This window comes from Allomuricauda ruestringensis DSM 13258, from assembly GCF_000224085.1.
Taxonomy (GTDB): domain Bacteria; phylum Bacteroidota; class Bacteroidia; order Flavobacteriales; family Flavobacteriaceae; genus Flagellimonas; species Flagellimonas ruestringensis.
The window spans coordinates 2,472,501-2,530,171 of sequence record NC_015945.1; the positions used below are offsets into that span (position 1 = coordinate 2,472,501).

The following is a 57,671-nucleotide window of genomic DNA, read 5'->3' on the forward strand; positions in this document are numbered from 1 at the left end:
CGAATCTTTGTTCGATACCTGCTGTGGTAAAGTTTTGTTTATCTAAAATGGTATTAGCATCAATCGGAGCGGGTATCCATGTATATTGGTATGGTTGGGTATCAGTCTCTCTTATTATAAAGTAGTAATTTTCCATTTCATATGCCGGACAAGTAGAACAATCCATTTTATAGAATTGGAATTTATTTGGATCATCCCAAACCAAATTACCTTGATATTTGGTACTTGCAGCCCTTACTGCATGTCTGTCATCCGTAGTAAAACCACTGGCTTCATAATATTGATAGCTGTGCTCCAATAACGGTTTATAGTCTAGGTTGATGATAGGAAGTATATTGATGTCAATATCAGAAATGGAATAAAATCTTGCGAAATCATTACCGGGACTAGGACTGTTCAAGGCGAAGGTTAACATCGTTTTTTCCTCCGGTTCCAAATCTAAAGCAGTTCTAAATACAATTTGTTGCTCATCTTGTGAAACTACGGCCTCATCCAATAGAGAGCCATCCAATTTAGAAAGAAAAATTATTACTTCAAGATTGCTGTCAAAATAGTTGGCTGGAACATTTACTTCTAACAGACGTCTTAAAATGGTTATTGGGATTTCTACCTCCGTAGTATTTAGTAAAACATCTTTGGCAACAATTCTAAATGTACCTGTACCCGTTGGAAACTGTAAGGAATTAAAGACATAAGATTCATTTTCGGGATTTTCAACTGCTAAAAGTGCCTGTTCATCAATTTCTATGGAAAGCGAAAACAATTCGGAATATTCATCGGCAAGATTTGGTGCTATGGTAATTGTACCATCAATTATCTGGTCGTCGGATAAATTCTCAATGGATATTTCAGGACCTGTGTTGTCGGAAATAAAAGGAACTTCAAAAAGAGCAATATTATCTGCAAGGTCTCTTGCAACAATCTTCAGTGTGTTTGCTCCATCTGTAAGTTCTGATGTTTGTAGGTTGAAACTAAAACTATTTGTGTCAAGTTCTTGATACAATTGGTTGTTGATATAGATTTCAACAGATTCCAAACCTTGGTTTTCTTCGATTTCAAAAGTTACCTCGTTAAAATCGCCTCCAATTATTTGATTTTCTGAAATAGAAAGATTTGAAATAACAGGAATCTCATTATCAATGTTGATTATTTGCTCTTTGGATGCACTATTTCCGGAAGAATCGGTTACTACAACCTTTAGAACGTAATCCTGAAATTTTGCTGTTGAAGCCACTTTGGAAGCAAAACCAGATACATCAATAGTTATTTGATAAGGTGCAGTTGTATCCTCACCAACTTTTTCTCCATTAATAAAAGCCTCCACTTTTGCGATGCCACTTTTATCTTCTGCATCAATATTTATCTGGATTTGACTACTCACCACTACGGTTTGAGAGTTTGAGGAATCTGATATGCCGGCTATTGTGAAATCTACGGTGGGTGCTACGGTATCGGGGTCTGGAGCCGGGTCCGAAGAATCTGAGGAACAGGAAAGGAACGTTATTATTGTAATACCTAACAATATGATTCGATTGAAATTTTCCAGATTTTTCATTTACCTCTTTATATAATATTGTGATGGTTATTTAAGTGTATTTTGGTTTGTTGTCCTAGTCGAACAAAAAGTGGTTGGGATAAAAGTAGTTATCGCTCCAAAAGCTTGGGTTATCAAATATGGCTTCCCTTTCGGGAGAAACCATATACCATTTTTCGTTGTCTTGTATTACTTTTTGTAAATAGTCATTATAGGAAATAAGGCTTTCATATTTGATAACTTCCAGCTGTCGCTGGTCACTATTTTCTGAACTTTCAAAAGTTTGACTATTGTATTTGTCAATAAACATCCATTCTTGTAGGGCTTCGGGTATTACAGGTAACCGTACCGTTGAATTGTTCTGGCTATCAAATAAAATATGCCATCTATAGGTTGAGTTGAGTCCATCCAATACGGTTGATTGGCCTCCATTTTTTGGAGAAAAGGAATCTGATATACCAATCCTGCCAACAAAATCCTGATTTTCCGTATTTTTATTTACGGTAAAAGTTTCATCTTGAAAAGTATGGCTCAATGTCCAATCGTTTCCATTGTAGTTTTGATATGGTTGTCCAGTGTGATCTATTTTGTAATTGAGGTAAATCAGTTCAGTGATATAGTTAGTAAAATTATTGTCCAACCAATAATTGAATTCCGTTTCAATATTTGAATTAAATGTATACGGGTATATTGTGTGAAAGATATTGTTCAAATAATCAATACCATCTTCGTAAACAAATATTTTAAGATTGGGATCTTTAGAATTTGAAGTGTCCAAATTGAGGTATTCAAAGCTTTCCAATGACATACCTTCAGTAGAAAACAGTTCGGGAATTAGTTTAAACCCCTCTTGGAACATGCTTTTGTCTAAAAATGCATATTGTGCTGTGTTTTGATTGGTATTGACCAAATTGAAATAGATTTTATCTGTGGCGAATCCGTTGCCATGTTCATTGTACCGTGCGATTGAAATAGTGTTGTTTTGACCTGTATAATTGCAGCTGCAATTGTTTCCACTGATACCATAATCAAACCCTTGAGCACCTATGGCTATGGTTTCGGCGGTATTCTCATCCCAAAAACCTTCAATGAGGAATTTCTCCGGACTTTCACGTTCAAAAAAGTTAGAGGAAAAAATCGGATAATTTTTAATGTTGATTTCTTTTAAAACGGAAATTTTGATGTTTTGAATGGTAGCCAATTGATTGGTTTCCCCATTGTAAGCATCAAACTTCTGGGCAAAGGTCAACATATACTCTTCGTCCTCGCCAATATCTTCGATTGTACTTATGGAAACTGTTTTTTGACCTGATTCCAATTTTGCAATACCTAAAAATTCGCCAGACATGCGCGAGGCAAATATGTAAAAATCTACTAACTCTGGATTTTCGACTTGTGCCGGAAAATTAATGGTTATCAGTTGGGTCTTTGATTCAATAGTGATTGTTTGTTCTTTGGAGGAAGTATTTTCTGAGGTATCCGTGGCATTTACACGCAGAGTATAATTTTGGGATTTGGCAGTCAAAGATTTAGCTGTATACCCTGATAAATCAACTATTATTTTAAATGGTGCGCTAGTGTCCTCACCAACTTTTTCATTATCGATAAAGACTTCCACTTTTGTAATACCGTTCGCGTCTTGTGCGTTGATGTTAATTTCCATCTGGTCGCTTACAACGATGGGTGCGGAACCACTGGAGGTTCCCGAAATGGTAAAATTCAGTGTTGGTGCTACGGTATCGGGATCTGGAGCCGGGTCTTCGGAATCAGAAGAGCAGGAAAACAAAACAAAAAAAGATAACAGGGCAGTTAGGGTCGGTCTTGGTATTTTCATTAACTAAATCTAAAGCTTTTTAAAATAAAATTGAAAATGTCACTTTAAAACGTAAGAAAATTCGTTAAAAAACTTGTTGATTATTTTGTTTTTGACAAAACGAATAGCTCTTTGACCTGAATGAAATTTTCAAGGATTCTCACTAAACCAAATAAGCAATCCCGATTCCCAAGATAATCACCACTAATTTTCGCAAGTTAAAGGCATGGCCTTGTGCGCTTTCAAACAAAATAATGGTGGAGATATGAAAAAAGACTCCAATGGCCAAGGCAGTAAGTAGATGCCCGTAATTCGCCACTATCTGGGATGTGGAGATATAACTTCCTAAGGGTGTCATCAAGGAAAAAGCACCGATGAACAATAGGGTTGTTGTCAGCTTCATTTTTGAATTGATCAAAAAGATGCTCAAGATTATGGCTATCGGAATTTTGTGGATGATGATGCCGTACAAAATGGAATCGTTTCCATGAATGGGAACACCTTCGACCAGAGCATGGATGGAAAGACTCAAAAATAACAAGGAGGGAAATTTGTTTTCTTTTAGTTGGACGTGCATGTGCCCGTGTTCAGCTCCTTTGGAGAAAAACTCCAAAAAGACTTGCAGCAGAATACCCCCCAAAATAAATAGGGCTATGGTTTTTGGTTCATGTCCATGATAGACCTCCGGTAATAATTCAAAAAATGTTAGCGATAACAAAAATGCGCCACTAAAAGCCAACAAGAGTTTAATGTTGTGGTTATTTTTTGGTTTTGTGAACCAAACAAATCCAAATCCGGCCCAAACAGCCAAAATGGGTATGAGATAAATTATAGCGGAAGGAAAATCCATAGGTAGAATTAAAGGAGCAAAAATAGCCTATTTTTGCGTAAAGTTTTTAAGATAGTATGGCAGGAAATTTTAAGATGATGGCCAAAACCCTTTACGGATTCGAGCCTATTTTGGCGAAGGAGCTCCGTAATTTGGGAGCAGGCCACGTGGAAGAGGGAGTCCGTAATGTAACTTTTGAGGGAGACACTGGTTTTATGTACAAGGCAAATCTTTGCCTTAGAACGGCGTTAAAGGTGTTTAAACCCATAAAAACGTTTCGGGTTTTTAATGAAAAAGACCTTTACAGGCATATTTATGATCTGGATTGGCCCGAAATTTTTGATGTAGGGAAAACTTTTGCCATTGACAGTATTGCCAATACAGAAGTTTTTGATAACTCCATGTTCGTGTCCCTAAAGACCAAGGATGCCATCGTGGACAAGTTTAGGGCAGTGGTTCGAGAGCGTCCCAATGTGAAGACCCAAGATCCTGATATAAAAATCAACATACACATATATAAAAATACCTGTACAGTCTCATTGGATAGTTCTGGGAACTCCCTTCACCAAAGGGGATACCGTATCTTGACCAATATTGCACCCATCAACGAAGTATTGGCAGCAGGTCTGTTGCTTAAAAGTGGGTGGGATGGGCAATCGGATTTCTTTGACCCCATGTGCGGTAGCGGAACTTTTCTGATTGAAGCGGCTATGATAGCGTGTAATATTCCTGCCAACATCAACAGGGAGTCTTATGCATTTATGCATTGGAACGACTATGATGCCGAGCTTCACAGCAAAATTGTAGATGCCAGTTTAAAGAAGGTTCGGGAATTCCATCATAAGATCATAGGTTACGATAAGGCACCTTCGGCAGTAAGAAAGGCTCAAGAGAATGTGGACCATGCCAATCTATCTGACTACATCACGGTGGAGCGTAAGGACTTTTTTAGGGTAGATAAGCCTGTTGAAGGCAAACTGCACATGTTGTTTAATCCCCCTTATGGGGAACGCTTGCCCATAGATATGGAAATCTTTTATGGTAAAATGGGAAATACCTTTAAAAAGATTTATCCAGGCACGGATATCTGGTTGATTACTTCCAACTTGGAGGCGCTAAAGCACGTAGGCCTTAAAACTTCCAAAAAAATAAAGACATTCAATGGTAAATTGGAAGCGAGATTGGTAAAGTATGAAATTTACGAAGGAAGCAAAAAGGCAAAACATCAGTAAGAAGAAAACTAATTCGTGATTGTGTAACAACACTGTATAATTTTAAGAAATGATTATTTTAGATACTTGTTTATAGCACAAACTGACTCAATCCAATACAAATGCAACAGCTACAAGACGTGCTACAGAATACACTTCCTAACCTGTCTCCGCGTGTGCGAGTTGCGTTTGCTGGAGGTTGTGCACGGCGCGTATTTGACATTCTATTGGTTACTAATCTAATTCCTCCAGACCTACCAGGACAAGCTCTTGTAATTTTGACCAAATACGTAGTAGATGGTGAGTTTTCCGCTGACGAATTCAATCATGTTAAGGATAATCTTGGCCAACTTATTGACGAGGCTCAGGAGCAATACGATGATGAAGTCTACTACGCTATGCGGACAATTTATGAAGCATTTTTATGTGTTGAACAACCACTTATGGAGGTTGTGGAAGGTGTTCCATTGGAACTAATTGCCACGGCTTCCTATGCTTTGCCTGAAGATGCTAAAACCGCAGAAAATGAAGAGATTGAATGGATTCTAACTGCTCTTGAGTTTGCTGAGATGCAGAGCGATGACTTAATCCGTGCAGATATGTTCGATAATCTTGGTGCGTTGCCACCTAGGTGGTTATTGCAGTGGGAAATCAGATGACGGTAATTCATTTAGCAACTTGCTTTATTGAATAAGAAAAAAATAGTAGCACAAGTATAGGCCAGTGCAAACCATCGCCCAAGTACGAATGCATGGTTCATTACATCCAACCTTGATGCATTGAAGCATGTTGGTTTAAAACCATCCAAAAAGGTAAAGACCTTTAACGGTAAATTAAAGGCTCGGTTAGTGAAATATGATATTTACGAGGGGAGCAAAAAGGCAAAACATCAGGGTAACAATTAGTTGTGTGTACAACAAAAAAATCAGTTTGTCTTAAAATGTATTTGGGATAAACTAAAAAGAATTGTTTAGATTTGGTGATGTGTTTAAAACACAACTAACAAACTCAACCAAATTTTATAAAAGGAGCCTTTGAGGTTCCTTTTATTTTTCGGACCAAATGGCTAGTTCGTTGCCGGATGGGTCTGTAAAATGAAATCTTCTCCCTCCTGGGAATTCAAAAATTTCTTTGGTAACCGTACCACCTGCAGATTTCACTTTCTCTCTTATTTCAACGAGATTATCGTAGTACAAAACAATAAGGGCTCCATTGCCTACAGGTTCTTTGGTCAACTCAAAACCACCAGTAACCCCACTTTCGGAAAATGCGGTATAGTTTGGGCCGTAATCCGTAAAGGTCCATCCAAAGGTTTGAGCATAAAATGCTTTGGTCTTTTCAATGTCAGTTGATTTAAACTCGATGTAATCAATGGGAATGGTTTTCATACTATTGTTCGTTTTCTTCTTTCTTCTTTTTTGTTTTCTTGTAAAGCGGGATAAAGTAAGAGATGGAATAGTTGTAGTTCACTCCAAAATTGCTTCCCTCTGTCACTTTATTGAATCCGGGAATCCAAAGGTTGGGAAACGCTTCATCTTCTGTATTGGTGATCAAAAATCCCAATCGGGCACTCATACCCACAAAAATATTGGCAAACAGCTCCACTTTTGCCCCTACTACAAATTCCAACCAAGAGGCAGATAATCCGCTAAATTCACGATTGGGGTTTTCGCCGGGCAAAAACTCTTTGTTAAAGAACTGGTTTGTTTCGTAAAGGCTATAATCGTTCAAGGTGTGGTTAAAACTTGCCACCGCATAACGACCTCCAATGGTAATGGCATTGTTCATTCCATACCAATTTTCGTAGGTATTTATATCTACACCTGCTTTAATATAACTTCCCGAGGTTTCGTAATCGTATAAAAGGGTGTTGTTCAAACTTTCGTCCTGTCTCTTGGTTTCGTTCCCCAATTCGGCAGCCAAATACAGCTTATGGGTAAGTCGGTAGTCACCCACCAATTCCAGGCCGGTGTAATCTTCATCCATAAAGGAAAGTACCAATTTGCTAATGTCTGCACCCACGCGAAGCCCGTATTGATCTTTATATTCTATCGTATCCTTTTGTTGAAGGTCGATAGGTTCGCTTTGTGCTTGCACCAAAATTGGGAGCAGGCCAATAAAAATGCTAATGAAATATTTTGACATGGATGTTATCGGTGTTTTCTACGTTAGGTTGAACAACCTTAATATCTTGAATCCAATTCTCGGCACTTTCCGGTACGGTAACGGTGATGTTGTTATAATTGACCACAAACCCACAGGCCCTTGAGATGAAAGCTTCGCCAAGGTCGTAAGAAATGGTTAAGGTGTCAATATTCCCAATTTCCTGTTCCGTTTCATCATCATCTCGTGAACCAGAAATAATCTGGTACATAGTACTTGTTGCACTGCTCCTTAAGGGAACCATCAATGAATCTGGCGAATTTGCTCTGTCGCTAAAAGAACCATTGGTCAAAATACTATCAATATCTATATTTCGGATTCGGATGGAGGATACCCTTTTGACTTCTGTAGTATCTTCAATGTCAAAAAAACCGATGACCATAAGGGGCGTGTCTCCCTCAACGCAGATATCGTCCTTTTCACAGGAAGAAACATAATATAGCATTGATGCAATAAGTAGGATGGGGATTATTTTCTTCATTCCGGTTACCTATGGATTTTAATTTAAAAACTACACCCGTTTTTCCAAAAGTACAACATTTTCAACGTGGTGTGTCTGTGGAAACATATCTACTGGTTGAACCTTGGTGACTTCGTATTTTTCTTTCATAAGAGCCAAATCCCTTGCCTGGGTTGCGCTGTTGCAGCTTACGTAAACAATTTTGGGCGGTGCCACTTGTAAAAGCTGCCCGACCACTTGTTTGTGCATGCCGTCTCGTGGAGGATCGGTTATGATCACGTCGGGCTGACCGTGTTCTGAAATAAAGCTATCGTTGAACACATTTTTCATATCGCCAACAAAAAATTCAGCGTTAGAAATGTTGTTGTGAAGCGCATTGGACTTGGCATCTTCAATAGCTTCGGGAACGGACTCCACGCCGACCACTTTTTTGGCATTTTTGGAGATAAACTGCGCTATGGTTCCCGTTCCGGTATACAAATCGTACACCAATTCGTTGCCCGTAAGATTTGCAAAATTCCTTGCTACTTTATAAAGCGCATACGCTTGTTCCGAATTGGTCTGATAAAATGATTTTGCATTGATCTTGAACTGAAGCCCTTCCATCTCCTCAAAAATATGGTCCCGGCCTGCAAAACAGATTACCTCTTGATCATAAATGGTGTCGTTTCCTTTGGAATTGATGACGTAGAGCAAGGCTGTTATTTCAGGGAATTTCTCCTTAATATGATTCAGCAATAATTCGCGGTGTTCCCTATTATCTTCAAAAAATTGGATAAGCACCATAATTTCCCCTGTGGATGATGTTCGGATCATCAGCGTTCTTAAAAGTCCTTCCTGTCTTCTGGGGTTGAAAAAGGTGAGGCCATTTTTATTGGCAAAATTTTTCACCTCTAACCGTATGGCATTGGAAGGGTCTTGCTGTAAATGGCACTTTTTTATATCCAAAATCTTGTCCCACATACCAGGAATATGGAATCCCAAAGCATTCCTATCTTCAATTTCAATGTCGGAGTTGATTTCCTCCTGGGTCAACCAGCGGCTATCAGAAAAAGAGAACTCCATCTTGTTCCTATAAAAGTATTGCGCTTTGGAACCTAGAATGGGGGTTATTTCCGGAAGATCGAGATTACCAATACGCTTAAGGTTGTTCTCGACTTCTTTTTGCTTAAAATAGAGCTGATGCTCATAACCCATGTGCTGCCATTTGCAACCACCACATACACCAAAATGCTCACAAACGGGTTCGGTTCTTTTATTGGAAAGGGTGTGGAAATTGGTGGCAACCCCCTCAAAATATGCTTTTCGTTTTTTGGTGGTCATTACATCCACTACATCTCCGGGAACGGCATTGGTAAGGAAAATTACACGTCCGTCCGGGGCCTTGCCCACAGATTTTCCCTTTGCACCGGCATCGACTACCTCTACGTTTTCAAACGTTTTTCTCCTTTTGTTTTTACGCATGCCGCAAAAGTAAGTTCTTTTTGGTATTTCACAGAACGCAGCTTCTTAAATTGCAGCTAAACTTTCGGTTGTTCAAGTGGGAATCACTTTCAGAAAATTATATTTTCATCAATTAATTTGTAATTTGCGGGCACTCCAAGGGATGATTTCTCTCCCACGCTGCTTTTTCGAGACTTCGAAAGAATAAAGGTACAGTAGGAATGGTTATTTTATCAATTTTAATCATTTAATGAAATGGCTGTTTTAGAGCATTTAACATCGCAGCAAGCGATAGATTTGGAAAACAAGTACGGAGCACACAATTACCACCCACTTCCTGTGGTCTTGAGCAAGGGTGAAGGGGTTTATGTGTGGGATGTGGAAGGAAAAAAGTATTATGATTTTCTCTCGGCATATTCTGCCGTAAACCAAGGACATTGTCACCCCAAAATTGTTGGGGCCATGGTGGAGCAAGCAAAAACATTGACCTTGACTTCGCGGGCTTTTTATAATGATATGTTGGGGAAGTACGAAAAATACGCAACCGAAACCTTTGGTTTTGATAAGTTGTTGCCCATGAACACAGGGGCAGAGGCCGTTGAGACTGCTTTGAAGGTTTGTAGAAGGTGGGCATACCAGAAAAAAGGCATCCCAGAAAACCAAGCCAAGGTGATTGTTTGCGAAAACAATTTTCATGGCAGAACAACCACTATTATTTCTTTCTCCAATGATGAAGTGGCGAGAAAAAATTACGGGCCGTACACTGAAGGATTTGTGAAAATTGAGTACGATAACCTCACGGCTTTGGAAAATGCTTTGAAAAGTAATCCACATGTTGCCGGATTTTTGGTAGAACCCATTCAAGGTGAAGCCGGGGTTTATGTGCCATCCGAAGGATATTTGAAAAAAGCCAAGGCCCTTTGTGAAAAATACAATGTACTTTTTATTGCCGATGAAGTACAGACCGGTATCGCAAGAACAGGCAAAATGTTGGCGGTAGACCACGAAGATGTAAAACCGGATATTCTAATTTTGGGCAAAGCCCTTTCCGGGGGGGTGTACCCTGTTTCGGGTGTTTTGGCGAACGATGATATTATGGAAGTAATCACTCCGGGAAGCCATGGCAGTACTTTTGGTGGAAATCCTGTTGCCGCTGCGGTAAGTACGGCCGCTTTGGAGGTGATCAAAGAAGAGAATTTGGCAGAGAACGCCCAAGAATTGGGGGAATTGTTCCGGGAAGAGTTGAACAAGTTTATCCCTTCCTGCGATTTGGTGGTGAAAGTGCGTGGTAAAGGGCTGCTCAATGCCATTGTAATCAACGATACGGAAGAGAGCTCGACCGCTTGGGATATTTGTATGGCATTAAAGGAGAATGGATTGTTGGCGAAACCGACGCATGGCAACATTATCCGTTTTGCGCCACCTTTGGTAATGAACCGTGAGCAGTTGATGGATTGTGTTTCCATTATCATCAAAACACTACAGGATTTTTCTAAGTAGATTAATTTAAAGTTTAGGAGGCTGTCTAAAATATCGTTTTTCGTTAACCTGAACTTATCTGGCTGTTGGACGGGTAGGATACAGGTTCTTATAATGACGCATTTCAGTACTTTTTTTAGACAGTCTCTTTTTTTATGGTACACTACGAGGAAAATATGGTCAACGATGCAATGCAAAGTTCGAATGCAGGTGGGACCTATTTCCCTGTGCCAATGTAATGCGGTAGAGATTAACAACGAAGAGCGGGAGAGTATATCATCTTTAAGTATTTCGATTGTTTTTAACAATAGTTGAGGCTATTGAAATTGGAGTGCCAAAACCTAAAGTGACAGTAATCCAATGGAAAAATATAGTTTATATGAAGAGGCTTTTACCAAGGCTGTACAAACTATCAAAAGTTAAGGTTATGAGGGAAGAGAATAGCACATATATTTCACCTTTGCTCAGTTTTGATTTGTATTTAGAAGCTTACCATCATCTCATCAAAAATCTAAAAAAGGAAGCTGACATAGAACAATTAAAATTCATCCTCAAAGGAAATATTGGACCTAATATTCAAGAGATGCTACGGCAAGAAGTTTATGAAGCCCTGGTTTTAACAAGCTTTGATCAACATATTATTTGGGTTAACAATGGGTTCACGGAGATGACCGGTTACGCCAAAAACTACGCCCTAGGAAAAAAACCTACATTTCTTCAGGGAGAGCAGACCTCAAAAAGCACGATCAGGGACATTGGCGAACAGCTACATTGCAAACATGGCTATACGGGGTCCATTGTAAATTATAGAAAGAGCGGGGAATCCTATGTATGCCAGATTAAAATACTGCCGCTTTATGATTCAAAAAAAGAGCTGACCCATTTTATTGCTCTGGAAAAAGAATTGTTGACTGCTTAAATAAGACCCACTTCCTCTGCTTTTTATTTGAAACAGTTGTAGATTTTTACAGATTTTCAACAGAGGGAGGTTAGTGTGTGATTCTGTAGCTACTTTTTATTAAAATCATGACTATTCCATACCTTTACAAATTGAATGGGGTGTCCCGATAGGGGCTGAGATCATACCCAGAAGTTGAATACTTCGCACCTGATCCAGGTAATGCTGGCGTAGGGAATTTGGTGAGTCAATCTTGCCCGTGTTCCAATTTGGGTACCCCATGATTATTAGAAATGGATAACTCAAAACAATGGAATTTCTTTCACAACTTACCTTATTGCAATGGCTGGGAACCATTTTTGGTGTGGTTCAGGTCCTTTTGGCCCGTCAGAACAATATTCATAACTACCTTTTTGGAATTGTTGCCATTTTGATCAGCATCTGGGTATTGTACCGATCCCAATTATATGCGGATATTTTACTCAACCTTTATTATTTGGTGATGAGTGTTTATGGTTGGTTTTATTGGAAGATGGGAAAACAAAAGCAAGAAACACCCATATCTACTTCCAACCGAAGGGAGCACACTATAGCAGGAGGAATTGTTTTGGGCTGTTTTGTGCTGATGGCCTATTGGTTGGCACAACACACGGATTCCGATGTCCCCTATTGGGATGCCTTGGTCTGTGCTTTTGCTTGGGCCGGTATGTGGTTGATGGCAAAACGAAAAATAGAAAACTGGATCTATTTGAACATTAGCAACTTTATATCCATTCCCTTGCTGATCTATAAGGAATTGTACATCTATGCAGGTTTGACGGCTTTTTTGTTCGCAGTGGCCATATCCGGGTATATCAAATGGAAAAAAATTATTGCAAATGAGCGTGATGGAACCTATGCAGGGGCTTAGCAGTCTTGATTTTGGTAAAGAAGCATTCTCCCCTGAGGTGTTGAACTGGATTGCCCAAGAAAAACTCTGGAATCTATGGGTTCCCAAATCTTATGGCGGATTGGAAATGTCCCTTCCCGAAGGGCTGAAAAAATTACGGTCGCTGGCAAAGGTTGATGGAAGCTTGGGATGGACAATTACGCTGTGCAGTGGTGCGAATTTCTTTATTGGCAATCTAAAAAAAGCAGTGGCCGATGAAATTTTTATTGACCCAGAAAAGCCCGTATGCTTTGGGGGCAGTGGAGGGGTTTTTGGCACAGCTGAGAAAAAAGGCGAGGGCTATGTTATTTCGGGAACATGGAAATACGCCACTGGGGCACCTTACCTAACACACTTTACCTTAAATGCAAAGATTCGTGAAGATGGTAAAGATGTACTCCAGAAAGACGGTACTCCCTTGGTACGCTCCTTTGTACTCAAAAAGGGAGAGGTCCAAATTATCAAGGATTGGAACACTATGGGCTTAAAGGCCACTGCTACAGATTCTTTTGAGGTGCGATCCAAGTGGGTACATGAAAAATATAGTTTTGTATATAATGAGCTACACCAGCCCCATTCCATTTTTAAAATACCTTTTTCCATATTTGCTGATTTGACCTTATGGATGAACTATATAGGCATGGCAGCACATTTTTTGGAAGAGGCCCTAAAGATTTCCAGCAAAAACCTAAGTGTGGACAAACTCCAAAAAGTCATACAAAAAGCAGACTCACTAACTATGGGTTATGCCGATCAAATACAACGGAAGATCGATATGGGAAGTGAGTTGCCGAATACCATGACAGATGAAATACACCAAAAGGCCTTGGGTTCGGTACGGTTGTTATCTGATGCCATAATTAGGGCATATCCCTTGCTGGGTATTGCCGCCAGTAAAGAAAGCCATCCTTTGAACCAAGTGTTCAAGGATTATTTTACCGCTACCCAGCATCATATTTTTAGGTAGACGCCCTAAGTTTGATGGAATATAAAAATGCTCACTGCTGATTGCTTTTATAAACTTCAGTTAAAAAATCTCCATCAATTTATCCCCAAACACGGGTTTCATCACATAGGCGGTAATTTCTTCAAAACCCAGTGCTTTTCTTGTTCCGATTGTTTGTTGTCATTTATATTCTTTTACCCGTGCATCATCAATTGTGCCGTTCCAGTTGAGCCCAAAAGCAAAATCGTACGCATTTCCATTGGAGTCCGTATAGGGTTCCATGTCCCTTGGCACATCCTCAAATTGAGATTCAACGGTTATCATATCGTTTGGCATTTGGAATGGTAACATGGCGGAGGGTTCCACTTTGCCGGAAACAATATCCATTAATGCTTGGTCCTGAACGCCCATATGTACCAAAATAGCATCGGCTGAAGGCTCAATCTCAGCGAAAACCATAGGTTTGGATACTTTAACAATTACAACAACGGGTTTATCTCCCATTTTTCTTTTGGTATCCGTAACCAAACTCATGTCTGAAATATTGACAGCGGTTGTTGTTTTGCCTTTGTAAGAGCGGTTTGTTATACCATCCTCAAGCGGGCTTCCTGCTGCTAAACTGGTTTCCCTGGCATGAGTAGCAGTATAGGTTCCGTACTGCAAGCTTATTGGCATATATCCATTGCCTCCTTTTTCCGTATCGGCAAAGTCGTATCCAACATCACCATTTGGACTTTGTATGCCTACGAGTGCAAAATCAGCATCACTAGGCTCATCCACAACTTCGAAATACTTGGCTACTATTTCCATATTAAATGGATGCTCCGTACGTTCTTGCGTAGCTACGCCAAACCAGTTAACGGTAGGGGCAACATAGCGCTGGGGTACATATACTTTTTTCTTGGCTTGCACGGGTAAGGTTTCTGAACTGTTCTTCAACATCACTACGGATTTGAGCTGTGCATTGTAACCCGCTTCCATAAATTCGGCATTACCCACGATTTGTTCTGTTTCTGATACATCCAAATACGGATTTTCGAACAACCCTGTCCTGAAGATATTCTTCAATAACCTTACGGCAGAAGTCTCAAAACGTTTGCGCATGTATTCCTCGCCATGTTCCTCAACGCCCATTTGATAGGCTTCGATAACAGGTCCCATATCGTTGTTGCCACCAAATTGGTCGCAACCTGCTTCAATAATTTTATAATGTCTTTCTGCAACACTCAAATTTTCAACACCCCAAGGTTTGCCTCTAAATTCATATACATTGGGTGCATCGCTTGTAATCCCCCAATCTGTACACACCACACCATCGTAGCCGTATTTGCCACGTAGCAGGTCTGTAATCAAGTATTTGTTATAGGCATTCCCCACATTTTCTCCATTTTTGGTATCCTGATTATAGGAAATAGTATAGTAAGGCATTACGGCAGTGGCCATTTCTGTTGGGCCTTCCAAGTCAAAGGCCCCTTCGGTAAACGGCTTTAAATGATCTTCTAGGTTTTTCCCGGGGTAAACGGCATAGGATCCATACCCAAAATGGCCATCTCGACCACCTTCTTCCGGACCACCACCAGGCCAATGTTTCACCATGGCATTTACACTTTGCTTGCCCCAATCGCCATTTTCTGAAGCTTGGAAGCCTTCAACATAAGCCCGCGCCATATCTGCAGCAAGTTTTGGGTCTTCGCCCATGGTGCCATCAAAACGGGACCAGCGCGGTTCTGTTGCCAAATCTATTTGTGGGGAAAGTGCCGTGGCAATTCCCAGGGCACGGTATTCCTTGGAAGCAATTTCGCCAAATTGTTGCATTAAAGATGGGTCAAAACTGGCCGCCAATCCCAAGGTGCTTGGCCACATGGATATTGTTCCACCCGCACCAGCATTAAATTCTGCGTAAGAATCACTGCCATGTCTTGGATCTGAGCTGGTATTTATGGGAATTCCCAATCCAATGCCTTCCACCAAGGTTTGGGCATTGTTGTTCCATTGTGCCGATATTCCGGGGGATTCTACACTGGTGATCAATACATGGCGTAAGTTATCCTCTAAAAGAAATTTCTTTTGTGCATCGGATAGGTCACTGGGTTTGGCCCCGCTTTCTTCATACGGTTTTCCATTATAGGTTACGGCCCCGAAAAAACTGTTGCCCCCTCCGGGAATGGATTGGTGGGCACTGTATAGCATTAAACCGGCAATTTGCTCCACACTCATTTTTGAGGCAAGATCATGGGCTCTTTCATCGGCAGGGAGCCTCCAATCCTCATAAGGGTCTAAAGTACCGTTTTGGTTCAGGTCCTTAAAGGCCAAACGGTCAACGGTTAGAATGGATACTTTCGAATCTGGGCTGTACCCAAGGGTTGCTCCATCTTCATTGTGAACAAGGTTGAAGCTATCCTTTTTTTCTTCGGTAAATTTTGGGCTACACCCTATAAATATGGTTACTAAGAACAGACTGCCCCATCGAAGGTTTTGTTTTAAGCTATGCATGTTGTTTAGTTGTTTGTGTGGGAATCAATTGCAAGTTAATGACTTGTATTTAAAAAGATATTACAATACCGCTACTTTTGATTGGTTTTAATCTTCGAACTCAAGATAATACTCAAAAAAAGGCAACACTTGTTGGGGCAAACGGCCATTTTTTGTATAGATATTATTCACATGGGTTCCAATGTATTCCTCAGCGAAATGGTCAATACCCAGGTTTTCCAATTTTATACTGAACATTTTACATTGCTGTGTAAATCGTTCTCCTGCATTTCTGCCCCAATCCATTTTGATGGCTTTCAAGCTTTTTAGATTGTCAATATAATTTTCGAGATTGTAAAAAGGCATATTATCATGCCATTTTTTAAGTGTTTCTTGGTGTATGACCAACTCGCCATCTTTATACCCAAACGGAAAATCACCGTAAAAAGGAGGGTTGTTCGGGTTGGGGGACCAGGAACGGGCAAAAGCTACCATGACTTTGCCAAAATATGTTTTTTCCAATGCTTCGTAGGTCGATATTTCCGAAAGCTCTTTAAAGGTATTGCTGTTCGGTCCGTACTCACGAACTATGGCCAAAGCTCCGGGGCTGATGGCATAAACGGTATTGAAAACATCTGGATGTTTCATGGCGATGTTCAAAGCACCATAACCGCCCATGCTGTGGCCTGTAATGCCGCGACTTTCTTTTTTGGCCAGCGTGCGGTAATTTTCGTCCATGTATTTCACCAAATCTTGTACGGTAAAGTCCTCCCAATTTCCAAAAATGCCAGAATTGGAGTAAAAACTCCCCTCGTAGGTGGTTTTTTGGTTGGGAATCACCAAAATAAAAGGTCGAATTCGTTTGGTCTCTATGGCAAAATCCAAGATTTCCTTCATGGGCTCCAACATGTTGTGGTCGCCATAAAAGCCGTGCAAAAAATAAATTACGGGATATTTTTGAGTTCCCTTGTCATAGTTGGGAGGAAGATAAACCCCAACTTCGCGAGTAGGGTTTTCATCAAAATTATTTTCCAAATTCTCAGAGTAAATGGAATCAATTACTATGGTTCCCTTTGTGGTTTGCGCATAGGTCAACTGAAGGGTACAAATGACCAATATCAATTTTAAGAATGTTTTCATCAATTAAGTTTTAGTTTTTTATTTCCAGTGGCATTTCCAACAGATAGGACGATAATGTTTTTCCGTGCTTGTCCAATCGCAGGGAGCGTGTTACACCTCCCCGAAGTGCCTTGTGGATTACAAAATTCATTGCACCGAGGTTTGGGAGTTCATATCGTATTACCTCGCCCAGGACCATTTCTCCAAGAAACTTTTTCACTGCAGTGGCAGTCACCAATTTTTGCAAGGTTTGATAATCCTTTTCATCAAAAACAATAAGCGAGATATTTATAATATCTCCTTTGTCTCCTGTTCGAGAATGTGCTAGATCCTTTAGTTTCATTTGTTAGCTTTTAAAGTATTCAACTGCGGGAGCTACCCTAGCTTTATCAATTAGGACAGATTGGATGGCAATGATTTCTGTGACCGTTTTGCTAACACCGCCTCCAGCTGCCGGACCATTGGTGTACAGTGTTTCCAGTTCATTGACCAACTGTGCGGCCTCTTTTCTGCTTTTTGTTTTAGCGGCTACTCGCAATCGAACTTCCGTAGGGCTTGCTTTGGTTTCATTCCCTTTAAAAAGACTGTTGACCCCAATTAGGTCAAAAAGGATATCCTCCACTTCCAAATCCATGGATCGTAATCTTTCTTTGATGATTTCAATCGCCAATTTGGCCCGTTCCAATACATGACTTCCACCATAACTTATTTGGGCATCTGCCATATAACCATCATGATAGCCGACGGACACTTTTAATTTTCCGGTCAAAGGTTTTCCCGTAGCTCCAGAAACTTCTACTTTATCTTTTTCCATTTCCTTAAAACTGATGCTGGAAAAATCGGCAATAACATTGGGAGTTAGGTATTCCGATGGGTCATGTACCTCGTACAGCAATTGTTCTTTGCAGGTTGCAGGGGTTACCATACCGCCAGAATCCCTTAATTTGGTGATAAAGAAGGAGCCCTCTTCGTTGATTTCTGCAATAGGGAATCCTAGACTTCCTAAATTGGGAACTTGTTTTTTAACTCCGTCGGCAAAATAACCACCGCATACTTGACCGGCACATTCCATTAAATGACCCAAGGCAGTTCCTTTGCCCAAAAGAGGGTAATCGCTGAGGGACCAATCAAATTCGTGTATAATAGGAGCCAAAAATAGGGCGGGGTCGGCCACTCTGCCAGTTAGGATAATGTCTGCCCCATCCGTGAGCGCCGATAAAATTCCTTCCACCCCCAAATAGGCATTGGCAGAAATGATTTTATCGTCCAAAACGGATAAGGATTCGCCACTTTCCAATAAGGTCTGTGTTTCAAAATCCAGTAATGATTTTACGTCATCACCAAACACGGCAGCTATTTTGATGGTTCTTAAACCCAATTCATTGGCTATTTTGGCCGTTTTTTTAGCCGCAGCAACAGGATTGGCGGCGCCCATATTGCTGATAAGTTTTACATTGTTTGAAACGCAATAAGGTAAACAGGCTTTCATGCGGTCCTCCAATAAAGGATCATAACCAAGCTCTTTGTTTTGTATTTTCTGCAATTGGGCCAAGGCAATGGTGCGTTCTGCAAGACATTCGAAGATGATATAATCCAAATCCCCCTCTTTTATTAAGTCTACAGCAGGTTCAATTCGATCTCCCGAATAGCCAGCTCCTGTTCCTATGCGAATTGTTTTTTTCATATTATATGGGAATCACTCCAATTAAAACTGAAACCAATGTCATGACCAATGTGGTCAAAAAGGCGTATTTAAAAGTAAACTTTTGATGGTCCGCTAAATCAACTTTTGCCAAACCGATCAATAAAAAGGTTGCGGACGTCAAGGGACTTAAAGGGAAGCCCGTGGTCATCTGTCCCATGATGGCTGCTTGCCCCATGGTTGCAGAGGCTATACCAAATTCGTTGCCCGTTTGTGCCAATATGGGCAAAAATCCAAAATAGAACGAATTAGGGTCGAACAAAAAGCTGAGTGGCATACTCAGCACCGCAAGAATAAGCGGTAATCTTTCACCTGCAGCGGTCGGAATAACGTCCACGGCACTTTCGGCCATGTTGGCTATCATGCCCGATTCTTTCATAATTCCTGTAAAAACGCCAGCGGCCAACAATATGGAAGCCATCAAAATAGCGGCTCTTGAATGAGAAAAAATTAAATCTTTTTGTTTTTCCAGACTTGGAAAGTTCAACATCAAAACCAAGACTGTTCCGATCATAAAAACCAGGGCGGGAGGAACGGTACCTGAAATTAAAAAGGCAAGTGCCAAAATGGTTATGATGACATTGAGCCAAAAGTTTCTGGTTTTGGAAGGCATGGTCGGCACATCTGTCTCCATGGCTTTAATTTCTTCCTTGGCAACTGTATTTTTTTGAATATTGAGGCGTCTGGATTCTTTCTTGCCCAACCGCCAGGCAATAAAAACAACAAATAAAAGTCCACAAATCTGTGGTAGCATAATAGGGGAATATATCTCGGCCACACTTAAGTTGAGTGCTGAGGCTGCACGGATGGTTGGGCCGCCCCATGGAAGCATGTTCATGGTGCCTGCTGCCAAGGATACGACGCAAGCCAAAACGCGACGATCCATTTGGAGTTTTTCATAAAGGGGCAATATGGCAGGAATTACAATTAAAAAGGTGGTGGCCCCCGAGCCATCAAAATGTACGGTCATGGCCAACAAGGCAGTGCCAATGGCAATTAAGGTTGGGTTGGTGCCCACCCATTTTAAAATGGTGTTTATAATGGGATTGAACATTCCCGCATCGGTCAGGATCCCAAAAAATAGGATAGCAAATACGAACATGGCCACAACAGGGGCAATGCTTTTGATTCCTTCCAACGCAAAATCAAACGTTTCCCAGCCAAATCCAGCAAGTAAAGCACCTACTACGGGTACCAAAATCAGGGCAGCCATGGCACTCATTTTTTTTGTTAGGATAAGTACCAATAAAACAATGATGATGAGCAGACTGGTTAGAAGCAAAAGGGGAGGGTTTTTTAATTAAGCGTTAGTATGTTCTCTAATTTATTTGATTGAAATGATAACTCTTTGGTACCTGGTCAAAGCAGGAAAGCCAGTATCGGTACCTTCAACAATGATGTGGTACTGTTCACCATTTTTGGCTGTCTTTGGAATTTTGACCGATGCCATATCAGTTTTTAATTCAACGGTCGCAGCCCCATCACCAGCTTCGGCATAAGGCCAAACCTTAAAATAAACAGGGTGTTCGTCAACATCTTCTGCTGAAAGATTAAGAGCGATCGTTTGTCCTGGACTTGCAGTCATCGAATTTCCTTCGGCCACTTTGATCTTTGGTGGATGATTGGCTTCTTCAAAAGGTTTGATGCACCAATCCGCCCGTGCGGCAAAATCGAGTTGCATGGGTTTTATCCAACGGGTCTGAGGATAGCTTTTGTCCATTTCTCCCGTTTCGGGATTTAGGTCGGCCGAGGCTTCCCCATCTTCATATCGGTACGGATTTTCGGTTGATTGCTCAAAACGACCGCTCCAACCGCCTCGGGACGGGTCTTCGTAGTTATCCAGTCCAACATCCACCAAATGTAAAAAAGCAGGGGAATCTCCTTCGGAGATAAAATCGTATTTGGAAAAATTGCCACGCTCTGTAGGTGCAATTTTTGAAATATCCCCTTCAAAATGATTAGGATCTCCTTCTTGTTTTTGCCCATCCCCGTAGGAATAATATTTTGTAAACAACGGACCATGGTTATTGATGATGTTCGGCCCCATAAAACTACCTTCCAAATAGGGTTGCTGGCTCTTGGGAACCACTTGTTTCCATGGGTAGGCAAAGCACCAAAATTGGTTGGCATTGTAAAAGACCCGTATATTGGGCCAATTGGGCCCTATGTATTTTTTGTAGGTGGCATCTTGGTCCATAATGGTATAGATAATGGCCTTTTCCGATACTTTTTCCTTGATGGCTTCCCAATCTTTATGGTTGGAATAGTCCTCCTCTATGGATTTTAGGGCTCGGGCGATGGTATTGGTTCCGCCCCAGGCCTGAAGAAAAATTTCGCGCGGGTCATCATCCAGTAATTTTTTTGCTATCCATTTTGAACCTTCGGTACGTTTGCCCATTTCCCCCTCAAACTCTATGTTGCCTACTTTTACCAGTGCCAAAAGCTCATCAGCAGAGGGGTAATTTTTGTCGTGAACGACCAAGTTTGGGTGTACCTTTTCATATTCCGCCAACAATTCCTGTATCCAAGTGGTCCCTGGCCATCTCAATTCGCTGCGTTCCCCATATATATTGCGGGTCATTTCCATTTCGGAGACCATGGTGGTTCCCTTTCCATCTCCTTTCCAATGCCACATGGAACTGGAATAAATTAAACCTTCGGTATCAAATTCGTTGGTGTACATCAAAAAACGGATAAAGGTGTCCACATCGTCTATTTCACCATCGGTGGTAACAATGGTTCGTTTATGGTCTTGTTGCGCCATAACGGAAAAAGACATGAATAGGAGTGGCAATAAAAGGTTGAATTTTGTCATTTTGGTTCTGATGGCTATCAATTTTTATGTTGATAGTGGGTTTGTTTGATCATAAAATGGTTTCCGAGGGATGTTGCCATGGCCCTCGATACTGGTGTTTGAGCAATGCAGAGGCTTCCGCATCATCAACAATAATCCTTTTTTGTGGATTATAAACCAATGGGCGTTCCAATCCCATGGCAAGGTTGGCCATAATGCAACTGGCTGTGGAAATATGGCCCTGCTCTACATCGGCAACAGGAAATCTATCACTTTCGATGGCATCCAACAAATCCAACATGTGGCCCCGTGTAGCTGGTGCGGTATGGAGCTCGATATCCTTTTCCTTTAAATCCCCTGGATATTTTTCACGCTCGTAAACCACTTCCTTTTTAATGGTTTTACCATCGTTGGGAATAAACTCGTATTGGAACACACTTCCCTTAAAAGTTCCTTTTTCGCCATAAATAAAAAATGCCCAAGGGTAATCTGGGTCCGTGGGATTGCCCCAACTACGATGCTGCCATACGCAATTGAGCTCTTCAAATTCGAAAATGGCGGTTTGTGTGTCGGAAATATTGGCTATGGAATCTTTTTGCACGTAAATCCCTCCGGTTGAGCTGACTTTTTTGGGCCATCCGAGGCCGAGCATCCACCGAACGGCATCCAGCATATGAACGCACATATCGCCCACAATACCGTTACCATACTCCATAAATGCCCGCCATCTTCCGTGCGGAAGGCCTACAAAAGGCCTTAACGGGGCGGGCCCGGACCAAAAATCGTAATCAAAATGATCGGGGATTTGTTGTACTGGCGGATTGGCATTCCAACGCATGTGATAGTAACAGCACATTTCTACATGGGATATTTTTCCCAATAGTTCGGCATCGATAATATTTTTCTTGCCCTCGATCAAGTGGGGCGTGCTTCTGCGTTGGGTGCCTACTTGTACTTTTTTGCCCAATTTTCGGGCAGTGGCCAAAATGGCTTCGCCTTCCAAAACGTCGAGGCTAATGGGTTTTTGGAGATAGAGGTGGGCGCCCGCCTCCATCGCTTCTATAGCTTGTAGCGCATGCCAATGGTCTGGGGAACCGATAAGAACAATATCCAAGTCTTTTTCAGCCAGCATTTTACGGTAATCGCTGTACAATCTTGGCTTTTTACCGGATTTTTGTCGCTGGGACACCAAATGTGCAGCTTCTTCCAGATGTTTTTTGTCCACATCGCAGAGTGATACCACTTCGATATTGGCTACTTGAATCAGTTTAAACAAATCACTTACCCCGTACCAACCACAGCCTATTAGCCCTACATTCCACTTTTTCGAAGAATACATCAATTCCATGCCATACGCACCAAATGATGATAAGGCCAAGGCAGCAGAGGTGCTGGTCAGAAATTTTCTTCGGTTGATGTAAAAATTTTTAGAATCCATTATAGGCTCCATTTATTGCCTACTTCGCTTAAAGGTAGGCATCCATTATAGGCACCGGGAATTGGGTCGTAATTCAATACATTTTCACCGATTTCCTCGGAGGTAAAATAGCCCCACAGTGCCGTTGATTTTAAGGATCTATAAAAACCTACGGGTTTTGGGTTTCCTACTGTGGTTCCCCAAACTCCGCTTCCAAATTGTCCCGAGTTTTGTTCGGCCTTTTCCAATACTTTGATTTGGTCGGATTCGGAAAGGTTTACAAAGCTGTCGCCAAAATCGGAAACACAATCGGCGTTGAACTTTTCTATTTCTTTTCTAACATGGTTTTGACCGTCTGCATCATATAATTGGGCATAGACTTTATCAATAAAAATATCGACTTTTACATCCAAAGCCCCGGGTGTTTCGGTGCGCGGTAAGATGATATCCACTATTTTGGACACGAATGCCGCTTCGTCCATGGTCAAGAATTGCGGTTGCCAATCAACCCGTGTTTCATTTTTACAAGATTGCAGCAGTGAAAGTAATGATGGCCCTGCAACGGCAGCTGCGGCCATGCTTCCTGTGAATTTTAAAGCTTTTCTACGGTCCATAATCAAATGTTCATTTTTTTGAGTTCTTTCACGGCATAATCGGCAGCCCTTGCGGTAAGTGCCATATAGGTAAGTGATGGATTTACACAAGAGTTGGAGGTCATACAGGCGCCATCGGTCACAAAGACATTTTTTACGCCATGCACCTGATTGGTTCCGTTTAAAACCGATGTTTTTGGGTCACGACCCATGCGTGCGGTTCCCATTTCATGAACACCGTATCCGGGTTCATGTTCATTATCAAACCCAAGAACATCTTTTACCCCAGCTTTTTCGAGCATTTCTACGGCATCTTCTTGAATTTGTTTGTTCTGGGCCAATTCGTTTTCCTTGTACTCACAATCTATGGACAAAGTAGGTTGTCCCCATTTATCGGTTACTTCCTTGTTGAGGAACACTTTGTTATCGTGATAGGGCAAACACTCGGCAAAACCTGTGATGAAGAATTCCCATGGCCCAGGTTTCATGATGCTGTCCTTGTAATGGCCACCGAATTCTTTACGATTGGCCGCTTCATTGTTCCCCATGCGATAACCCCCACCTTGATAACCAAAACCACGTAAAAATTTATCCGTTTTGGAGTTTTCGTCGATGTTCCAATAACGGGGGATATAAATTCCGTTGGGTCGGCGACCACTGTAGTATTTGTCCTCAAAGCCTTCAACCTTGCCCAGTGCCCCCACACGGTAGGTGTGATCCATTAAGTTATGGCCCAGCTCACCGCTATCGTTGCCCATTCCTTCGGGAAAACGATTGGAAGTGGAATTGAGTAATATTTGGGTGGTACTCAAGGTAGAAGCGTTACAAAAAACAATTTTGGCCTTGAACTCGATATCTTCATTGGTTTCGGCATCAATAATGTGTACACCGGATGCTTTGCCCGTTCCTTCATCATACATAATGGACTGCACAATGGAGTATGGTCTAAATGTAAGATTCCCAGTTGCATTGGCTGCTGGAAGAGTTACGGCATTACTGCTAAAATAAGCGCCGTAAGGACACCCGCGGCTACATCTGTTCCGGTATTGGCATTGTCCCCTACCATTTAAGGGTTGGGTCAAATGCGCCACACGGCCTATGATCATGTGCCTTTCGGGGAAGTCGCGTTCAATGCGTTTTTTGATGTGTTTTTCCACACAGTTCAACTCCATGGGAGGGAGGAAATGACTATCGGGAAGTTGTGGCAGGCCAAGAGCCTCTCCGCTAATTCCGGCAAACTTCTCCACATAGGTGTACCAAGGCTCCAAGTCTTTATACCGAATGGGCCAATCCACCCCGTGACCGTCCTTGGCATTCGCTTCAAAATCCATTTCGCTCCAACGGTAGGTCTGTTTTCCCCACAATAGTGAACGACCGCCCATTTGGTGTCCCCGTATCCAAAGGAATGGTTTAACCTCGGTATAGGGATTTTCCTCGTCGTTAGCGTAAAAATGTTCGGTATCTTGGCCTATAAAACCTGACCGGATGCCTTTATAGTGTTTTTTTTGTTGTTCAGGGGTTAATCCTCCCCGAAGCTCCATATCCCAAGGATCCAGGTGGGCTGTGGTGTAGTCTTTTGGATGTTCCACTACGGGACCACGCTCCAAAACCAAGGTTTTTAGTCCTTTTTCACAAAGTTCTTTGGCGGCCCACCCTCCACTGATTCCTGAGCCGATTACAATGGCATCATAGGTGTGTTTGGGGTCGGCATCTATATTAAAGTTTGGCATTTGCGTATTCGGTTTAGGAATTAAAGGTTAGGATTATTTCTCCATTTTTTATGGCGATTTTGTTATAATTTATGTCTTTTCTACTTTTTCCTTGTCAAAACTATAAAGGTAAGGGGCCTTGTTGGCCGCACCGGTATACAATTTCTCATGTCGTTTTAAAATATCCATACTAAGCATTTTCCGTTGGAAGGTGGTACGTCTAAATTCTTTGTTTAGAATGGTCTCATACACTTTTTGTAATTCCTTCATGGTAAACTTTTCGGGCAAAAGATTTTCTCCGATGGGTTTCTTGCCAAGGTCATTTCTAATGGACTCCAATGCTTTTTCAACAATCTCTGCGTGGTCTATCATTAAAGTTGGCAACTTGTTGATGTCATACCAATTGATGGAATCCGAAAATTTGTCGGGAGTGGGCTGTACTTGGTTGTAGTTGATCAACGCGTAATATCCAATGGTAATGAATCTATCCAAAACCCAGTGGTCGGAAGATATGGAATAGCCTTTTCCGGCAGCAATCTTTTTGAAGGGGTAGGAACTGTCCCTGTTCTTTTTTCCAAACGTATGAAACTGTTCCAGATGAATTTTTTCCAGGCCCGTTCTTTCCCGGACCCCTCTTTTAACAGCATCGTATAAATCTTCATCTCGCCGGATAAATCCTCCTGGCAATGCAAATTGACCGGAATTTTGATATTCCAAGATCAATATTTTCAATTCTTTTCCAGTAAAACCTAAGATTACCGTATCATAGGCAATATTGGTTATATGTTCTGATTTTAATGGTAGCATGTTGTAAACATCGCAAAATTTACATCAAAAAAATATAATTACGAAAAAAAGAAGATATTATTGTAACAAATTGATACAATAAATAGGGGTGAATTGAGAATATAAAAACATGTTTTGGCCGTGTCTCTGGCTTCCGGAACGGCCAAAGGAAAAAAAACAATGCACTTCCTGTTCGGGTCAATGTTAAAAATGGTAATTTAGAAGGAAACTACGATACCCATACAGAAATATTTTATCAACTTTATTTTGCACGGTAGCCGCAAGGGTGAGAAATTGCCAATTGGTCCAACACCAAAACAATTGATGGCAATCCACCTAAAAATGGTCAATGTTGTGGAGATTTAATCGCTGCCTTCAAATGTTAAAGGTCACTGAGAATTTTTTGGGTGGAAAATGTGCTGATCAATAACAGGTTGAACCATAACAATTAGGTGCTTTTTTGTTGTTTTTTAAACGCAAAAAAAAGGAATGTTTATAGCTCATTAAACACTGGTTTGACCGCCATGTACAGTTGGCTGCGGATTTTTCATAAATATCAAATCGCATTTTATCAGGGAGTTGAATTTTATTTTTGTAATATATAATGTTAAAATATTGCCAATTGTAAAATTTTAACTATTATTGTTCCTGATTGAGACAATATGCACGGTCGAGATCAATCAAAATAACTAAACTAAATAGACTATCTATGAATCAAAACAAAATTCAGATTTTGACAAGATGGGCTGATACGGTAAAAACGTTTCAGACATTCTTTTTGTCGATGACAATGATGTTGGTGGGTGGATCTGCATTAGCAGCTGCCCCGGACTTGGGTGAAGCCACTTCGCCCCCTTACCAAGTAACCATAACAGGTACAGTTGTGGATAATTTTGGAACCCCTTTACCTGGTACCAACGTTATTGTAAAGGGTACCACTAATGGTACACAGACAGACTTTGATGGTAATTATTCCATTACGGCTGCTTCTGATGCTACCTTGGTTTTTTCCTACGTAGGTTTTAAAACTTTGGAAATTCCAGTAAATGGCAATACTGCCATTGATGTTACTATGGAGGAGGATGCTGCGGCCTTGGATGAGGTAGTGGTAACAGGGTATGGTACCCAAACAAGAGGCGAATTAACAGGTTCCGTGGGAACTGTGGATGTGGCAGAGGCTACAAAAACCCCTGTTGTTAATGCCGCGGAAGCCTTACAAGGACGTGTTTCGGGTGTTACAATTACCAATAACGGTTCGCCTGGAGCTGCTCCAGTAGTGCGTATTAGGGGTTACGGAACAGGTAACAGCAACGATCCCTTATATATTATTGATGGAGTGCAGACTGACGACCCTGGTATCTTAAACTCAATAAATCCTGCCGATATCGAGCAGATGAACGTACTTAAGGATGGTGCTGCCGCCATTTATGGGGCAAGGGCATCCAACGGTGTTGTTATTGTAACTACCAAAAGTGGTGGCTATAACCTTAATACGGCAAAGGTTTCACTGGATATGTACACAGGTTTTTCTACCGCGGCCAATGTACCTGAGATGCTTAATGCCCAACAACATGGCGAAATGATTTGGCAAAGTATTTTGAATGATGGAGGTACTCCTTCACATATTCAGTATGGTGATGGTCCAAGCCCGGTGGTTCCCTCAACAATACAGGGTGATGTTCCTGTGACTATGAATGTTAGGCCAAATGGAACAGACTGGTTGGACGAAATTTACAGAACGGCAATTACCCAAAATGCCTCCATTACCTTGGAAAATGGTAACGAGAAATCGAAATTCCTTTTCTCAGCTGGGTATCTGAACCGTCAAGGGATTCAAATCCACACTGGTTTTAAAAGAGGAAATGCTAGATTGAATTCCGAATTTAAAATTGGGGATAGAATCCGAGTTGGGGAACACGTCAATATTTCTTTTGACAGAAGAAGTGGAGGGCAATCTTGGTACAACTTTGCCACGAGAATGTCTCCTTTGGTTCCCGTGTATGATGCAGAGGGCAACTTTGCAGGTAGCTATAGCAATGCTAATGGCCTTGCCAACCCAAATAACCCTGTGGCAGAAGCTACCCGACAAAAAGATAATTTTGCCAAAACCTTTAGAGTATTCGGTGATATCTATGCTACATTGGATATTTTGGACGGCTTACAATTTAAAACATCCCTCGGTGGTTCCATCAGAGCTTATAACGATAGACGTTTTAGAGCGTTGATACCAGAATCTCCCGAGCCTCTTGCAACAAATACTTTGACTGAGGCCGATCAAGATACTTACGAGTGGGTATGGACCAATACTTTGAATTACAACAAGTCTTTCGGTGACCATAGCGTCAACGCATTGATCGGTATCGAGGCTTTGGATAATCATGGTAAAGGAAAAGAAATTTCCAGAACGAATTATTTCTTCGAAACACCGGACTACTATTTGTTGAGCAATGGTGGTGGCGCGGCCAATGTGGCTTACGCCTATGATAATGCATCTTCATTGTTCTCCTTGTTTGGAACGGTTAATTACGATTATGATGGTCGTTATTTGTTGACGGCTACGGTTCGTCGTGATGAGTCATCTAGATTTGTTGGTGACAACAAGAGCGATATCTTCCCTTCATTCAGCGCAGGGTGGGTAGTGAGCAACGAATCCTTTTGGCCTGTTGACTCCTTTATGAGTAGATTAAAGTTGAAAGGTTCATGGGGTCAGTTGGGTAACCAAACACTTCCTGTGAACAACCCAACTATCAATATTTCCGTATTGAGTGAGCAATATGCTAACTACGTGTATACCGGTAGTGGTGGGGCAGCACAAGGTGCGCTTTTATCGGCTGCAGGTAACCCGAATTTGAGATGGGAGACTAGTGAGACCACTAACTTTGGTATAGAACTTGGTTTCTTTGACAATAGACTGAACCTTGCTGCAGAATACTTTACCATTACCACAAAGGATTTGATCAACCAAGATGAACAATTATTTAGTTCAACGGCAATTGATGCCGCACCTCCTTTTGTGAACTTAGGTTCCATAGAGAACAAGGGTGTGGATGCAACTTTGAGCTATAGAGATCAGACCGACTCTGGCTTTAGTTATGGAATAGATGTTAACTTCTCTAGTTACAAAAATGAGGTGGTAGACCTTATAAGCGCCTTCCAAACAGGTTTCGGCGGCTTTAGGACTACTGGAACCGTTACAAGAACACAGGAAGGACAACCAATATCATCTTTCTACGGTAGAATAGTGGATGGAATTTTTGCTTCGGAATCCGAAGTGGCCAATGCACCATCTCAAGGGTTTGACTCAAATGCTGATGGGATTGGAAGATTCCGATATCGAGATTTGAACAATGACGGAGTAATCAATGATGACGATAGGACCTTTATCGGTTCGCCCCACCCGGATTTCACTTATGGGGTTAACTTGACATTGGGTTACAAAGGCTTCGATATGTCGGCCTTCTTCCAAGGTTCCCAAGGAAACGAAATATTTAACAACGATAAGGTGTATACCGATTTTCCTTCTTTCTTCGATGCCAACAGAAGTGTTCGTGTAATGGATTCATGGACTCCTGATAATTTGGATGCGGAACTGCCTGCATTAAGTCAGAGTATTACGAACAATGAAGGTACAGCAAACTCTTTCTTTGTGGAAGATGGCTCGTACATGCGATTGAAGAACCTACAAATTGGATATACCTTTAATGATGAGGTTTCCGGTTATTTGGGAATGGATAGTGTCCGTTTTTACCTTCAAGGTACCAATTTGTTCACTATAACTGGTTATGATGGAGTAGATCCAGAGCTACAACCTAGATTTAATGGTGGAGCTATAGACAACCTTACCATAGGGGTTTCGGATAACAATTATCCCATAGCTTCAATTTATTCCTTCGGAGTTAATCTAAAATTTTAAAAAAATGAGAAAGAAGATATTATATTCAACAATAATGGCAGGTCTATTGCTATGGGCCTGTAGTGAAGATTTCACGGAAAAACCGGCGACAGGAGCACTTTCAGATGAAGCCCTGCAAAATGCAACGGGTGTTGATTTAAAGTTGACGGCTGCCTATTCCGCAATGGATGGAGAGCGTATTAACAGACAGGGGGAAGGAGTTGCTGCCGGTGGAGACAACTGGTGGGCCGATGTGGTGTCTGACGATGCGCATAGAGGAAGTGAAGATGGGGACAATACTGCATTGTTTCAGGTTGAAACCTTGGACTGGCAAACCGGGAACAGCTGGTTTTTAGGACGATGGAGTGCCCTCTTTGGAGGTGTTAACCGTTGTAATGCGGTGCTTGATTTGATCAATCAGATTGAGGAGGGTGATTTCTCCCAGCAAGAAGGGGAAGCCCTTTTTCTTAGAGGATATTATAATTTTGAACTTCAGAAATTTTTCGGAAATGTACCATTTATCACTGTAGAGAATTTGGTCAATCAAGAGTTCAACCAACCCAATCCAGGTCCAATCTGGGCAGAAATTGAAGCCGATTTTCAAGCGGCTATCGATAGATTGGGTGACGATATCGTCGTGGGTAGAGCAAATGCTTGGGTAGCAAAGGCATTTTTAGGTAAAGCCTATTTGTACCAAGGAAAATATGAGCAGGCCTTGCCATTGTTCAACGATGTGATCAACAATGGGCCTTACTCATTGAACGAGCAATTTGTGGACAACTTTAATGCTGCGGGAGAAAATGGACCGGAATCCATGTTCGCCATTCAATTTGCTTCGGATGATGGACGTTCCTTCAACGGAAACGGTGCCGGTACCTTGAACTTCCCTGGCGGCGGACCATTGGGTACTTGCTGTGGTTTTTATCAGCCTACTCAAGATTTGGTTAACGCCTACCAAACGGATGGTTCAGGATTACCATTGTTAGATTCCTATGCAGCAACTGATGTGACTAATGATTACGGAATCAATAGTGATGAACCTTTTACACCTCATACAGGGCCGCTAGATCCAAGATTGGATTATACGGTATCCCGTAGAGGAATTGATTACAATGGTTTCGGGCTAAACCCTGGAAAGGAATGGATAAGGGCATCTTTTGGAGATATTTCCGGACCTTATTTGCCTAAAAAGAATGTATACCAAGCAGATGAGGTGGATGCCAACCGCGGTACAGGTGGTTGGGGTTCTGACTGGTCTGGTATCAACTATAACGTAATGCGATTTGCAGACGTACTGTTGATGGCAGCTGAGGCGGCTACAGAACAGTCCAGCCCAAATTTACCTTTGGCCGTGGAATATGTTAACAGAGTACGTAATAGGGCAAAGAATATGACCCCGGTACAAACAGTTGATGACACTGGGGATGCTGCCAATTATCAAATTGAGCCTTATGCTTCTTTTGGAAGCCAAGACCTTGCAAGAAAAGCAATCCGTTTTGAGCGTCGTTTGGAATTAGGTATGGAAGGACACAGATTGTTCGATTTGAGAAGATGGGGCAATGCTAAAGAAACCATCAATACCTACATTCAAAACGAAGGTGAAGATTTCGACCAATCAAATTACGATTCCAAATTTGGTACATACCAAGACAAACATGACCTTTTCCCAATTCCGATCAATGCAATCGACCAAAGTGGAGGTGTATTGACACAGAATACCGGTTATTAATAATAGTAGTCTGAGTTAGTTTAATTTAATTCGAGTTAGTAAATAGGTTGCCAAAATACATTGGCAACCTATTTTAATTATAGACAAATCCTATTAATTAAAAATTAACCATTATTAATTGAACATTAACCGTAGATGGTTCAAATACAGTACCTGAATTTGTATTTTTAGTATTAGGAGCGACCATCAGCTAAAAAAATAAATCCAATTTCTTTTTGATGAACAACAGTTTGCAACGTTCAAACATTGGTGTCTCATCTGAATTTTGGTTAACCCGTAAAAACTTCAGCACAGTGAATAAAAGTTATATTTTAATTGCAGTGGCTTCATTACTGGTCATTTCTTGTTCCAAGAAACAAGAGGACACTTTGTTTACTTCAATCTCATCCGACCATTCCGGCATTACATTCAACAATAAAATAGTTGAGACCGATAGTTTCAATATTCTCACAAGCGAATACATTTTTAATGGAGGAGGGGTTGCCGTAGGTGACTTTAATAATGATGGCAAGCCCGACCTTTTTTTTACAGGTAACCAAGTGACCAACAAGTTATACCTCAACCAAGGCGATTTTGAGTTTAAGGACGTAACCGAGGTATCCGGTGTGGAAGCGGCGGATAAATGGAAAACAGGTGCCGCTGTAATCGACATAAACAATGATTCACTTCTTGATATTTATGTCTGCGCCGCAATGTATGCAAGCCCCGAGGAAAAGGCCAATATGCTCTATATAAATCAAGGAGTGGATGATGGCGGCATTCCTATTTTTAAAGAAATGGCCAAGGAATATGGCGTTGCGGATACCGGCAATAGCATGAATGCAGCATTTATAGACTATAACAAAGATGGCTTTTTGGACTTATACGTGCTTAACAATGTGGATATACATGTACTGCCGGCAAACTATAGGGAAAAGATCACCGATGGTTCCTCTTTGAGCAACGACCGTTTATACCGAAACAATGGCGACAATACCTTTACTGATGTAACCATAGAGGCGGGCATTACCATTGAAGGGTACGGTCTTGGCGTGGCCATTTCCGATCTGGATTACGACGGTTGGCCAGATATTTATGTAAGCAACGATTATCTGAGCAATGACATCATGTACATTAATAATGGGGATGGGACATTTACCGATAAAATAAGTGAGTTTGTAAAGCATCAAAGCAAATTCTCCATGGGCTCCGATGTAGCCGACTTTAACAATGATGGCTATCTCGATATTCTTACATTGGATATGCTCGGGGAAACAAATTACAGGTTAAAAACAACAATCAAATCAACTAAGTACAATGATTATCACATGAATGACAGGTATGGATACGACTATCAATATATGCGTAACATGCTTCAAATGGGGCAAGGTCCCGATATGCCCTATAGTGAAATTGGCCTTATGGCGGGCATCGCCAAAACCGATTGGAGCTGGTCACCACTTTTTGTTGATGCCGATAACGATGGACGAAAGGATATATTGATCACCAATGGTTTTCCACGAGACATCACCGACCTGGATTTTGGTGAATTCAATTTCAATGTTCAAAAATATCTTAGTACGGCCCAAATTTTGGATTCCATTCCAGTGGTCAAAATACCCAATTACGCTTACCGAAATGAAGGTGATGGTCAGTTTAAGGATGTAGGTGAAGCATGGGGATTGAGTATCCCTTCCTTTTCAAACGGAGCAGCATTTGCCGATTTGGATGCCGATGGTGACTTGGATTATGTGGTGAACAACATCAATGATGAAGCCTTTCTTTTCAAAAACAACCTCGAAGCAAAGCAAAAAGAGGATAAAAATTTCCTTCAGTTGGATTTGAAAGGCCCAAAAAACAATCAAGCAGGTCTGGGCACCAAGGTGGCCCTACGTTTTGGGGACGGAACCTTTCAATATTACGAGCATCAGTTGAACAGGGGCTATTTATCAACAGTACAAAGTATGGCCCATTTTGGTTTGGGGCCTCAAAAAACAATTACATCCCTCGAAATAGTATGGCCAGATGGAAAATTCCAGGTGTTAACCGATGTACCAAGTAACCAAACCCTGAGTATTGATCATGGTGAAGCCACTCCTTTAAGTGACCGCGAATTGGCATTTCCTTTGGCACCAAAACAGCTCAAGACCATATATCAAGAAATATCGGAGCAAATAGGTGTCAATTATATCCATAAGGAAACAGATAAGGCCGATTTTTACCTACAACCTACATTGCCCCACAAACTAACACAGAATGGACCCCGGCTTGCAAAGGGGGACATCAATGGGGACGGCTTTGAAGATTTTATCATTGGAAGCTCATCCGGGCATTCCCCAACGATTTTTATGCAAGATTCCAAGGGAACTTTTACCAGCACATCTTTGTTCGAAGGCGAAGAATATAAAAAATACGAAGAGACAAGTATTTCCCTTTTTGATTTGGACAATGATGGAGACCTTGACCTTTATATGGTTTCCGGAAGCAACGAGTTTGATTTGGACTCACCATATTATCATGATTACCTAATGATCAATCAGGGCAATGGCAAGTTTACCATGGCAAAAGATAAAATGCCGGAGATAAATTCCAGTGGATCGGTAGTAGAGGCCGAAGACTTTGATGGAGATGGCTATGTGGATCTATTTGTTGGCGGACGAACCCCTTTTTCACAATATCCCAAACCGGATAATTGCTATCTGTTGAAAAACGAAAAAGGAAAATTGGTCGATGTGACCGAGGCATACAGTAAAGCACTCAGGACCCCAGGAATGATAACCGATGCCAAATGGGCCGATTTGGATCACGACAGTTTGAAGGATCTTATTTTGGTGGGCGAATTTATGCCAGTAACCATTTTTATGAACAAAAAGGATTCCTTTCAGCAAATGGACCAAACAGGAATACAACAACTATCAGGTTGGTGGGAATGTGTCTTGGCAGAAGATTTTGATGGCGATGGCGATGTGGATTTACTTGCTGGGAACTTGGGGGAGAACAATCTATACAACCCTTCCGAAGAAAGACCAGTTACCATGTTGGCCAAGGATTTTGACAACAATGGAGCTATTGACCCTGTAATGTTCGCGTATTTTAAAAGCGATTTTGAAGACTCGACATTCCAGCCCTACCCCGTTAATTTTTGGGGTGATCTTATGAGCCAAAGTCCTATGTTCAGGAAAAAGTTCAATTATTTCAGGGAATTTGCCACGACCACCAAGAGTGGTCTGTTTACGCCCGAAGAGCTTGAGGGAGCCGATGAATTAATGGCAAATCACGATCAAACCACCTATTTTGAGAATGATGGCAACGGACAGTTCAAGATGGGCAGACTTCCATGGCAAACACAATCGTCACCCATAAAATGTATGATTACAACACAGGCAGGGGGCAACGCCTCTACCGATGTGCTCATGATTGGAAACGATTTTGGCAATGAGGCTTTTATTGGTAGATATGATGCTTTTAACGGCGGTGTTTTGCTCGGAGACAACAAAGGAACGTTTGAGTTTAAAAATGCCGAGGAAAGCGGATTTAAAGTCACCGGTGATGCAAAAGATATGATACAGGTTGAAAGGGCAGATGGAGGACACCCCTATATTATTGTAACGCAAAATAGGGGTAAAGCATTGGTTTTTACCAAAACTGAGTAATTGATATAAAAGCCCAGTAGTTTAAATAAAAATTGAGTTTATGAAATGGTTTGCTCGCATAGCGCGGCAAACCATTTTTTTATACTGATTGTCCACGATCAATCATATAAATAAAAAGTTGTCTGGTCGAGCGTCCCGAAAGCTTTCGGGAAGGCCTCATTTTTAAGACTTTGAATCTGATAACATGTCGACTGTGCTCGATGGGACAGAGCAGTATGATTTGATTACGGGTCTTCGATTTTCTATTTGCTGAGGCCTGCTTGTGACAAGGCGATCAACAATGCCAATTGAATGGATTCATCGCCCTCTTCATCGTTCAAGTACCACTCGTGCAAGGAATGCGCTCCGCCCCCTTGTCCGCCACGACCAATACATACGGCCGGAATTCCTTTGGATACCGGTATGTTGATGTTGGTCGAACCGCGCCCCAAACGTGGGGTCTCCCCAAAATACTTGGTGGCAGCCATGGTTCTTTGAATCAAGGGTAGTGAAGCAGGCAGTTCCCCTGATGGCCTATCACCAATTTTTATGAGCTCGTAGCTAACCTTGCCACGCACACCGCTGGCATTGTATTCTGTTATGGCTTTTTCCACAGAGGCTTTAAAGATGGACTCGATTTCATCAAGGTTTTTGGGATTGATAGCACGCATATCGACCTCCATCCAAGACTCAAATGGAATGGAATTTACAGAAGTACCACCACCAATTCTACCAACATTAAAACTTGTTTTAGGGATATCTCCAGAAGTATATTCCCATGCATCCTTGGAAAAAAAAGCTATGGCTTTTCCCAAAGCATGATGAGGGTTGGCAAGGCCAAAAGCTCCCCAAGAATGTCCACCTTGCCCTTTTATGAGCAATTTATAACGTTTGGAGCCCAATCCAGCATTGCTTATTCTTCCCAAACCACCACCATCAATAGCGATCCAAGAATCAATGTCCAATCCCGATTCATTGAACATGTATTTCATGCCCCGTAGGTCCCCAAGACCTTCCTCACCAACGGACCCAACAATTAATAGGTCTTTTTCAGTTTTTATATCCGCCTTGTTCATAGCTTTAAGCATGCTGATAAGCATGGCCAAGCCACGTGTATCATCACCAATCCCTGGGGCTTTTAATGTGTCCCCCACTTTTTTAACGGTAACATCGGTTCCCTCTGGGAAAACTACATCCAAGTGGGCATCGACCCCAACATAGCCCGATTGGCCGGACGTACCTTTTCGTAACCCGATGACATTCCCGACCTTGTCTGTCCAAATACTATCAACACCAGCTTCTTTCAACATTTTGGTAAAGACTTTACCCCGCTCATCTTCCATAAAGGGAGGGGCCAAAACTTCTGTTAAAACAATCAGGTCTTCCGTAGTTTGATCTTTTTGGGCCTTTATCAATTCAAAAGCTTTTTTGACCTGTTTTTTCTTGGCCAAACGTTCTACTTCCTTGGTGTATTTTTTTTCAATTTCTTCCTGGGCCATTATCGAACCGGATAACAGGCCAAAGGTCATAATGAGACCGAATGTGAGTTGTTTCATAATCAAGTATATTATTATTTTCTAAAAAGCTGTTTCTGATTTTGTGTTCATGTAAAATTCTAGGAATAGTTTCTTCTATAGTGTTATTTGGGATGAATCCATTGTTCTAAGCTCGGCAAATGCTTTTTGGAGCCTAGCTGTCACTTCTCCAATAGCATCGTTTTTATAAAAAACATGATTGCCCAATTGTGCAATGGATGCCACTTGGGTAGTGGTGCCAGTAAAAAAGGCCTCGTCCATATTTTTAATCTCATTTTCTGTTACGGGCTTTTCAATAACAGGTATTTCCAACTTCCTGCAGAGTTTTATAACAATCTGCCTGCTTATGCCGTTCAAAATATGTTCGTTGGCCGGATGGGTAACTACATTCCCGTCTTCCACAAAAAAAATATTGGTGTGGGAGCCTTCAGAAATTACACCGTTTCGGACCAAAACAGCTTCATCTGTATTTGCGTTCATAGCCGTTTCGTTGGTCATAATGTTGCCCAATAGTGAAATGGATTTGATATCGCATCTGTGCCATCTAAAGTCGGGTTCCAAAACGGCTTTCATGTTCTTAAGGTTGATGGGAGGGAGATCGTATGGCAGTGCATACATCATCACGGTAGGGGGAACGTTTTTTGGGTACGAGTGTTTTCTGGGGGCGACTCCACGGGTAACTTGCATGTAAATTAAGCACGATTCCCCTTCCAAACCAGCCGCATGAAGAAGTCCGTCCAGATTATCATCAATTTCCTTGACCTTGTATGGGATGCCAATTTTGTCCAGGTTGTCCTGCAGTCGGTCCAAATGTGCTTTTTTATAGAAAATGCCATTTTCCAATTGCATCATTACCTCGTAAATACCATCACCGAATAAAAACCCGCGGTCAAAAACCGATATTTTGGCGTTGTCGGCCGTTACTATTTTTCCATTCAAATAGACTTTTTCAGGAAAGTTTCTTTTGGGCAACATTAAGGTTGGTTTTAAATGGGAGGCTTTCTAAAAGGTCGATTTTCGTCAACCTGAACTTGATTCAGGTTCTCATAACGATTTGTTTATCAATGTAACGAAATCAGGAATACTGTGCATGTAGCAGACAGAAATTCAGAATGACGTACTTCAATACTCTTTGGACAAGCCCGTATTATATTGTTGTGAAGGTAATTGTTATTTCCTAAAATTAAAACCCAGCGATAAAGTTTATAGAGGGGAAATAAACTTTAGAAAAAAAATAATAATTTTATTGAATGTCCGCAATGTGTCATAATATTACCAACGTCACCCTGAACTTGATTCAGGGTCACGTAAAGATGCTCATGTTCAGCAGGATGAGATGTTGAAACAAGTTCAACATGACGCCAAAAACATCATTATGACATTAAATGGACAATCAGTTTATTTTTAAAGAAATTCAATATCGTCAACAATAGATTTAGATGGTTGGTTTTAATAATTACAAAGATTTGTCGTACTTCACAAAAAAAGATAAACCATGACGATTTTTGTTGATATGGACGAGGTAATTGCAGATGCTTACAATGCCCATTTAAATATTTACAATCAAGAATTTAATGCCCAATTGACACTGGAAGACTGCTATGGTAAGGAATTTTGGCAATGTGTTCCAAAGGAACATCAACAATCGATAAAAGACCACACTAGGCGAGATGGTTTTTTTGGTGATTTAAAAGTAATTGCCGATAGCCAAGAAGTGCTAGAGGCGTTAAGCAAAAAGTATGAAGTATATATTGCTTCGGCAGCTATGGAGTTTCCACAGTCCTTAAGGGAAAAGTCGGATTGGTTGGACAAACATTTTCCCTTTATTCCGTGGCAAAACCGAATTTTGTGCGGGAACAAACATGTTTTAAAAGGAGATGTACTCATAGACGACCGTAGCAAGAACCTCAAGCCTTTTGAGGGTAGGTCCATAATGTTTACATCACCACATAATACAACGGTCACCGCTTTTGAACGCGTGGATACTTGGAAGGATATCGCCAACAAACTTTTGTAACTTGTAACCGCAATGCAAAAAAAACTATCCAAATTATTGTTATTGGCCGGTACATTTATGCTTCAGGCGTGTGCTGCACAATCCCATTTGGTGCAGGAAGAACTGGAGACCATCACCAAAGAAAATTTAAAGTACTATCTCTATTATCCGGAAGATTATTTCTCATCGGAAGGTAAGGATTTTGGCCTATTGCTCTTTCTCCACGGCGGGGGTGAATCAGGAGGGGACATCAAAGAGGTCAAATATAATGGCCCGCCAAAAATGCTGGCCGAAGGCAAACAATTTCCCTTTTTGATCTTGGCCCCACAAAATCCCCACGCCCAAAAATGGTGGAATACGGACGCAGTCGTCCAATTATTGGACTCCGTGGTCAATACCAATAGGGTGGATAAAAATAGAATTTACTTGACCGGACTGAGCAGAGGAGGAAGTGCATCTTGGGAATTGGCCACGCAATATCCGGATAGGTTTGCGGCCATGGCCGTAGTTTGCGGTATGACGCCATTACCCTATGCCCATTGGATAGATAAGAACATGCCCATTTGGGTTTTTCATGGCGATGAGGATGAGGTAATCCATGTGGAGGAATCTGACAAGATGGTGGAAAAGTTAAGGGAGATGGGCCGCGATGTCCGCTACACAAGATACAAGGGCGTAGGCCACAACGCATGGCACAGGGCTTACACAACCGACTCGCTCTACACTTGGTTGGCCGAGCAAAAACGCAAAAACTGAACTTGATGAAACACCCGATTATTTTCCTAGGCCTTCTTTTGATGGTAAGCTGTAAACAAAAAGCCAAAAACCAAAATGAATCTGCCCAAACCGAAACAGCAATTCGTTTGGACTCCGTTTCCAGTGATACAATTGTTAAGGAGGAAGCCGCTGTTTTAAAAACATTCGAAGGATTGGCCGATACCACTTTTGTGCGACTGGCCGATTTTAGTGAAGATTTTGCGTATGACATGCGCTATGCCACCGAAAATAATTTTTTAAAGGCCAAAGTATACGATTGTGCCGAATGTTATACAAGGGTAAAAACAGCAAGGGCATTGATTGAGGCCAATAAAGATTTTATGGAAAAAGGAGTGAAAATCAAGTTTTTTGATTGTTATCGTCCCAATTCCGTACAATACAAAATGTGGGAGATCGTCCCCAACCCACAATATGTAGCCAATCCAGATAAGGGGTCCATTCACAATAAAGGTGGTGCCGTGGATATTACCTTGGTGGATATGGAGGGCAACGAACTTGATATGGGAACCGATTTTGATTACTTCGGGAAAAGGGCCTATCACGATAATTTGGATTTGCCACAAGAGATTTTGGATAATCGGAAACTACTTAAAGAGACCATGGAAGCACACGGTTTTTGGTCCATCAGAACCGAATGGTGGCATTATAACCTTTCAGCGGCCTCCAATGATAGGGTCGCCAATTTTAAATGGGAATGCAACGATTAAGCCTTTTTGCACATCAAAAAAATCAAGTTGTTGTTGATATCCGTAGTAAAAAAAAGATAACGACCCCCGCCATCTTTAATGTTATGTTTTTTACGAAGTTCTACGACTGACAGCGGAAAGTTTCTTGTTGTAATATTCGCTTTTGGAACAGTCAGTGATTTCAAAGACTTTTTGGAATAAGGAAGGGTCTTTTCAATGGTAAACCTTCTCCCGGGAAAATCCACAAGAGTGTCAGCAGTGTATAAATGGGAGTGGGGGTGGAGTTTTTTAAGGTTGTACGCTTTAGCTACGGACTTAAACCCACCGGACTTTAAAATAGCGGCATTGGGTTCGTACAAATATGCAGAAGGTTCCCCAAACTCAATAGTGGTGTCTTGTTCTTCTTCTAGTTTAAAATTAAATGTATCTGTTCGGTTTGGCAGTAAATTGATGGTTTTTATCCCAATGCTTCGGTCGTATCCTTTTTCCAAAACAAAGAGGAGTTCCTTTACTTCGTTATTGATAGCCACAACATGAACCTCTTTTACGAATTCCAGTTCCTCAATCCCCTTTTTTATATCTAACAGTGGGGATGTTTTTACAAGAATGTTTTGTGTTTTTTCAAAAATCAAAGGGAGGTGTTCGGGTAAATTGGGCAAGCAATCCTCTAAGAGAAAAACCTTTCCTTTTTTATCACTTCTTCGGGAAGGGTCAACATAAATCCAATCAAAATTTTGGGTTGATTCTTCTAAAAATGTAATGCCATCTTTGGGCAGGCATTTTATGTTGTTCTGCCCTAAAATTTTAAAATTATGGGCGGAAATTTCACTCAGCTCCGAATTGATTTCACAATGAAAAACAGACGCTATTTTTTTTGAAAAAAAGTAACTGTCAACACCAAATCCACCCGTAAGGTCTACCAACGATTTTCCACTTACAATTTGGGCCTTATATTCAGCTGTTGACTCGGAACTGGTTTGTTCAATATTGAGTTTGTTTGGGTAGTAGATATTGGCAGAGGCAAACCAAGTGGGCAGCTTGTCCCGACTCTTTTTCTTAGCTTCTATCTGCTCGACCAACTCTTTTTGGGAAACACCCTCAAAAACTGGCTTTTTAAGCAGGACTGACATGATGTCAGAAAAAATGTTTTTTGATATAAAATCCTGAACACCAGTATTTAAAATAATATCGTTCAAACTGATGTTATAAGTTTTTGGTCAATTTCTTTACAAATGAATATTCCGTTAAAAACTCCTTTAAAACAACCTTTATGGCCGTATATCCGGGTACTGCGACCACCATTCCGACCACTCCAAATAAGAGCCCTGCAATGATGATAATCAGAAAGATCTCCAAGGGATGGGATTTTACGCTTGTGGAAAAAATAAAGGGTTGTGAAAAGAAATTATCAATGAGTTGACCTACCGTTAAACCAATCAAAACATACATGGCTTTTGGCAAAATAACGGTGCTGAAATCTGCTCCGAGCAAACTGGTCATGGTCAGGGTAATCATAATTACTCCCCCAATGATCGGACCTATGTAAGGGATAATGTTGAACAGGGCGCACAAGAATGCAATAACAATGGCATTTTCCACGCCAACAATCAATAGTGCTATGGTGTAAATTACAAAGAGTATAAATAATTGAAGTAAGATTCCAGCAAAGTATCTGGAGAGCAGGTTATTGATTTTATCAATGGATTTAACCAGATTACTTTCTTTGTTGTCCGGTACAAAAGTCAAGATGCCATTTTGCATTAATTTACTATCCTTTAAAAAGAAAAAGGAAATAAAGAGAACGGAAAAAAGGCCAATACTAAAATTGCTCAGTGCATTAACAAACGAGTTAAGAAAATTTGGGATAAAACCTAAATCCATCCCTTGCAGCACATTTTCTTCGATGCGGGATTCGTTCAACAAGGTATTGAAGCCCCCCGTTGAGGCACCAAAATAGTCTAAGGTTTGAATGTAAAGTGTGTTAAGGTCGGCTTTAAGTGCTTCAATATCCAGTAGGGACAGGTTTTTACTTTGTTCGGCAATCAGTGGAATAAATAGGGCGAGAATCCCTAAAAAAATAGCCAGCATAAATATCATGGTAACCACAACGGCCAAGGTATTGGGAAACTTGAGCTTTCTTCGCAAGAACAATACAATGGGTCTGCCCAGCAAGGCTAAAACCGCCGCAATGGCCAAATACGCCAATACGGACTGGATTTTATAAAAAAACCAACCTAAAAGAACCACACCGACCATAATGGCCACTGCCCGTAATATTCCGTTAGCGATTGTTTTAGCATTCATGTTTTAACTTTTAAAAGCATATTCCACAATATTGGATCCCATTTGCAAGGCTTTCAACCGAACTTCTTCCGGGTCGTTGTGCACGCTTGGATCTTCCCAGCCATCCCCAAGGTCGCACTCGTAGGTATAGAGCAATAATAATCTTCCCCGATCAAAAATCCCAAAGGCCTGCGGTCTTTTTCCATCATGCTCATGAATTTTGGGAAGTCCATCTGGAAACTTGAATTTTTGAGAAAATATGGGATGGTCGGCACCCAGTTCCTCCAATGGTTTGTCCGGAAAAACCTTTTCCAATTCTCTTTTCAGATAGGGTTCCATACCGTAGTTGTCGTCAATATGTAAAAATCCTCCGGACAAAAGATAGCTTCGCAAATTCTTGACTTCTTCATCTGCGAAAAAGACGTTGCCATGCCCTGTCATGTGCAAAAACGGATATTTAAAAATAGAGACGCTCCCCGCTTCCACCGTTTCCGGTTCTGGATTGATCTTTGTGTCAATATTGGTATTACAAAATTGAATTAAGTTGGGAAGTGCCGTAGGGTTGGAGTACCAATCGCCTCCACCGCCATACTTGAGTACGGCGATTTGCTGGGCATGCATTGCAGTTACTGCGAAAAACAGCAGAGTACAAATTAAATGGGTATGTTGTTTCATATAGAAGCAGTTGACCAGTCTTTCAAAAATAGGGTATTCATTTGTAAAAAATAAAGTGCGGCCCTATTAGTTGTTGATCATGGCAACTGTTGTGCAGGCCACAATGGCCGCTGTCTCGGTACGGAGTCGATTTCTTCCCAAGGCAATGGGGATATATCCCTTTTCTTTGGCCAGGTCAATTTCTTCTTTGGAGAAATCACCTTCGGGTCCAATAAGTATTGTAACATCGTTGTCGGCGATCACTCTTCGTTTTAACTCCATTTTCTCTCCATTTTGGCAATGTGCAATAAATTTTAGGCCAACGGTAGTATCGGATTCCAAGAAATCCCTGCAGGATATTGGTGGGTTGATTTGTGGTAAAACTGTTTGCAAAGATTGTTTCATGGCAGCTTGCAATACACGCTCCATTCGTTCCAGTTTAATGGTTTTTCGTTCGGAGTGGTCGCAAATGATCGGGGTAATCTCATCCACACCTATTTCTGTGGCTTTTTCCAAGAACCATTCATATCGGTCATTCATTTTTGTAGGGGCTACCACCAAGTGCAGTTTATATCTTTTTGGAATTGATTTACGCTGCGAAGTAATACGTGCCCTGCATCTTTTTTGGTCCGGTTCCAAGATTTCAGCTTCGAACAAATATCCTTTACCATTGGTGATGTGTACAATGTCTCCTTCGGATTTTCGCAAGACCCGGACAATGTGTTTGCTTTCATCGGGTGGAAAAATAAACTGCTTGGCACTATTGTCCAACGATGGATTGTAGAAAAGCTGCATAGTTAAAGTTTAAATCCCTCATTGAGGGTTTGATTCCCCGACGTTCTAGGTCGAAATGAATTATTTTTTTTCGTTTGAATATCTCGCGGGCCTGCCTTTGTCGGCCAGACAGGCTTGCCCCGAGGTAGTTGATTTAATTAGCTGCCAATGGCGTAACGTGCCTTGGCGGCAATACTTTGGTCCGTGAACACTCCCCTTTCAAACTTAAGGTAACCAACAATACCGATCATGGCGGCGTTGTCCGTGCAATACTCAAATTTAGGAATAAAGGTTTGCCAGCCCAACTTTTCCTCGGCATCCTTAAGTCTGCCCCGAATACCGGAATTGGCCGCTACTCCACCACCGATGGCAATTTGCCTTATACCAGTCTGGTCAACAGCCAATTGCAGCTTTTCCATTAATATCTCCAGAATGGTGAATTGCACCGAAGCACAAATATCATTCATGTTTTCGGAAACAAAATCTGGGTTCTTTTGGGTCTCTCGTTGTAAAAAATAGAGAATACTGGTCTTTAGTCCACTGAAACTGAAGTTGAGCCCATCAACCTTTGGTTTTGGAAAGGTAAAAGTATCTGGATTGCCCAGTCTTGCATATTTATCAATCAATGGACCACCAGGGTAGGGCAGTCCCATCAATTTGGCACTTTTGTCAAAGGCTTCGCCCACGGCATCGTCCAAGGTTTGGCCCAAGACTTCCATGGTAAAGTAATCCGTGACCTTAACAATTTGGGTATGTCCTCCACTAATGGTCATCGCCAAAAACGGAAATCTTGGGGAAGTCTGGTCCTTATCCTCAATAAAATGGGCGAGAATGTGAGCTTCCATGTGGTTTACCTCGATCAAGGGTATGTCCAGACCCAGCGCCAAAGATTTGGCAAAAGAGGTGCCCACCAGCAGGGATCCCATAAGTCCGGGGCCTCGTGTAAATGCTATGGCAGATAGCTGTTTTTTGTCGATATTTGCCTTGGCCAAGGCTTGGTGTACCACGGGAACAATATTTTGTTGATGTGCCCTTGAGGCCAATTCTGGGACAACACCCCCATATTCCTTGTGAATTTCTTGTGTAGCTACCACATTGCTCAGTACTTTTGTATTGCAAAGTACGGCAGCAGAGGTATCATCGCAGGATGATTCGATCGCAAGAATATATTTTTTTAGATTTTCCACTCGTTTTGGAACAAAAATTGGTCGTCAAAGGTAAAACATAAAAACCCTATCAAAAAACTTCGTAAAATACTGTTGCGTTTCCTTTTGGCCATTATCCTTATTCTGGTATTGGGCTCTTTGGTATTATCCTTACCTGCGGTACAGACCAAGTTGGGAAAATACGCTACGGATTCTTTAAATGAGGAGTTTGGCACTAATATCCAAATTGAACGGATAAGCATGTCCCTGTTCAACATGAATGCAGGGATAAAGGGCATTTATGTGGAAGACTACAAGAAGGATACACTAATTTACATTCACAAACTGACCACATCCATTTTAAACTTGCGCAATATGGTCAATAATAAGATGGAGTTTGGCGATATGGAATTGGACGGTCTTACTTTTAATTTAAAGACCTACGAAGGGGAAACGGATACCAATTTGGATGTGTTTGTGGACAAATTGGATGACGGTAAGCCCAGAGACCCGGGAACCCCTCCATTTTTTATGTCTTCTGATGAGATTGAGATACATGGCGGGAAATTTAGATTGGTTGATGAGAACTTGGAAAAACCAGAGGTGCTGAATTTCTCGGAAATTGAAGTTTTGGCACACGATTTTCAGATTCTTGGGCCGGATGTTTCCTTAAAAATAGACGATCTTTCCACCTTGGCAAAACGGGGAATACGCCTTAAGAAATTGGCAGCCGAATTTAAATACACCAAGCAACAAATGCGCTTTGATTCCTTGCTGATCGATACCGAGCAATCCGAGCTAAAAGGTAATTTGGTGTTCAATTATGAGCGGGATGACCTGGCCAATTTTGTTGATTTGGTGAAGATTGATGCCAATTTCACGGAATCTTCCGTAGCCCTAAACGAGATAAATGCTTTTTACGATGAATTTGGTCAGGACAAAACGGTGACCTTTACCGGGGACTTTAGTGGTGTGCTCAACCAGCTTCAGGTTGATAATTTGTTCCTTTTTACCGATAATACAGGTATTCGGGGTGACTTTAGGTTCGATAATATTTTTAGCGAGCAGGCTCCCTTTGTACTACGTGGAGATATAGATAATCTTACCTCCAGTTATTATCAATTAAGAAGCATTTTGCCCAAAATATTGGGCAGGAACATTCCGGAATCCGTTCAAAAATTGGGTCAGTTTACAGTGCGTGGAGATACGGAGATTACAGAAACCTCAATAGATGTAACCGTTAATTTGAACACCGCCGTGGGTGATAGCTACGTGGATCTTCAAATGACCAATGTGCAGACCATAGAAGATGCTTCTTACATTGGTTTTATTTCTTTGATCGATTTTGATATCGGGGAATTTTTAGATAATGATGACCTTGGGCTTGCCTCTATGGATATGAATGTTGAAGGAAAGGGATTTGTAGCGGAGAGCTTGAATACCGAGGTTTCAGGGGACATCTACAAATTTGAATTCAACAATTATGAGTATAATAAAATAAAGGTTTCCGGTATACTCAGCAACGAACTTTTTGATGGTGTGCTTTTGTGCAACGACGATAACTTTAGGTTCGATTTTCAGGGATTGGCCAATTTTGGGGCCCGGGAGAACAAATTCAACTTTGTGGCCGCTGTAGATTATGCCGACCTTAAGGAATTGAACTTTATCAACGATAGCATTTCCATATTTAAAGGGCATGTGGATATGGATATTGAAGGCAACAATCTCGATGATATGGCAGGACAGTTGCGTTTTTCCAATACCACCTATCAAAATGCGAACGATACATACTATTTCGAGGATTTCAATGTAACCTCTTCCTTTGATCGGGATACCATACGAACCGTGGAGATCAACTCACCGGATATCATCACAGGATATATGCGAGGGAATTTCAAGGTAAACGAATTGGGACCATTGATCCAGAATTCCATCGGAAGCATCTATACCAATTACCAACCTTTTGAGATTTCGGGCGGGCAACATCTCGACTTCAATTTTAAGATTTACAATAAGATTGTTGATGTGTTTGTTCCAGAAATAGCTTTCGATGCCAATACTTATATCCGAGGAGCCATAAAGGCGGACCAAAGTGATTTTAAGCTCACCTTTAAATCGCCCAGTATCGAGGCCTTTGGAAACAAGTTTGATAATATAGAGTTGAAGATAGACAACAAAAACCCATTGTTCAACACCTTTGTTTCCGTGGAGGACATGTCTACGGTGTATTATGATATCAAAGATTTTAACCTGATCAATACCACCTTAAAAGACACCCTTTTCTTTAGAACCGAGTTTAAGGGAGGAAGCGAGTATAACGATAGCTATAACCTGAACTTTTACCACACCTTTAACGAAAACAACAGATCGGTCATTGGACTGAAAAAATCGGACATTAGTTTTAAAGGGAACACTTGGGTGCTCAACAAAGAAGGGAACAATAAGAACAAAGTGATCTTTAACAGCTCTTTGGACAGCATCAGGATAGAGGATGTGGTCATGGACAACAATAACCAAGAGCAGATTCGATTAAGGGGAGAGTTTGCCGATTCCACCTATAAAGATTTGGACCTACAGTTTAAATTGGTGTCCTTAAGCAAGATCGCTCCGGCGATCGATAGCCTAAAACTGGGTGGGAAAGTGGATGGTTTTCTCAATATTTTACAGAAAGATGGAAAGTATCTGCCCACTTCAAGTTTAAATATCCAAAACTTTAGTATCAATAAAATGCACATGGGCGATTTGGAAGTCGGGATTTATGGCAACAACGACCTTACCGAGTTTGGTGTGAGCACTTGGCTCAATGATAAAGGAAAAGAACTCATGAGCATAAATGGCAAGGTCACAAACATAAACAATAAGCAAGAACTGGATTTGGTTGCTGACTTTACCGATTTTGCCCTAGAGCCCTTCAACCCTTTGGGAGAGGGTATAATTTCAAATATTAGGGGAAAGGTCAGTGGAAATGCCACCATCACCGGTAATGTGGAAAACCCCGCTATTAATGGAGTACTCAGCTTAAATGAAGCAGGCATTGGAATCCCCTATCTCAATGTGGATTATGATTTTGCGCCATATTCCCAAGTACGGCTGTTCGACCAGACCTTTTATTTTGAAAATGTGGAGCTGTCCGATATAGAAGAGGGGACCACCGCAACCTTGGACGGAACCATAAGCCACACCGGTTTTGACGATTGGTACCTTGGGTTGGATGTGGATACCAAGAACGATCGTTTTATGATTTTGAACACCGAATACGATGAGGAATCTTTGTACTACGGAACAGGTTTCATTAATGGAACGGGAAGTATCTATGGTCCGACCGATGCCTTGACCATTACAGTGGATGCTACTACAGCGCGAGGCTCTTCACTTAAAATTCCTTTGAGCGATGTGACTAGCGTAGGGGACTATTCATTTATCAATTTTTTGGAAAAAGGGCAATCCAAATCCTTTGAGGAAGAACGGGTATTGGATGAATACCAAGGTTTGGAAATGGCCTTTGACCTTGCTGTTACCCCCGAGGCAGAAGTGGAGATTGTAGTGGACCGATCCACAGGGAGTTCCTTAAAGGGAACAGGGGAAGGCATTTTGTTGATAGAGATCAATACCAATGGAAAGTTTAATATGTACGGGGATTTTGTTGTGGTGTCCGGGGAATACAATTTTAAATACGGAGGCGTCATAGATAAAAAGTTCAAGGTACGTCCCGGAGGTACCATTCTGTGGGAGCAGGACCCCTTGGCCGCACAATTGAACTTGGAAGCGGTATATTCCCTTAATGCCAACCCTGCGCCGCTTTTGGACAATGCGGGGTATACGGGAAGAATACCCACCGAAGTTGTTATAAGGTTGGATGGGGAACTGGAAAGTCCCAACATCAATTTTGGAATCGATTTTCCAGGTACAACCTCTGTGGTGCAGTCCGAACTGGAGTATCGCTTGCAAGATCCGACCATTAAGGAAAGGAACGCCTTCTTTTTGTTGGCACAAGGAACTTTTGTGAACCCACAATCGGGAGGGATCAACCAACAGGCCGTTACCGGAAACCTGATTCAGACCGCCTCTGGGCTGTTCAACCAAATTTTATCGAGCAACAACGACAAACTTAACTTTGGGGTATCTTACGAACAAGGCTACAACGATCCCAACGCCGACATTGCCACAGAGGACAGGATAGGGGTGACGGTCTCCACACAGTTGTCCGACCGTATTTTGGTCAACGGAAGAGTAGGGGTTCCGGTAGGCGGAGTTTCGGAAACGGTAGTTGCCGGCGATGTTGAGGTACAGGTATTGTTGAATGATGAGGGAACGCTCAGTGCCAAAATATTTAACAGGGAAAACCAGGTACAGCAGTTTTTGGCCGAAAGACAAGGATATACACAAGGAGTGGGGCTATCTTACCAAGTGGACTTTAATAGTTTTCGGGAGTTGATGCGAAAAGTGTTCAACAAGCAAGAAAAGGCAGAAGTGGAACAAAAACCTACACCCCGAAAACAGCCCGCACAGGTCATGGGAAAAGACAGTTTGATTCGTTTTTCGGAAAAGCCTGTTAATCACCCCTAATCAGCGCAATAAAATTTATATTTTTTAGGGTTTTTGTATTAATTTATTACGAAAACGTTTGAGAAAACCCGTTAAAACAAATAAATTATTAAGGTATTCAAAATTTGAATAAAGTTTCCTAGCTTTGACCTCTTAAAAATTTGAATGGCTTCAGAAATAAAAAAAATAGGAGTTTTTACGTCTGGCGGAGACTCTCCTGGAATGAATGCCGCAATTCGTTCCGTTGTCCGTACTTGTGCATATTTAAAAATTGAGTGTGTAGGCATTTACAGAGGATACCAAGGAATGATGGAAGGTGATTTTAAGACCTTGGATGCACGTAGTGTAAACAACATTATCAATAAGGGAGGGACCATTTTAAAATCTGCTCGCTGCGAGGAATTTAGGACCAAGGAAGGAAGGAAGAAAGCTTACGACCAACTGACCAAAGAGGGCATTGATGCCTTTGTAGTCATTGGGGGCAATGGAAGTTTTACAGGTGCGCTTTTGTTCAACGAGGAATATAAATTTCCTGTAATAGGAATCCCGGGAACCATTGATAACGATATTTTGGGATCTTCCTACACCATAGGTTTTGATACCGCGATCAATACAGTGGTGGATGCCATTGACAAGATTCGTGATACCGCAAGTTCCCACAACCGTTTGTTCTTTGTTGAGGTAATGGGCAGGGACGTAGGGCATATTGCCCTTAATGCCGGTGTGGGCGCTGGTGCTGAGGAAATTTTAATTCCCGAGCAGAATCTAGGACTTGAGCGTTTGTTGGATTCCCTAAAACGAAGTAAAGCTTCAGGGAAATCATCCAGTATCGTAATTGTTGCCGAAGGGGATAAAATTGGTAAGAACGTTTTTGAACTAAAAGAATACGTGGAAGAGCATTTGCCCATTTATGACGTTAGGGTGTCCGTACTTGGACACATGCAGCGAGGAGGCAACCCAACTTGCTTTGACCGTGTTTTGGCCAGTAGAATGGGCGTTAAGGCCGTAGAGAGCATATTGGAAGGCAAATCAAACCTAATGGTAGGTATCAAGGATACCAAATTGGTGCTTACACCTTTGGCCGAGGCCATAAAAGCACATACAGAAATCGACGAAGAGCTCATTAGAGTTTCGGATATAATGACAACTTAATTTAAACACAAAAAAGAAGAACATGTCAAATTTAAAAATAGGAATCAACGGATTCGGTAGAATTGGAAGGTTGGTATTCAGAGCAACCGCGAGCAGGAACAATGTAGATGTAGTTGCAATCAACGATTTGTTGGATGTTGAGCATCTTGCATACCTATTGGAGTACGATTCGGTACACGGTAGGTTCGATGGAACTGTCGAAGTGAAGGATGGTAATCTAGTGGTCAATGGAAAAACGATCAGGGTTACCGCTGAGCGCGACCCAAAAAACTTGAAGTGGGACGAAGCAGGAGCGGAAATCGTAGCTGAATGTACAGGAATCTTCACAACCTTGGATATGGCACAGAGCCACATTGATGGAGGAGCCAAAAAAGTTGTTATCTCTGCACCTTCCAAAGATGCTCCAATGTTTGTAATGGGAGTAAACCACAAAGATGTAAAAGCTACGGATACCATCATTTCAAACGCTTCCTGTACTACCAACTGTTTGGCGCCCATCGCCAAAGTTTTGGATGATGCATTTGGTATCGATGAAGGTTTGATGACCACTGTACACGCTACCACAGCTACACAGTTAACTGTGGATGGTCCTTCAAAAAAGGATTACAGAGGAGGTAGAAGTGCCCTTTTGAACATTATTCCAGCTGCTACAGGAGCTGCAAAAGCGGTTACCAAGGTAATTCCATCTTTGGAAGGTAAGCTTACCGGTATGGCGTTCAGGGTTCCAACTGCTGATGTTTCCGTAGTGGATTTGACCGTTCGTTTGGCAAAGGAAACTTCTTACGAAGGCATCAAAAAGGCCATGAAGGAAGCTTCTGAAGGTGAATTATCGGGAATTTTGGGTTATACCAATGAATTGGTAGTGTCGCAAGATTTTGTAGGTGATGTAAGAACCTCCATTTTTGATGCAGATGCTGGAATCGAGTTGAATTCCAAATTCTTCAAAGTGGTTTCTTGGTACGATAACGAAACCGGATATTCCAACAAATTGGTTGATTTGGCCCTGCACGCAGCAAGCCTATAATTTTTTATCTCAATAATTTTTTATCCTGAAGGGGGGATTCCTCTCTTCAGGATTTCAATATAAAATCTCGACGTATGGTTTTGATTGTGGATAGTGGTGCCACTAAATCCGATTGGATTGCCTTGGATGATAATGGGAAACAATTGTTTGTTACCCAAACGTTGGGCCTTAGCCCAGAAGTGCTGACCAAAGAAGTAATAGAGGATAGGTTGGCCAATAATTTTGAACTTTCCAAAAACAAGGAAAAAGTACGTCAGTTGTATTTTTATGGTGCCGGTTGTGGTACCGATAGAATGAAAATTTTTTTGAAATCCATCTTCAAGGATTTCTTTCCCAATGCCAAAGCAGAGGTTAGGGAAGATACTTATGCCGCTATTTATTCCACCACTAAAATTGGCAAACAGGGTATTGTTTGTATTTTGGGAACCGGTTCCAATTGTAGTTATTATGATGGTCACCAGCTGATTCAGAAAGTAACATCACTTGGTTACATTTTAATGGACGATGGCAGTGGGAACTTCTTTGGAAGAAAATTGATTCGGGATTACTATTTCCATAAAATGCCACAGGATCTTGGGATAAAGTTTGCCAAGGAATTCGATTTGGATGCCGATGTCATTAAAGATCATCTGTACAAGCAACCCAATCCAAACACTTATTTGGCCACTTTTGCACGTTTTATCATTGAAAACAAGGAACACCCTTATTGCAAGGGAGTAATTGAAAAGGGACTACAGCAGTTCGTAAACAATTACATCATGCAATACGAGCTGGCCACCAAGGTACCCGTTAGCTTTGTGGGGAGTATAGCTCACTTCTTAAGAGATGAGCTGAAGGCCTGTATGGAGCGCAACGATTTGATCTTGGGTGTCATCCGACGTAGACCTATCGAGGGTCTTGTGGAGTTTCACCAAGATACTATTTAACGGCAATCATCGATATTTCAACATTGACAAACTTAGGAAGGTTTGCAACTTCCACAGTTTCCCTTGCAGGGGCGGTATCTGCATCAAAATAAGTTCCATAAACGTCATTGATCTGGGCGAATTGGTTCATATCCTTAATAAAAATTGAGGATTTGATCACATGCTCAAAAGTCATCCCTGCTTCGGCGAGAATGGCTTTTAAATTTTCCATGGATTGTTTGGTCTCTGCCTTTATATCGCCTTCAACCAATTCTCCCGTTGTGGGATTAATAGGAATTTGCCCGGATATGTACAGCGTATCTTTTATGAGCACTGCTTGGTTGTACGGCCCTATAGGTGCCGGTGCTTTTGAAGTGTTTATTATTTTTTTCATGAGAATGTTTTATGTTTTGGTTCAAGGTAAAAAATATCGAGCTAAAGTTATCGCTGACTTCTGTTTTCCCATTTGATATCGCTCAATAGGGAACTCTTTATCCCAATAAAGAAGTACCAACGCTCATATCTACCAAAAGGTGTCCAGTCAAAACTTAGTCTAAAACTGCCAAGGTCGCGTTTAAAGGCGAATCGTGTATCGGCAAAACCTTTATTCTTTAAATCGTACCCAGAGTTAAAACCTACTTCCCATTTAGGTGAAAGTTGAATATTCCCCGAGAACATTAAAGAGTGGTTGGTGATTTCACTCTGTCGGTTACTATTGTTGTAAGAGGCGACATAAGTAAACCGAGCGTCCCAAGGTAGTTTGTTATTGTATATGGGCGTGTTTTCATTAGCATTGGCATTGTTCCGCCTATTGCTTCCTCGATCAAAATTGGAACGATCCCCCCGTACATCATCCATGGCAAAAGGGTTGTCACTAAAATCCGATTGCTTCTCCTCGTCACTCTTCTCCTTTGCGCCCCCTTTTTGGAACATTTCACTGTTAAGCGAAAAACTGGTATTTATCCTAGCAGAGGTCAATCTTGCAATGCCCCCACCATTTTTTATATTGAGGGTATTTATTCTTCGTCCGTTGTTGTCAATGGCATACGGGTCAAAAGTGGCGGCGAAATTTATAGGTACATTTTTTATGATTTCTGTGGCACCGCTCATACTTACCGGGCTAAGCTTTAAGGAATCCGCCTCTAGGTTATAACTTGCAGAAAACGAAAGATTGCTCAAGATTTTCACTTTTCTGGGTTCGGTGGCCGTGGAATCTTTGTCCCTGACCTTGGCCTCAAGGGAGTTCTGAAGGGAAAAGCTCAAAGAGCTTCCTTTGTTCAGGGAGGGTCTTCCGTAGATGCTGGTCTCGAACGGAGTGTACTGAACCTCTTCGCCATCCCCATCGGTATAGGATTCGTAGAACTGCTCAAAGGAAGGTGTGTAGCTATAACTGATCGATGGGCGCATAACGTGCCGTAACGCCTGTATCTTTTTATCCTCACCCAAGTTCCATGTACCGTACATTGTTGTACCTATGCTGGTTCCAAAACTATATCGGTTAAAACGGTCGAAGCCCGAAATGGTATCGGTTACCACCTCTTCCAATTCGGCATCATATTGTCGCCTAATTGTTTTCATGGACCAGACATCCTCGTAGTTACCATTTAAACTTACACTAAGGTATTTGGCCAGTTTAAAATTGGTTGCAATAGGTATTCTGTGCCTTGCCCCGATTTTGGCATCATCGAACATGCCGCTTTTGAAGAAGTTTTCCTCTGTTGTTGTAATGCTGTTCTGCGCATTGACATCATACTGAAGATTGATGTTTTCAAAAACCCCTTTTTTGATTTCATCCCGTTTTACAAAAGGATAGATTCGCTCCATACTTGCCTGAAAGGTCGGCAGGGACATATTAATGGTCCGTTCCTCCGACCGTGTGTTTTGGGTATGGCTCACCGTTAAACTTGTATTTACTGATGGATAGGCCGGAAATGTTTTGGAGTAGCTTATGGATGATGCAAAGGTGTTTGTTTGAGAATTGTTCCGGTTTACTTGGTTAAGGGAGTTCGTGTAATATTGACTGGACCCTAAGTTAACAGATGCGGAAAAACGCGAATTGGGGCTGGCCTTGGAGTCTTGGGAGTGCGATATCCTAATGTTATAGTTGCTGGTTCGGCTGTAATCGTCAAAACCTTTCTGACTGGTGACCAAGTTTTCGTAACTGATGTTTATATTGCCCTTGAACTTATAGCGCTTGGTGTAAATGGAACTTCCCTGCAGACCATAGCTGCCGTTCGTGTAATAATCCCCCGTAATACTTAAGTCCACATAATCACTTATAGGCAGGTAATATCCACCATTTTGGATAAAATATCCTCTTCGTGGGTCGTTGCCAAAGGTAGGGAACAATATTCCGGCCACTCTACCTGTGGTCAGGGGAAAGTAAGCAAAGGGCAGGGCAACAGGTGTGGGTACATCCATAATGTACATATTGCTGTACCCAGCGATAATTTTCTTTTTGGGAACAAATTTGGCTTTTCGTACCCTAATATAATAATCGGGGTTTACCGTATCGTTGGAAGTGGTCAGTTTACCCTCGTTTAAAAAGTAAACCGAATCGTTCTCTTTTTTGGTCTTTTCGGCATAGACCTTCATGGCGTCGCTTCCCAATTGTCCCAAACCTGCCTGTTGCTCGGTTCTGGAATTCCAGATCAGGGCCTTTTGGGTATCAAAATTAAAACGGATGGAATCTGGCCTTACCTCGTTGTCCCCTTGCTTAAAAAAGGGCAATTGCGAGTAATTGCCCAACGAATCCTTCATGCGTCCGGCATAGACCTCGTTTTTTACATAGTCCATTACAATAACACCGGCTTTTAGCTCGGTATCCTGATAATAGATTTCCGCTTCGTCGTACAGGTAAATTTTATTGTCCTTTTGGCTAAGTTTTACATAGTCTTTAGCCTTATATTTGATTTTGTCCAAAAGCAAAGGCTGCTTTTTGGGAACGGTATCTGTTGCAACGGAATCCGTCTTTATTGAATCGTTCAAGATGTTCGGAGGCAACAAAGGAGCAGTGATGGTGTCTTTGGAAACTTTGATGGGCAAAGGTGTGATAAGGTCTTCTTGAGCACTTAAGGTAACTGTGCCACAAAGAAGAACAAATAGGAAAAGTAAAAGATGTTTATTTGGTTGCAACGTGATAAATCCTATTTTTGTGCTAGTTTGGCCCAGTTTTTGGCCTCAAACTTACATATATTTTTTGTTCTACTTATTGGTGATTACGATATTTTTAACCATTAATGAACGCTATAATTACTCAGTTCTTATGAATAAAAGTCGGTTCGCATTTTTAATTTTTCTACTTCTGGTCCTTCCTTTGACTTCTTTTAACAAAAATGATACCGAGGTATTGCCCAAAGATAAATTTGTTGTGGTTTTGGATGCAGGACATGGTGGGCACGACCCGGGGAACATTGGAAATGGATATCTGGAAAAGGAAATAGCACTTGCCATTGTTCTAAGGGTAGGGAAGGAGCTGGAAAAGCACCCCGATATAAAAGTGGTCTATACCAGGAACGATGACACCTTTATTGATTTGTTCGTAAGGGGAGAGATCGCCAATGAGGCCAATGCCGATCTTTTTGTGTCGGTACATTGCAATGCACACAATTCCAATGCTTACGGAACAGAAACCTATGTGCTGGGGCTGCATGCCAACCGTCAAAATTTTGAGGTGGCCAAAAAAGAGAACTCCGTAATTTATTTGGAAGATGATTACGAGCAGCGATATGCGGAATACGATATTAATTCCCCAGAATCTGTGATAGGTCTTACCATTATGCAAGAAGAATTTCTTGACCAGAGCATACAATTGGGGAAAAAACTACAGGATAACTTTACCAAAGGGCTCAAACGTAAGGATAGAAAGGTAAAACAAGCAGGGTTTATAGTACTGCACCAAACCTTTATGCCAAGTGTTTTGGTGGAAGCCGGTTTTTTGACCAATAAAAACGAGGGAAGCTATCTTAACTCTAAAGAAGGACAGGAAGAAATGGGAAAGGCCATTGCCGATGCCGTGCTGGCTTATAAAGAGGAGATGGGCTTTACGCCAACTCCAGTTGCCAATACCCCTAAAGTCAAGGATGATGAAGTAGCCGCTACCGTACCAAAGGATAGCCCCGAAAAGCAAGAAGAGGTAAAAGAGAAACAGCCTGAAAAGAAATCTCCTGAGATTCAGGAAGAAAAAGAAGCCAAAGAAGAGACAGGGGTAGTGTTCAAAGTGCAATTGATGGCCAGTGGAAAAAATATTGCACTTAATGGAAGTAACTTTAATGGGCTGGGCGAATTGTCCAAAGAACCCTATAAGAACCTGTTCCGATATATGTACGGGAATGCAAATACTTTTGAAGAGGCCAAGAAGTTAAAGAAAAATGCGGATGCCAAAGGCTATGCCACATCGTACATAGTAGCATACAAGGACGGGCTAAGGATTCCCATTACGGATGCATTGAAGTAGAATGCGCTCAAAAGCACTCTTGTTATAATTATTCCTAAATTTGTTTAAACCATAAACCGAATCTTTTGAAATTATCCAGGGAAATCAAAACTGGGATTATCGTAGTCGCTGGAATTGTAGCCTTCATTTTTGGGCTTAGCTACTTAAAATCCTCTCCGCTTTTTGAAAACAACAAGACTTTTTATGCTGTTTACGACAATGTAGGCGGATT

The 57,671-nt window shown here is 41.5% G+C and carries 44 protein-coding genes, 1 pseudogene and 1 riboswitch (2 of these 46 cut by a window edge); of the genes and pseudogenes, 19 read left to right on the forward strand and 26 right to left on the reverse strand.

Going from position 1 to position 57,671, the window contains the following annotated elements:
- From MURRU_RS11180 to MURRU_RS11190, 3 genes are all read right to left on the reverse strand, one after another.
- A protein-coding gene (locus tag MURRU_RS11180; RefSeq protein ID WP_014033576.1) for an Ig-like domain-containing protein crosses the window boundary here: on the reverse strand, positions 1-1,555 show its 5' portion. It extends 692 nt beyond the left edge of the window; the window shows 1,555 of its 2,247 coding nt (coding positions 1-1,555); the start codon lies at positions 1,553-1,555; the stop codon falls past the left edge of the window.
- Positions 1,556-1,610: 55 nt separating this feature from the next.
- Positions 1,611-3,368, reverse strand: a complete 1,758-nt coding sequence (locus MURRU_RS11185) for an Ig-like domain-containing protein (protein ID WP_014033577.1) — start codon at positions 3,366-3,368, stop codon at positions 1,611-1,613.
- Positions 3,369-3,510: 142 nt separating this feature from the next.
- Positions 3,511-4,197, reverse strand: a complete 687-nt coding sequence (locus tag MURRU_RS11190; protein WP_014033578.1) for a ZIP family metal transporter — start codon at positions 4,195-4,197, stop codon at positions 3,511-3,513.
- 56 nt (positions 4,198-4,253) lie between these two features.
- Between MURRU_RS11190 and MURRU_RS11195 the strand changes: the two genes are divergently transcribed.
- The 3 genes and pseudogenes from MURRU_RS11195 to MURRU_RS18095 all read left to right on the forward strand — a co-directional run.
- Complete coding sequence (locus MURRU_RS11195) at positions 4,254-5,408, forward strand: THUMP domain-containing class I SAM-dependent RNA methyltransferase (protein ID WP_014033579.1); 1,155 nt, start codon at positions 4,254-4,256, stop codon at positions 5,406-5,408.
- Positions 5,409-5,614: 206 nt separating this feature from the next.
- A complete protein-coding gene (locus MURRU_RS11200; protein WP_187289842.1) occupies positions 5,615-6,046 on the forward strand; it encodes a hypothetical protein in 432 nt (143 codons plus the stop codon).
- A 78-nt stretch (positions 6,047-6,124) separates the two neighbouring features.
- Positions 6,125-6,292 (forward strand): annotated as a pseudogene (locus MURRU_RS18095) (class I SAM-dependent RNA methyltransferase); the annotation flags it as partial.
- Positions 6,293-6,433: 141 nt separating this feature from the next.
- On the opposite strand, the gene MURRU_RS11205 reads toward MURRU_RS18095, so the two are convergent.
- From MURRU_RS11205 to rlmD, 4 genes are read right to left on the reverse strand one after another with little or no spacing between them, the layout of a single operon-like run.
- Positions 6,434-6,775: a VOC family protein gene (locus MURRU_RS11205; protein WP_014033581.1), complete on the reverse strand. Its 342-nt coding sequence runs from the start codon at positions 6,773-6,775 to the stop codon at positions 6,434-6,436.
- Position 6,776: 1 nt separating this feature from the next.
- Positions 6,777-7,532, reverse strand: a complete 756-nt coding sequence (locus MURRU_RS11210) for a DUF6048 family protein (RefSeq protein WP_014033582.1) — start codon at positions 7,530-7,532, stop codon at positions 6,777-6,779.
- On the reverse strand, positions 7,513-8,031 hold the full coding sequence (locus MURRU_RS11215) for a DUF6452 family protein (RefSeq protein WP_014033583.1): 519 nt from the start codon (positions 8,029-8,031) through the stop codon (positions 7,513-7,515). Before MURRU_RS11215 ends, MURRU_RS11210 begins: the two co-directional genes overlap by 20 nt.
- 30 nt (positions 8,032-8,061) lie before the next feature.
- Positions 8,062-9,474, reverse strand: coding sequence for a 23S rRNA (uracil(1939)-C(5))-methyltransferase RlmD (gene rlmD / locus MURRU_RS11220; protein WP_014033584.1), 1,413 nt, complete (start codon positions 9,472-9,474; stop codon positions 8,062-8,064).
- Between the two features lie 234 nt (positions 9,475-9,708).
- Here rlmD and rocD point away from each other — a divergent pair, with 234 nt between their 5' ends.
- The 4 genes from rocD (at position 9,709) to MURRU_RS11240 (ending at position 13,725) form a co-directional block, all read left to right on the forward strand.
- Positions 9,709-10,953, forward strand: coding sequence for an ornithine--oxo-acid transaminase (gene rocD / locus MURRU_RS11225; RefSeq protein ID WP_014033585.1), 1,245 nt, complete (start codon positions 9,709-9,711; stop codon positions 10,951-10,953).
- A 358-nt stretch (positions 10,954-11,311) separates the two neighbouring features.
- Entirely contained in the window at positions 11,312-11,851 is a 540-nt protein-coding gene (locus tag MURRU_RS11230) for a PAS domain-containing protein (protein ID WP_148261503.1), read from the forward strand.
- A gap of 127 nt (positions 11,852-11,978) precedes the next feature.
- Positions 11,979-12,084, forward strand: a riboswitch (TPP riboswitch).
- 56 nt (positions 12,085-12,140) lie between these two features.
- Positions 12,141-12,740 carry a nicotinamide riboside transporter PnuC gene (gene pnuC, locus MURRU_RS11235; RefSeq protein ID WP_014033587.1) on the forward strand — a complete coding sequence of 200 codons (600 nt, stop codon included), beginning with the start codon at positions 12,141-12,143 and terminating at the stop codon, positions 12,738-12,740.
- Complete coding sequence (locus MURRU_RS11240; RefSeq protein ID WP_014033588.1) at positions 12,709-13,725, forward strand: acyl-CoA dehydrogenase family protein; 1,017 nt, start codon at positions 12,709-12,711, stop codon at positions 13,723-13,725. The genes pnuC and MURRU_RS11240 overlap by 32 nt, the downstream gene beginning before the upstream one ends.
- Before the next feature lie 159 nt (positions 13,726-13,884).
- On the opposite strand, the gene MURRU_RS11245 is transcribed toward MURRU_RS11240, so the two are convergent.
- The 10 genes from MURRU_RS11245 to MURRU_RS11290 form a co-directional block, all read right to left on the reverse strand.
- Positions 13,885-16,197 carry a glycoside hydrolase family 3 protein gene (locus MURRU_RS11245; protein ID WP_014033589.1) on the reverse strand — a complete coding sequence of 771 codons (2,313 nt, stop codon included), beginning with the start codon at positions 16,195-16,197 and terminating at the stop codon, positions 13,885-13,887.
- 87 nt (positions 16,198-16,284) lie between these two features.
- Positions 16,285-17,316 carry an alpha/beta hydrolase gene (locus MURRU_RS11250; RefSeq protein WP_014033590.1) on the reverse strand — a complete coding sequence of 344 codons (1,032 nt, stop codon included), beginning with the start codon at positions 17,314-17,316 and terminating at the stop codon, positions 16,285-16,287.
- 10 nt (positions 17,317-17,326) lie between these two features.
- On the reverse strand, positions 17,327-17,638 hold the full coding sequence (locus tag MURRU_RS11255) for an AtuA-related protein (protein WP_014033591.1): 312 nt from the start codon (positions 17,636-17,638) through the stop codon (positions 17,327-17,329).
- A 3-nt stretch (positions 17,639-17,641) separates the two neighbouring features.
- Positions 17,642-18,979, reverse strand: a complete 1,338-nt coding sequence (locus MURRU_RS11260; RefSeq protein ID WP_014033592.1) for an acyclic terpene utilization AtuA family protein — start codon at positions 18,977-18,979, stop codon at positions 17,642-17,644.
- Between the two features lies 1 nt (position 18,980).
- Positions 18,981-20,279: a CitMHS family transporter gene (locus MURRU_RS11265; protein ID WP_014033593.1), complete on the reverse strand. Its 1,299-nt coding sequence runs from the start codon at positions 20,277-20,279 to the stop codon at positions 18,981-18,983.
- Positions 20,280-20,321: 42 nt separating this feature from the next.
- Positions 20,322-21,812 (reverse strand): DUF1593 domain-containing protein, encoded by a 1,491-nt coding sequence (locus MURRU_RS11270; protein WP_041801953.1) that lies wholly within the window; start codon positions 21,810-21,812, stop codon positions 20,322-20,324.
- Between the two features lie 49 nt (positions 21,813-21,861).
- The gene (locus tag MURRU_RS11275; RefSeq protein ID WP_014033595.1) at positions 21,862-23,229 is read right to left on the reverse strand and encodes a Gfo/Idh/MocA family protein; all 1,368 of its coding nucleotides are present in this window, start codon (positions 23,227-23,229) and stop codon (positions 21,862-21,864) included.
- Positions 23,229-23,822, reverse strand: a complete 594-nt coding sequence (locus tag MURRU_RS11280; protein ID WP_014033596.1) for a gluconate 2-dehydrogenase subunit 3 family protein — start codon at positions 23,820-23,822, stop codon at positions 23,229-23,231. Before MURRU_RS11280 ends, MURRU_RS11275 begins: the two co-directional genes overlap by 1 nt.
- A gap of 2 nt (positions 23,823-23,824) precedes the next feature.
- A complete protein-coding gene (locus tag MURRU_RS11285) occupies positions 23,825-25,531 on the reverse strand; it encodes a GMC oxidoreductase (RefSeq protein ID WP_014033597.1) in 1,707 nt (568 codons plus the stop codon).
- Positions 25,532-25,600: 69 nt separating this feature from the next.
- Complete coding sequence (locus tag MURRU_RS11290) at positions 25,601-26,317, reverse strand: NUDIX hydrolase (RefSeq protein ID WP_014033598.1); 717 nt, start codon at positions 26,315-26,317, stop codon at positions 25,601-25,603.
- Positions 26,318-27,005: 688 nt separating this feature from the next.
- On the opposite strand from MURRU_RS11290, the gene MURRU_RS11295 reads away from it, so the two are divergent.
- From MURRU_RS11295 to MURRU_RS11305, 3 genes are all read left to right on the forward strand, one after another.
- Complete coding sequence (locus MURRU_RS11295) at positions 27,006-30,209, forward strand: SusC/RagA family TonB-linked outer membrane protein (protein WP_014033599.1); 3,204 nt, start codon at positions 27,006-27,008, stop codon at positions 30,207-30,209.
- Positions 30,210-30,213: 4 nt separating this feature from the next.
- Positions 30,214-31,917: a RagB/SusD family nutrient uptake outer membrane protein gene (locus MURRU_RS11300; RefSeq protein WP_014033600.1), complete on the forward strand. Its 1,704-nt coding sequence runs from the start codon at positions 30,214-30,216 to the stop codon at positions 31,915-31,917.
- Positions 31,918-32,210: 293 nt separating this feature from the next.
- Positions 32,211-35,549 (forward strand): VCBS repeat-containing protein, encoded by a 3,339-nt coding sequence (locus tag MURRU_RS11305; RefSeq protein WP_041801956.1) that lies wholly within the window; start codon positions 32,211-32,213, stop codon positions 35,547-35,549.
- Between the two features lie 242 nt (positions 35,550-35,791).
- Here the strand turns inward: MURRU_RS11305 and MURRU_RS11310 are convergent, their stop codons facing one another.
- Together MURRU_RS11310 and MURRU_RS11315 are read right to left on the reverse strand one after the other, a co-directional pair.
- Positions 35,792-37,084 carry a M20/M25/M40 family metallo-hydrolase gene (locus MURRU_RS11310; RefSeq protein WP_014033602.1) on the reverse strand — a complete coding sequence of 431 codons (1,293 nt, stop codon included), beginning with the start codon at positions 37,082-37,084 and terminating at the stop codon, positions 35,792-35,794.
- 75 nt (positions 37,085-37,159) lie between these two features.
- A complete protein-coding gene (locus MURRU_RS11315; RefSeq protein WP_014033603.1) occupies positions 37,160-38,038 on the reverse strand; it encodes an aminotransferase class IV in 879 nt (292 codons plus the stop codon).
- A 520-nt stretch (positions 38,039-38,558) separates the two neighbouring features.
- Here MURRU_RS11315 and MURRU_RS11320 point away from each other — a divergent pair.
- The 3 genes from MURRU_RS11320 to MURRU_RS11330 are packed head-to-tail and all read left to right on the forward strand — an operon-like array spanning position 38,559 to position 40,543.
- Complete coding sequence (locus MURRU_RS11320) at positions 38,559-39,080, forward strand: 5' nucleotidase, NT5C type (RefSeq protein WP_014033604.1); 522 nt, start codon at positions 38,559-38,561, stop codon at positions 39,078-39,080.
- A gap of 12 nt (positions 39,081-39,092) precedes the next feature.
- Positions 39,093-39,815, forward strand: a complete 723-nt coding sequence (locus MURRU_RS11325) for a carboxylesterase family protein (protein ID WP_014033605.1) — start codon at positions 39,093-39,095, stop codon at positions 39,813-39,815.
- Between the two features lie 5 nt (positions 39,816-39,820).
- Positions 39,821-40,543 (forward strand): M15 family metallopeptidase, encoded by a 723-nt coding sequence (locus MURRU_RS11330; RefSeq protein ID WP_014033606.1) that lies wholly within the window; start codon positions 39,821-39,823, stop codon positions 40,541-40,543.
- Here MURRU_RS11330 and MURRU_RS11335 read toward each other — a convergent pair.
- The 5 genes from MURRU_RS11335 to tsaD form a co-directional block, all read right to left on the reverse strand.
- Entirely contained in the window at positions 40,540-41,718 is a 1,179-nt protein-coding gene (locus MURRU_RS11335; RefSeq protein WP_014033607.1) for a THUMP-like domain-containing protein, read from the reverse strand. The genes MURRU_RS11330 and MURRU_RS11335 overlap by 4 nt on opposite strands.
- A gap of 7 nt (positions 41,719-41,725) precedes the next feature.
- On the reverse strand, positions 41,726-42,826 hold the full coding sequence (locus MURRU_RS11340; RefSeq protein WP_014033608.1) for an AI-2E family transporter: 1,101 nt from the start codon (positions 42,824-42,826) through the stop codon (positions 41,726-41,728).
- A gap of 3 nt (positions 42,827-42,829) precedes the next feature.
- Complete coding sequence (locus tag MURRU_RS11345) at positions 42,830-43,480, reverse strand: DUF4159 domain-containing protein (RefSeq protein ID WP_041801475.1); 651 nt, start codon at positions 43,478-43,480, stop codon at positions 42,830-42,832.
- Between the two features lie 66 nt (positions 43,481-43,546).
- Positions 43,547-44,254 (reverse strand): 16S rRNA (uracil(1498)-N(3))-methyltransferase, encoded by a 708-nt coding sequence (locus MURRU_RS11350; RefSeq protein WP_014033610.1) that lies wholly within the window; start codon positions 44,252-44,254, stop codon positions 43,547-43,549.
- A gap of 137 nt (positions 44,255-44,391) precedes the next feature.
- Positions 44,392-45,420, reverse strand: a complete 1,029-nt coding sequence (tsaD, locus tag MURRU_RS11355; protein WP_014033611.1) for a tRNA (adenosine(37)-N6)-threonylcarbamoyltransferase complex transferase subunit TsaD — start codon at positions 45,418-45,420, stop codon at positions 44,392-44,394.
- Positions 45,421-45,492: 72 nt separating this feature from the next.
- Here tsaD and MURRU_RS11360 point away from each other — a divergent pair, with 72 nt between their 5' ends.
- From MURRU_RS11360 to MURRU_RS11375, 4 genes are all read left to right on the forward strand, one after another.
- Positions 45,493-49,944, forward strand: a complete 4,452-nt coding sequence (locus tag MURRU_RS11360) for a translocation/assembly module TamB domain-containing protein (protein ID WP_014033612.1) — start codon at positions 45,493-45,495, stop codon at positions 49,942-49,944.
- Positions 49,945-50,088: 144 nt separating this feature from the next.
- Positions 50,089-51,075, forward strand: a complete 987-nt coding sequence (pfkA, locus tag MURRU_RS11365; RefSeq protein ID WP_014033613.1) for a 6-phosphofructokinase — start codon at positions 50,089-50,091, stop codon at positions 51,073-51,075.
- Between the two features lie 22 nt (positions 51,076-51,097).
- Entirely contained in the window at positions 51,098-52,099 is a 1,002-nt protein-coding gene (gene gap / locus MURRU_RS11370; RefSeq protein ID WP_014033614.1) for a type I glyceraldehyde-3-phosphate dehydrogenase, read from the forward strand.
- 74 nt (positions 52,100-52,173) lie between these two features.
- The gene (locus MURRU_RS11375) at positions 52,174-53,025 is read left to right on the forward strand and encodes a hypothetical protein (protein ID WP_014033615.1); all 852 of its coding nucleotides are present in this window, start codon (positions 52,174-52,176) and stop codon (positions 53,023-53,025) included.
- Here MURRU_RS11375 and MURRU_RS11380 read toward each other — a convergent pair.
- Both MURRU_RS11380 and MURRU_RS11385 read right to left on the reverse strand, forming a co-directional pair.
- A complete protein-coding gene (locus tag MURRU_RS11380; RefSeq protein WP_014033616.1) occupies positions 53,018-53,398 on the reverse strand; it encodes a RidA family protein in 381 nt (126 codons plus the stop codon). The two genes, MURRU_RS11375 and MURRU_RS11380, sit on opposite strands and share 8 nt — an antisense overlap.
- A gap of 47 nt (positions 53,399-53,445) precedes the next feature.
- A complete protein-coding gene (locus MURRU_RS11385) occupies positions 53,446-56,139 on the reverse strand; it encodes a putative LPS assembly protein LptD (protein WP_014033617.1) in 2,694 nt (897 codons plus the stop codon).
- Positions 56,140-56,269: 130 nt separating this feature from the next.
- On the opposite strand from MURRU_RS11385, the gene MURRU_RS11390 reads away from it, so the two are divergent.
- Both MURRU_RS11390 and MURRU_RS11395 read left to right on the forward strand, forming a co-directional pair.
- Entirely contained in the window at positions 56,270-57,460 is a 1,191-nt protein-coding gene (locus MURRU_RS11390; RefSeq protein WP_014033618.1) for an N-acetylmuramoyl-L-alanine amidase family protein, read from the forward strand.
- Positions 57,461-57,525: 65 nt separating this feature from the next.
- A protein-coding gene (locus MURRU_RS11395) for an MlaD family protein (RefSeq protein WP_014033619.1) crosses the window boundary here: on the forward strand, positions 57,526-57,671 show its beginning. It continues 841 nt past the right edge of the window; only the first 146 of its 987 coding nucleotides appear in the window; its start codon is at positions 57,526-57,528; the stop codon falls past the right edge of the window.

What these genes read in the sequence shown, in the direction of transcription:
- MURRU_RS11380 (WP_014033616.1), bottom strand. Translation starts at nt 53,398, where the DNA reads ATGAAAAAAATAATAAACACTTCAAAAGCACCGGCACCTATAGGGCCG.
- MURRU_RS11285 (WP_014033597.1), bottom strand. Translation starts at nt 25,531, where the DNA reads ATGCCAAACTTTAATATAGATGCCGACCCCAAACACACCTATGATGCC.
- MURRU_RS11260 (WP_014033592.1), bottom strand. Translation starts at nt 18,979, where the DNA reads ATGAAAAAAACAATTCGCATAGGAACAGGAGCTGGCTATTCGGGAGAT.
- MURRU_RS11330 (WP_014033606.1), top strand. Translation starts at nt 39,821, where the DNA reads ATGAAACACCCGATTATTTTCCTAGGCCTTCTTTTGATGGTAAGCTGT.
- rlmD (WP_014033584.1), bottom strand. Translation starts at nt 9,474, where the DNA reads ATGCGTAAAAACAAAAGGAGAAAAACGTTTGAAAACGTAGAGGTAGTC.
- MURRU_RS11195 (WP_014033579.1), top strand. Translation starts at nt 4,254, where the DNA reads ATGGCAGGAAATTTTAAGATGATGGCCAAAACCCTTTACGGATTCGAG.
- MURRU_RS11215 (WP_014033583.1), bottom strand. Translation starts at nt 8,031, where the DNA reads ATGAAGAAAATAATCCCCATCCTACTTATTGCATCAATGCTATATTAT.
- MURRU_RS11190 (WP_014033578.1), bottom strand. Translation starts at nt 4,197, where the DNA reads ATGGATTTTCCTTCCGCTATAATTTATCTCATACCCATTTTGGCTGTT.
- MURRU_RS11255 (WP_014033591.1), bottom strand. Translation starts at nt 17,638, where the DNA reads ATGAAACTAAAGGATCTAGCACATTCTCGAACAGGAGACAAAGGAGAT.
- MURRU_RS11240 (WP_014033588.1), top strand. Translation starts at nt 12,709, where the DNA reads ATGAGCGTGATGGAACCTATGCAGGGGCTTAGCAGTCTTGATTTTGGT.
- rocD (WP_014033585.1), top strand. Translation starts at nt 9,709, where the DNA reads ATGGCTGTTTTAGAGCATTTAACATCGCAGCAAGCGATAGATTTGGAA.
- MURRU_RS11315 (WP_014033603.1), bottom strand. Translation starts at nt 38,038, where the DNA reads ATGTTGCCCAAAAGAAACTTTCCTGAAAAAGTCTATTTGAATGGAAAA.
- MURRU_RS11210 (WP_014033582.1), bottom strand. Translation starts at nt 7,532, where the DNA reads ATGTCAAAATATTTCATTAGCATTTTTATTGGCCTGCTCCCAATTTTG.
- gap (WP_014033614.1), top strand. Translation starts at nt 51,098, where the DNA reads ATGTCAAATTTAAAAATAGGAATCAACGGATTCGGTAGAATTGGAAGG.
- MURRU_RS11345 (WP_041801475.1), bottom strand. Translation starts at nt 43,480, where the DNA reads ATGAAACAACATACCCATTTAATTTGTACTCTGCTGTTTTTCGCAGTA.
- MURRU_RS11205 (WP_014033581.1), bottom strand. Translation starts at nt 6,775, where the DNA reads ATGAAAACCATTCCCATTGATTACATCGAGTTTAAATCAACTGACATT.
- MURRU_RS11280 (WP_014033596.1), bottom strand. Translation starts at nt 23,822, where the DNA reads ATGGACCGTAGAAAAGCTTTAAAATTCACAGGAAGCATGGCCGCAGCT.
- MURRU_RS11390 (WP_014033618.1), top strand. Translation starts at nt 56,270, where the DNA reads ATGAATAAAAGTCGGTTCGCATTTTTAATTTTTCTACTTCTGGTCCTT.
- MURRU_RS11325 (WP_014033605.1), top strand. Translation starts at nt 39,093, where the DNA reads ATGCAAAAAAAACTATCCAAATTATTGTTATTGGCCGGTACATTTATG.
- MURRU_RS11300 (WP_014033600.1), top strand. Translation starts at nt 30,214, where the DNA reads ATGAGAAAGAAGATATTATATTCAACAATAATGGCAGGTCTATTGCTA.
- MURRU_RS11185 (WP_014033577.1), bottom strand. Translation starts at nt 3,368, where the DNA reads ATGAAAATACCAAGACCGACCCTAACTGCCCTGTTATCTTTTTTTGTT.
- MURRU_RS11340 (WP_014033608.1), bottom strand. Translation starts at nt 42,826, where the DNA reads ATGAATGCTAAAACAATCGCTAACGGAATATTACGGGCAGTGGCCATT.
- MURRU_RS11250 (WP_014033590.1), bottom strand. Translation starts at nt 17,316, where the DNA reads ATGAAAACATTCTTAAAATTGATATTGGTCATTTGTACCCTTCAGTTG.
- MURRU_RS11375 (WP_014033615.1), top strand. Translation starts at nt 52,174, where the DNA reads ATGGTTTTGATTGTGGATAGTGGTGCCACTAAATCCGATTGGATTGCC.
- MURRU_RS11290 (WP_014033598.1), bottom strand. Translation starts at nt 26,317, where the DNA reads ATGCTACCATTAAAATCAGAACATATAACCAATATTGCCTATGATACG.
- MURRU_RS11310 (WP_014033602.1), bottom strand. Translation starts at nt 37,084, where the DNA reads ATGAAACAACTCACATTCGGTCTCATTATGACCTTTGGCCTGTTATCC.
- pfkA (WP_014033613.1), top strand. Translation starts at nt 50,089, where the DNA reads ATGGCTTCAGAAATAAAAAAAATAGGAGTTTTTACGTCTGGCGGAGAC.
- MURRU_RS11295 (WP_014033599.1), top strand. Translation starts at nt 27,006, where the DNA reads ATGAATCAAAACAAAATTCAGATTTTGACAAGATGGGCTGATACGGTA.
- MURRU_RS11350 (WP_014033610.1), bottom strand. Translation starts at nt 44,254, where the DNA reads ATGCAGCTTTTCTACAATCCATCGTTGGACAATAGTGCCAAGCAGTTT.
- MURRU_RS11320 (WP_014033604.1), top strand. Translation starts at nt 38,559, where the DNA reads ATGACGATTTTTGTTGATATGGACGAGGTAATTGCAGATGCTTACAAT.
- MURRU_RS11230 (WP_148261503.1), top strand. Translation starts at nt 11,312, where the DNA reads ATGAAGAGGCTTTTACCAAGGCTGTACAAACTATCAAAAGTTAAGGTT.
- MURRU_RS11270 (WP_041801953.1), bottom strand. Translation starts at nt 21,812, where the DNA reads ATGACAAAATTCAACCTTTTATTGCCACTCCTATTCATGTCTTTTTCC.
- MURRU_RS11245 (WP_014033589.1), bottom strand. Translation starts at nt 16,197, where the DNA reads ATGCATAGCTTAAAACAAAACCTTCGATGGGGCAGTCTGTTCTTAGTA.
- pnuC (WP_014033587.1), top strand. Translation starts at nt 12,141, where the DNA reads ATGGAATTTCTTTCACAACTTACCTTATTGCAATGGCTGGGAACCATT.
- MURRU_RS11275 (WP_014033595.1), bottom strand. Translation starts at nt 23,229, where the DNA reads ATGGATTCTAAAAATTTTTACATCAACCGAAGAAAATTTCTGACCAGC.